Origin of the sequence: Actinosynnema sp. ALI-1.44 (assembly GCF_001984155.1) — a bacterium.
Lineage (GTDB): Bacteria > Actinomycetota > Actinomycetes > Mycobacteriales > Pseudonocardiaceae > Kibdelosporangium.
Genome location: NZ_MTQO01000031.1, coordinates 57,672 through 115,342, shown reverse-complemented (window position 1 = coordinate 115,342; position 57,671 = coordinate 57,672). Strand labels below are relative to the sequence as shown.

Genomic DNA, 57,671 nt, shown 5'->3' with positions numbered 1-57,671 from the left:
TCTCCGGTGATCTGGCCGTCGGCGCCGCCGTTCCCTCCGAATCGCAGTTGTGCGCGCAGTGGGACGCCTCCCGTGGCCCGGTCCGGCAGGCGCTGGGCACGCTGCGCGCGGAAGGGCTCATCGGCGGCGGCCGGGGCAAGCCCCCGGTGGTGCTGCGGCAGACGATGAACCAGCCGTTCGAGACCTTCATGTCGTTCTCCCGCTGGGTCACGGGTCTCGGCCGCACGCCGGGCCAGCGGACGCTGGAGATCGCGCGCAGACCGTCCACCCCGGAAGTCGCGGCCGCGCTGCACCTCGCCGAGGGCACGCCGGTGGTGCAACTGCTGCGCCTGCGCCTGATCGACTCGCGGCCGACCATGATCGAGCGCAGCACGTTCGTCGAGCGGGTCGGCCGGTTGCTGTTCGACTTCGACTGCGACTCGGGGTCGATCTACGCGCACCTGGAAGCCAACGGCGTGGACACCACGCACGGCAGCCACGTGATCGACGCGGTCGCCGCCGACGAGACCGACCACGACCTGCTCGACGTCCCGGCCGGTTCACCGCTGCTGCGCGAACGCCGCACGGCCACCAGCGTCACCGGCGAGCCGTTCGAGCACTCCGACGACCGGTACCGGCCGGATGTCGTCAGCTTCTCCATCGAGAACTCCCAAAGCGCGCTTCCCGCGCTGTCCCGCATAGCCGAGAGGGCATCGTGATCGAACTGGCCGTTTTCGACATCGCCGGAACCACTGTGGACGAGCACGGCGCGGTGTACCGCGCGCTCGCCGACGCCACCGGGGTGTCCGAAAAGGACGTGGTGCCGTGGATGGGCGCGGACAAGACCGAGGCGATCGCCGCGCTGCTGGGCAAGACCGGGCAGGTGGTTCAGGACACCTTCCAGGACTTCCGGCGCAGGCTGGCCGAGGCGTACGAGCTCAAGCCGCCGGTCGCGTTGCCCGGCGTGCCGGAGACCATCGACAAGCTGCGCGCCAGCGGCGTGAAAGTCGCGCTGACGACCGGTTTCGACCGGCACGTCACCACGTCCATCCTGACCACGCTCAAGTGGGAGGACAAAGTGGACGCCGTGGTGTGCACCGACGACGTTCCGGCAGGCCGCCCGGCGCCGTACATGATCTTCCGGGCGATGGAGGCGACCGGGGTCGTCGACGTGTCCCGGGTTCTCGTCGCCGGTGACACCACGCGCGACCTCGAAGCGGGCACGAACGCGGGCGCGAGGATGGTCGTCGGCGTGCTGACCGGCGGGCAGAACGCGGCGACCCTCGGCGCGGTCCGGCACACCCACCTGCTGGCGAGTGTTGCGGACCTGTTGCCCTACTTGGCGTCCGCGTAGCTGTCCACCGTGGCGATCTGGAGCGGGAACCGCACCGGGGTGTCGCCGAACACCAGCCTGCTGGCCTCGCTCGCCGAGGCCAGCAGCTGCTCGGTGACCAGTTCGGCCGTCTCGGCCGGACAGTGCACCATGAACTCGTCGTGCTGGTAGAAGACGATCTCGGCCTTCGGGGCCTGTGCCGCGAGCCTGCGCCGCAGCACCACGAGCAGCACCAGCGCCCAGTCCGCCGCACTGGCCTGGACGACGAAGTTGCGCGTGAACCGGCCCCAGTCCCTGGCCGCCTGGCGTGACTTGCGCATCTCCTCCTCGGTGCCGTCGGTGCGCTCCATCAACGTGCTCCAGCGCTCCGAGGGCGACGGTGAGGTGCGGCCGAGCCGGGAGCGGACCATCCGGCCCTGCTCGCCCGCCTGCGCTGCCTGTTCGACGTGCCCGACCGCCTGGGGAAAGCGTTTGCGCAGGACCGCGAGCAGTGGACCGGCGCCGCCGGACGTGCCGCCGTACATCGCCGACAGCATGGCGATCTTGGCCTTGCCCCGGTCACCGTCGAACGACGCCTCGGCCAGGCCCGCGTAGAGGTCGACCTCCCCGGCGACCTCGGCCAGATCGCGGTCGTCCGACAGCGCCGCGAGCACGCGGGGTTCGAGCTGCGCCGCGTCGGCCACCACCAGCGACCAGCCAGGCAACGCGCGGACGGCCGTGCGCAACGCCTTCGGCAGTTGGAGCGCCGCGCCGCCGCGCGTGGCCCACCTGCCGGACACCACACCGCCGACCACGTACTCGGGGCGGAACCGGCCGTCGCGCACCCAGGACTCCAGCCAGCTCCAGCCGTGCGCGGTCCACATCCTGGCCAGTTCCTTGTACTCCAGCAGCGGTTCGACGGCCGGGTGATCGACCTCCCTGAGCACCCACGCGCGGGTGCTGGGGATTTCGATGCCCGCTCTGGCGAAGGCCTTGACCACGCTCGGCGGGCTGTCGGGATTGAGCGACCGGCCGCCGAACGCCGCCACGATCCGCTCGGCCAGCTCGGCCAGCTTCGCCGGCCGCACGCCTGGTGCGGTCCGCGGCCCGAGCATCGATTCCAGCAGCTCGAGGTGCACCCGCTCGTTCCACGGCAACCCGTGCGCGCTCATCTCGACCGCCGCGAGCGCCCCGGCGGACTCCGACGCGGTCAGCAGGCGCAGCCGGTCGGGGTGCGCGTTGGCCGCGATCCGGCGCTGCTGGTCGGCGTACACCTCGGTGAGCTGGTCGATCGGGTAGAACCGTTCGTCGAGCTCGAACAGCACGGGCTGGGCGTCCCGCGCGGGCGGCGGTTTGTCCTCCGGCTCGGGGCGCCCGTGCAGCCGGGCCCACGCCGCGGCCGGGTTGCGGTGCGTTCCGTGGCGCCCCTCGTGAGCAAGCAGCAGCCCTTCGGACAACGTCAGGTCGTGGCACCGGTCGAGCCGGATCCCCTGGCGAACCATGGCCGGGTACAGCTCGTCGACCGAGGGCAGCACCCAGCGCGGATGCTCACTTTCCTCGAATGCCGCCATCCAGGAAACCAGATCGGATGGCTTGTGGTCAGCCACCGTTTCGGATGTGGTGGTGTTCACAACACGCGCTGTACCGGCACCATCACGGCCAGGCGATACGAACACCAGCATGAGGTGATTGTGCACCGGGGGTCTGACAGTTACCGTCCAAGTTAACTCGCCAGTAGCTTACGACCCTCACAGTGGAGGCGCCGTGCGGAACGTCGTGACACGGATACCCGAGACGGTGCAGGCTGTGATGATCCTGAGCCGGGCGGGCCTGGTCCCGTTCCCGAGACTGGACGAGGGGATCCGGTCGTTGCGCACCGTCAAGCAGATCGGGCCGATCGCGGGCCCGGTCCGGATGTCCGCCCGGCGGGACCCGCGCAAGGTCGGCATCGTCGACGAACTGGGCCCGTTGACGTACTCGCAGCTGGAAAGCCGGTCCAACGCGCTCGCCCGTGCGTGGTCGCAGCGCGGTCTCGGCGAGGGCTCGGTGATCGGCGTGCTGTGCCGCGACCACCGCGGCCTGATCGACTCGATGGTCGCGTCCGGCAAGCTCGGCAGCCGACTGCTGCTGCTGAACACCGGATTCGCCAAACCGCAGTTCGCCGACGTGGTCAAGCGGGAGAACGTGTCGGCGCTGGTGTACGACGAGGAGTTCGCGCCGCTGCTCGAAGCGGTCGACCCGTCGATCCCGCGCTTCCTCGCGTGGACCGACTCGCCCGCTGCGAAATCGGACTCGGGGACCACCCTCGAGGACCTGATCGTCAACACCGACGACCGCCCGCTGCCGAACCCGAGCAAGCCCGGCGGGTTCGTCCTGCTGACCAGCGGCACGACCGGCACGCCGAAGGGAGCGCCGCGCCAGGTCAAATCCGGCCTGTCGGCGGCTCAACTGCTCGACCGCATCCCGATGCGCGTCAACGAATGCACCGTGATCGCCGCCCCGCTGTTCCACGGCACCGCGCTGTCGCAGTTCATCATGTCGTTCGCGCTCGGGTGCACCGTCGTGGTGCGCCGCAAGTTCGACCCCGAGACGACGCTGCGGATGATCCAGGACAACAAGGCGACCGAACTGGTGGTCGTGCCGGTCATGCTGCAGCGGATCCTGGACCTCGGCGAGGACGTGGTCGGCTCGTACGACACGTCGTCGCTGCGGATCGTGTTCTCGGCGGGTTCGGCGTTGTCGCCCGAACTCGGCAACCGGGCCACGAAGGCGTTCGGTGACGTCATCTACAACCTCTACGGTTCGACGGAAGTCGCCGTCGCCACGGTCGCGACACCGGAGGACTGGCGTGCCGCGCCGGGCACGGTCGGCAAGGTCCCGTGTGGATGCCGGGTCAACCTGTACGACGACCACGGCAACCGCATCACCGAACCGGACGTGATCGGCCGGATCTTCGTCGGCAGCGACCTGGCCTTCGCCGGCTACACCGACGGCAGGAACAAGGAGATCATCGACGGGCTGCTGTCCAGTGGGGACGTCGGCCACTTCGACTCGGCAGGCAGGCTGTTCATCGACGGCCGCGACGACGACATGATCGTGTCCGGCGGGGAGAACGTCTACCCGGTCGAGGTGGAGAACCTCCTGGCGGAGCACCCCGGCGTGGTCGAGGCGGCGGTGATCGGCGTGACCGACCCCGAGTTCGGCCAGCGGCTGCAGGCGTTCGTCGTCCGGCGGGACGGGATCGAACTCGACGAGGAAGGTGTCAAGGCGCACGTGAAGGCGAACCTGGCCCGCTACAAGGTGCCGCGCGACGTCCGCTTCCTCGAGTCCCTGCCCCGCAACCCCACGGGCAAGCTGCTGCGCGGGAAGTTGTCCGAAATGGCGTGACCCGTGTGGACTCTCCCGCGCCGGGTGCTATTCCCACTCGATTCCGAAAAGTCCGGGACCGAAATCCATCGCGACCGCGTGCACGCTCTGGCAGGCGTCCATCGCGAGGTTTCGCATCCGCGGGTGTTTCTGACCAGCGGGGCGGGCGAACTGCTGACACCTGCCCGGCGCGCCCGAGGAATTGAAGTGGATCTCGAGCAGGTACTCGCGAATCGGCCTTCGGAACTCTCGCCAGTGTGTCCTGTTGCACTTCGGATATGGCGGTCCGGCATTCCGGAGTTCGTACTCGATCAGGTAAGTGTCGCCGCGCCTGATCGGCTGGTCGAACATCAGCTCGGCGACCATCAGGCCATTCGCTTCGTCCACCTGCTGACGGCCGAGATGGCAGTTGCGCACCGTGGTCAGCGCGGGTGTGCCCGCGCCGGGATCGTCGGACTTGTAGATCAGCAGCCAGCGGTCCTGGCCGTCGGTGCGCGCCTCGAACACCGCGCGGGTGGTGATCAGCTGCTGGCCGCCGTCCTCGCCGAGTTGGCATTTGTCGTGCAGCCCGACCAGGGTCAGTTGCTGTTCCTGGTCGAGCGCGTTCGGGGTGCCGAGCGCGTCGAGCAGTCCGATCAGGATCTCGCGCTCGAACTGGACGGTCTCGGTCACCGGCCGGACGCCCGCCGCCTGCTTGCCGCGCGGTCTCGGCGGCGGCAGCAGCGCGAGCAGCGAACCGGGCGGCAGCTTCAGGATGTTTTCCAGTTCGCCGAGCGCGGTCAGCGAGTCGTTGCGCTCCGGCTGCCGCTTACCGGACTGCCAATAGCTCAGCGCCGCAATGCTGACCGGAGTGCCACGTGCTCGTAACCGAGCCTGTATTCGGTCGAGGCTCAGCCCGCTGGACCGAATGGCCGAGCGCAGCGCTTCGGCGAACTGATTGTCCGCCTGAACATTTTCGATTTGACCCCGAGCAGTGTTCCCCGCCATGTATGACACCGACTAGTGCGACGCTTTCAACCCCTGTGCAGACTCGAAAGAGACTATCAGCACTCCATGCTGCACCGGCAGGTTCACAACGACCATAATGACCATCCGTTCGGTGGAGCGCCATTGGGCCGAATGGATCATAACTGGCAAATGGGAAGGGACAGGTGTCGCTGATGCCACTGGTGTACCTCGTTCGGCACGGCCAGGCGTCCTTCGGCGCCGAGGACTACGACGTCCTGTCGCCCGTCGGACGCCTCCAGGGCAAGCACGCCGGTGCCGAGCTGCGGCGCCGCGGCGTACAGGCTGATCAGGTGTGGAGCGGGACGCTGCGGCGCCAGCGGGACACCGCGACCGCGGCGGGCTACGAGGGCGAGCTGCGCACGGACGAGCGGTGGAACGAGTTCGACCACCTCGGCCTCGTCCGTGCCACCCAAGGCGACCCGGTGGACCCGCGTGGCTTCCAGGAAGCGCTAGACACGGCGTTGCGCGGGTGGGACGGGCTGCGTGACTTCAGCGAAACCGTCACCGGCGCGGTCGAGGATCTGCTAAAGGGGCTCGACGGCGGGAAAACCGCCGTCGTGTTCACGTCGGGTGGCGTGATCGCGGCCGTCTGCGCGCGCATGTGGGGCCTGGACGCGAGCGGGTTCGTGGCGGTCAACCGGGTCGCGGTCAACTGCGGCATCACCAAGCTCGTGCACGGCCGTTCCGGGACGAGCCTGGTCACCTACAACGACCACGCCCATTTCGAGGGCGAGCACCGCGAACTGCTCACCTACCGTTGACCTTCGGCTGCCGCGATGAGCAGGTCCACGATCTTCACGGCCTTGTCCGTGGCGGGCGGCGCGCCGGTGATCATGTCGCTCCACACGAACGACTCGCACACCCGCACGATCACGTACGCCAGGTCGGCCAGGTCGATGTCGTCGCGCAGATCGACCTCGTCGCGCAGGAATGCCGCGGTCCACTCGATCAGCCTCGCCTGCACGACGCTTTGCTTGGACGTGATGATCCGCAGCGCGTACTCCGCGTCCTCGGCCACGAACTGCCGCAGCGCGTCGAAAGCACGGATGCGGGCGAGTGACCGGTCCAGCACGCGGGTGATCAGCGTACGGCCGGTGCCCCGCGCCTTCGCCCGCGTCTCGTGCAGCAGGCGTTCGTTGATCGACCAGATCACCTCGCCGATCAGCAGTTCACGGCTGCCGCACCAGCGGTAGAGCGTCGCCCGGCTGACACCGAGCTCACCGGCCAGTTGCCGCATGTCGACCCGGCGGCCGGCCAGGAACCACTTCCTGGCCAGCCGGAAGGCGTCGATCGGGGCGGTGCGGGGCGTCGGTGACGGTCCGCGTAACGCGCGGGTGAGCGGGGTGCCCGGTGCTGTCGCCGACATGGGCGACACCATACCCGGCGTCTTGCCGCCGAGACATGTTCCGCGGTTGACCGGTTTTGAGTCAGAATGCAAGCATGTCTCATGGACTTCCGTGACAGCGCGGCCGAGGCGGCGTTCCGTGCGAAGCTACGCGACTGGTACGCCCAGAACTTCGACCCGGCCGGGAAGTCCGGGTCCGGGCGGCCGGAGGTCGACCACATGCGCGCGTGGAGCCGCAAGCTGCACGACGCCGGGTACGTCGGGCTGACCTGGCCGAAGGAGTACGGCGGCGCCGGTCTTTCGCCCGGCTACCAGGCCATCTACTTCGAGGAGATGGCCCGCGCCCAGGCACCGGAGCACATCGGCGTCATCGGGCTGAACATGGCCGGGCCGACGATCATGGCGTGGGGCACGACCGAGCAGAAGCAGCGGTACCTGCCGAAGCTGCTGTCGGGCGAGGAGATCTGGTGCCAGGGCTTCTCCGAGCCGGGCAGCGGTTCCGACCTCGCGGCCGCGCGGACCACCGCGGTCCTCGACGGCGACCACTGGGTGGTCAACGGCCAGAAGGTGTGGTCGTCGTGGGCGCACATCGCGGACTGGTGCATCCTCGTCGTGCGCACCGATCAGGCCGCGAAGAAGCACGAGGGCCTGTCCTACCTCCTCGTCGACATGCACGCGCCGGGTGTGGAAGTCCGGCCGTTGCGCCAGATCACCGGTGACCCGGAGTTCAACGAGATCTTCTTCACCGACGTGCGCGTGCCGAAAGAGTCCATCCTCGGCAACCCGGGCGACGGCTGGAAAGTCGCGATGACCACACTGCTGCACGAGCGCGGCACGCTGGCGTTCGCGCTGGTCGGCCAACTGCGCCAGCACTTCACGAGCCTGGTCGAACTGGCCAGGCAGCCCGCGTCCGACGGCAGCGTCCCCGCCGACGACCCGGTGGTGCGCGACGCGATCGCCCGCGAGTGGATCGAGCTGCAGGCGTTGGCGTTCACCAACTACCGCACCCTGACGACCCTGCTGGCCAAGGGGCAGCCCGGCCCGGAGAGCTCGGTGGTGAAGCTCGTCTGGAGCGAGGCCAACCAGCGGCTGACCAAGCTCGCCCGCGGCCTGCAGGGCCTGTCGGGGATGCTGGACGACAAGGGCGGCGTGCGGGACGGGTACTGGCAGTACCGGCAGCTGCGCAGCCGCGGCAACACCATCGAGGCGGGAACTTCCGAGATCCTGCGCAACATCGTCGCCGAACGCGTGCTTGGTCTTCCTAGGAGCCGTTGATGGACTTCGCCTTCTCGTCCGAACAGGACATGCTGCGCACGGCGGCGCGGGAGTACCTCGCCGAGCGGCACCCGCTGACCGGGCTGCCCGCGATCATCGACGGCGAGCCGGGCTGGCAGCCCGAGAGCTGGCAGCCGCTGGCCGACCTCGGCTGGACCGACGACGAGCTGACCCTGCTCGACCAGGTCGTCCTGTTCGAGGAAACCGGCGCGGCCCTGTTGCCCGCGCCGCTGTTCAGCACGGTCGCGCTGGCGCTCCCGGCCGTCCGCGGCGACGAGGAACTGCGCGCGGCGGTCGCGTCCGGTGACCTGAAACTGTCGCTGGCGTGGGCGGAGTCCGGCCGTCCGCAAGGCATCGCGGACACCGGTCTCGCGACGACGGCCGACGCGGACGGGCGCGTGACCGGCCGCAAGATCCTCGTGCCCGACGCGGCATGGACCGACGAGCTCGTGGTCACCGTGGCGGGCCCGCAGCTGCGGCTCGTGCGGACCGCCGACGCGACCGTGACCCCCGTGTCCACATCGGACCGGTCGCGTCGGCTGTACGAAGTGGAGTTCGACTCGGCGCCGTCGCGGGCGTTGGGCGACGGCTCGGTGCTCGCCGAAATGGAGAGCCGGGCGTTCGTGCTCGCCGCCGCCGAGGCGCTCGGTGTCGGGCGCCGCGCGTTGGAGGACGGCATCGCGCACGCGTCCACACGCGAGCAGTTCGGCCGCGTGATCGGCACCTACCAGGGCGTTTCACACCAGCTGGTGGACTCGTACGCGTCGCTGGAGCTGGCCAGGTCGCTGACCTACTGGGCGGCGTGGGCGCTGGCCGAGGGCGACGACCAGGCCGCGGTCGCCGTCGCGGCGGCCAAGACCGCCGCTGCGGAAGCCGCGGTCAACGCCTGCGAGCGCGTCATCCAGGTCCACGGCGGCGTCGGCATGACGTGGGAGCACATCCTGCACCGGCTCTACAAACGCGCCCAGTGGCTCGAGGCGTTCGGCGCGAGCGGCCGTGCGCTGCGCGGCCGGATCGCGGACGCCGTACTGGGCTGACTTACTGGGCTGAGACGTCCGGGAAGGCTTCCCGGTCGCTCTGGGTGGTGGGTACCTACTACTCGGGGTGACCGGGAAGCCACCATGACCGGGTGGACAACTCAGTCGTCACCACCCAGCCCGTCAACCAGCAGGTCGCCGACGAGGCGCTGCTGCTCAGCCACGACGTCGCCGCCGTGTTCAACGACCTCGGCGTGCTGATGGCCGTGCGCGGCCACACCGAGGAAGCGGAACGCCTCTACCGCCGGTCGCTGGAAATCCGCCGCCGACTGCCCGACGAATCCGCCCAGGCCGCACTGACCAGGCGCAACCTGGCCATCCTGCCCACCGGCTGACGGCCGGGGGAGCGAACCGGGTGATTTCCCCGCATCGGCCCTGCCATCATGATGTCCGTTGATGTCAGCGGTAGGAGAAGACACGATGTGCGGCGCGGGCGATGGTCGACCCGATAGCTGAGGCGCGCAGGCGCCTCGGGCTGGCCCGCCGGTTCTACGACGAGGGAAGGGCCGAGGAAGCGGTCGTGGTCGCCGAGACCGCGCTCGCCGTCGTCGAACACGCCGGTGGCCCCAACCACCCGGCGATCGCGGGTGCGTGCATCGAGCTGAGCCTGCTGCACGAGCGGCTTTCCCAGTACACCAAGGCCGAGCGGTACGCACGCCGCGCGATCGTGATCACCGAGGAGTACTCCCGCCGCGACGAGACGCTGGTCCGGCTGCGGGTCAAGGCGCTCGGGTGCCTGGCGATGGTCGAACGGGTCCGCAACCGGTTCGGCAGCTCCGAGGTGCTCTACCGGTCCGCGCTCGACCTCGCCGAGAACGGCACGTGGCCGCACCCGGAGGAACTGGCCGAGCTGATGTGCGGGCTCGGTGCCGTCTACCTGTTCTCCAGCAGGTTCGTCGAGGCCGAGGCGCTCTACCGGCAGGCGCTGGAGCTGGTCGGCAGCGAGAAGGCGACCTCCGCCGTGGTCTGGCACCACCTGGCCGAGCTCGACCTGATGCTCAGCCGGTTCGACACCGGCGAGTCGTATGCGCGGCGTGCCCTGTCGCTGCGGGAGAACGCGCTCGGCCCGAACCACGCCTCGACCGCCAACGAACGCGCCATGCTGGCCGCGGTCCTCGCCAGGCAGGGCAACCTGGACATGGCCGAGAAGCTTTTCCGCAAGGCGATATCCACCTTCGAGCGGGTGCTGCCGCCCAACCACTACGACCTGGCCGTCGCGTGCGCGGACTTCGGCATGCTGATGGCCGCGAAGGGCAACATCGCCGCCGCGGGCAGGCTCACCCAGCGAGCACTGGACATCAAGACCAAGATCCTCGGCCGCAACCACCCCGAGGTGCGCCAGGCCGTCGAGGACCTGGCCCGGCTCACGACACGATGACGTTCGTCTCGGCGATGCCCCGCAGCGCGCCGATCAACCGCGCCTGATCGTCGAGCGCCGCCCGTGCGCCCGGTTCGACCGGCGCGAACCCGGTGATCCGGATCTCCAGCTTCTTGCGCCCGGTCGCCTTCGCCCGCCACAGCCCGGTGACGTCACCGTCGACGAGCACCGCGCCCGGCTGGCCGATCACCGGCCACATCGCCTTGTGGTGCGCCTTGTCCGGCACAAGGAATGTCTTGTTGCGTTCCTGCATGAACGGGTCCGACGTCGGCAGCAGCAGGACGCGGGGCGGCTCCGGTGGGTCCAGCAGCAGGTCCACCTCGGACTCGGGGATCCACGCGGCGCGGCCGTCGACGTCCACTTCGACCAGTCCCGCGGTCGGCCAGATCGCCTTGACCTCGGTCTGGGTGGTGGTCAGCCACGCCGCGACATCCGCCGTGCTCGCCGGTCCGACGAACGTCAGGTACCGCTTGACCAGGTCGTCCGCACCGGACTGCGCCGCCGGGATCCCCGGCCAGTTCTCGATCGGCACGAGCAACGGCGGCGACCGCGTCAGATCGAGCCGGAGCCCGCCGGGCAGCGCGGCCAGCCGGAACAGCGACTCGAACACGTGCTCCGCCTGACAACCCCGGCAGTACGAAACCAGCGCCTTCGGCACCAACTTGGACACCGCTGTGCTCACGACCCCCTTGACCGTAGGAGTGGTGACGCATTCGCGCATCGCTTCGGCGGTGTACCGGATCGCTTCGGTGGCGGTGATACCGCTCTTCCGCATCACCGACCGCTGCCACGCGACCTTGCCCAGGGCGTCACGCTCGCTGTGCGGCCACAACGCGGCGGCCAGCTTCGGCAGGTCCCCGGCGCGGTGCAGGAACGGCGACGCCCGCACCGTCCACGCCCGCACCAGGGTGTGGTCGTCCACCTCGGCCTCGGTGCGGACACCCAACGCCAGACGGGCCGAACCCGGCGGTGTGTCCTGCACGCCGAGCGCGACCACGTCCAGGTCGTCCACCTGCGTGGCGGAGCGGTGCAGCCCTTGCCGTGCGATCCGGTAGGCCAGCACGCGCGCACGATCGACCGTCGGTGTCCTAGTGCTCACGGCGTCATCCTGACACCCATGCCTGACACCTGCTGTCAGGTTCCGGATGGGTGACAGCGGTCGCACCCGTGCTGCACAGGCCGGTACCGTCGATGGAACGGCAGTTCGACGGCGACCCGCCACTACCCAATACGGGTGGTGCCGGACGCGAATGTGGGGAGTCGTTACCCATGTTCGCGGGTGCGCCCGCTGCCAGCCTCTTTACTCGTGAGCCAAGCGATTTCGCACCGCGACAACGGGATCAACTCCGGACCATGGTGGACCGGCGCGCTGACCGCCGCCGAACGCCGGTGGACGGTCCAGGGCCGCCCGCGCTGGGCCGAACTGATCGACGAGGCGGTGGGCAGTGGCCCGGTCAGCGCCGAGGGGGCTGTGCCGTGCGACTGGCCCGACGCGTTCGCCTGGGTGTTCCGGCCCCTGGTGCGGATCGCCCGTGAGCGTGTGGCCACGGCGGCCGCCGAGGGGAAGATCGACGCGCCGGCCGTCGCGGCTGCCTTCGACCGGCAGCTGGGCAGGCGCCTCGCCGGTCTGGCCGCTCGCACCCTGGTGCTGGAGCTCAACGTCGAACGCGTGTCCGGCAGGCTCGCCGGTGACACCGCGCAGGAGCGCTTCGCCGACTTCATCTCCGCCCAGGCCAGCCCGGAGCGGCTGACCACGCTGTTCGCCGAGTACCCGGTACTGGCCAGGCTGCTCGGCCAGGCGTGCCAGTTCATCGCGGACGCGCAGGTCGAGCTGATCGAGCGGTTCATCGCCGACCGCGACCTGATCGTGGCGCGGCTGTTCGGCGGGGCCGACCCCGGCGACCTGGTGGAGATCCGCACCGGCATCGGCGACACCCACCAGCGCGGCCGCAGCGTCGCGATCCTGCACTTCGCGGGCGGCGGCAAGGTCGTCTACAAGCCGCGGTCGCTGGACCTGCACCGGCACTACAGCGGGCTGGTCGGCTGGCTCAACTCCAAGGTTCTCGGCCTCGGCCTGCGCAGCGTCGACGCGGTGACGCGCACCGGCTACGGCTGGCTCGAGTTCGTCGAGCACCGGCCGTGCGCCCAGGTCGCCGAGGTCGACCGGTTCTACCGCAGGCAGGGCGCGCTGTTGGCGCTGCTGTACGCGGTCGACGGCGCCGACATCCACTACGAGAACCTGATCGCCTGCGGCGACCAGCCGGTGCTCGTGGACGTCGAGACCCTGTTCCACCCCATGCTCGAGCAGCCGACCGCGACCGGGCCGGACCCGGCGGCGCGCGTGCTCGCCTCCTCGGTGCACCGGATGGCGCTGCTGCCGCAGATGCTCCTCGGAGAGCACGGCGCGGTCGACGTGTCCGCCCTCGGCGGCGACAAGGGCGTCCAGTCCCCGAGCGACGTGGTCGCGTGGGACGGCGTCGGTACCGACGCGATGCGCCTCGTGCGTCGTCGTGGCGAGTTCCGTGGCGCGACCAACCGGCCGCGGCTCGGCGCGGTCGACGTGGAGCCGTCCGAGTACCGTGCCGCGATGCTCGGCGGGTTCCGCGAGGGCTACGACGCGATCGTGCGGCACCGCTCGGAGCTGATCGGCCTGCTGACCGCGTGCACCAACGACGAGATCCGGGTCGTGGCCAGGCCGAGCCAGATCTACGCGACCCTGCTCGACGAGTCGACCCACCCGGATGTGCTGCGCGACGCCGTGCAGCGGGAGCGTGTGTTCGACGCACTGACCGTCGACTCGGCCTGCGACCTGGCCCGGCAGCGGCTGATCCCGAGCGAGCTGAACGACCTCTGGGCAGGCGACCTGCCGATGTTCACCAGCAAGCCCGGTTCCCGCGACCTGTGGGCAGCGGACGGCGAATGCCTGCCGGACCTGCTGGAAGGCCCGGGGCTGGCGACGGTCGTGCTGAAGATCGCCGCAATGGACGAGGTGGACCGCTACGACCAGGAATGGCTGATCGCGGCAGCGCTGGCGACCAGGGCGCAGCCGGTGGCCCACCGCACAGGCGAGACCCGTCCCCGGGCGGGCACGTCGGCGATCCCCGACCCGCAGCGGCTGCTGTCGGCGGCGTGCGGGATCGCGGACGAGATCGGTGCCAGGGCGATGCACGGGGACGGCCGTGCGAACTGGCTCGGCCTTGAGCCGATCATCGACAAGCACTGGGCGGTTCTCCCGATGGGCGCCGGCCTCGCCCACGGGTATTGCGGAGTGGCCCTGTTCCTCGCGCAGCTCGCCGACCTGACCGGCGTGCAGCGCTACGCGGAACTGGCCAGGGACGCGGTCCGCCCAGTGCCCCGTCTCATCGACCAGCTGATCACCGAGCCGGAGCTCGGCGTGACGATCGGCTGCGGCGGCCCGCACGGCCTGGGAGGCATCAGCTACGCGATCGCGCGGCTGGGCAACCTGCTCGACGACCCGGAGATCCGCAGCTGGCTGCCCGCGGTGGTCGACCTGACCAGGGCGGCGACCGACGACGAGCTGGCCTGCTTCGCGGCGGGCAGCGCCGGTGGCCTGGCGGCCATGCTGGCGGTCCACAGCGAGACAGGGCTGCCCTCGGCAGGCCGTCTGGCGTGGGACTTCGCGGACAGGCTCGTGGAGCAGGCGCACACGGTGCCGTGCACCTGCCTCGACCTGCCCACCGCGGGCTTCGCCCACGGGCACACCGGGATCGGCTGGGCACTGCAGCGCTTCGCGGCGACGGGCGCGGGCGACCACTACTACGAGGTCGGCCGGGCGATCCTGGACGCCGAAGTGCCCGACGGCACGGACCTGAGCTGGTGCGGCGGCCTGGCGGGCTTCACCATGGCCCACCGCGACGCCCCCGAGGACTGGGCCAACACGCTGGCCGAACACCAGCCGCTGCGCGACATGAGCCTGTGCCACGGAGAGCTCGGCGTGACCGAGGCCCTCATGGTGCTGGGCCAGCGCGGCAACTACGAGGCCTCCGCGGCCGCCACCCGCCACGCGGGTCTCCTGCTCGGCGCGATCGACAGGGGAGGCGTCCGCTGTGGCACGCCTCACGGCGTCGTGTCCGCCGGCCTGCTCAACGGCCTCGCCGGTATCGGCTACGGCCTGCTCCGCCTGGGATTCGCCAGCCGGGTCCCCTCGGTGCTCCTGCTCGAACCCACCCCAGGGCAGCAGTACTGATTCTCCCCGTCCAACCCCTCAAGTGATCAACCCCACTCCTTGAGATGCCCCGCTCACAGGAAGAAGCACAGTAATGAGCAGCCTGACCGCCGAATCGCTCGTCGGAGCCAACCACCCCGCCGGCCAGATCATGAGCTCGTCACGGCGGGACATCGCCGCCCGGGTGAACGCGCTCGCTGGCTACCGCATGGATCTGTTCCCCGGGCGGAGTGCTGTCTCCAGGATCGAGGCGCATACCTTCACACTAACGGCGGAGAGCTAGCCCGGCGGTGAGATCTCCGACAGTTCGGGCTTCAACCGAACGGGGGATCCTGGGTACTGTCCGGCCATGGTGTCCCGCTCCCCGCTCGTGATCGGCCGAGACCGTGAGGTGGCCGAGTTGACGAGGGCGATCGACGCCGCCAGATCCTCGCGTGGCGGCGCGGTCTTCCTCATCGGCGAGCCGGGCATCGGCAAATCCAGGCTCGCGGCGGAGGCGGCCGGGATCGCATTCGCTTCAGGTGTCCGTGTATTACGAGGTCGGGGCACGACAATCGGCCCAATCGTGCCGTTCCGGCCGTTGACCGAGGCCCTGCTCGGGTTGTTCCGCAGCGGACACCCTCCGGATGATCCGGCACTCGGTCCGTATCGCCCGATTCTCGGCAGGTTGATCCCCGATCTGCAACAGCCGGGCGAGGCCACCGGCGGCGACTCCCTTGTGGTGCTTGGTGAAGCGGTTCTGCGACTGATCACAGTCGCCGGTCGGTCAGACGGATGTCTTGTGGTGCTGGAAGACTTGCAGCACGCGGACTCCGAGACCCTCGCCATCGTCGAGTACTTGACCGACAACGTGACGGATCTGCCGATTCTGCTGATCGCGACCATAAGGGACGAACCGTGTGCGGCGCTCGACCTGGCCAGGACGGCCAGCCAGCGTCACTCGGCGTCGATACTCACGCTCAACCGGCTGGCGGATGACGACGTCAACCGGCTCGCCGCGTCTTGTCTGGAGACCACACCCGGTGAGCTGCCGATCGAGGTGAGCAGCAGGCTCACCGAGGACAGCGCGGGCATCCCGTTCATCATCGAGGAGATGCTCCACCAACTGGTCGCCGACGGTGTGCTGGTACGCGCTGGCGGTGGGTGGCGGGTAATCGGTGAGATGCGTGCCGACGTCCCTGAGGCGGTGCTGCGAGGTGTCATCGACCGGGCGGAACAACTCGGGCAACAGGGCAGCACGCTGCTGTCCGTCGCAGCAGTTCTCGGCGACCGGTTCCCGCTGTCCGTGGTCGGGCACGTGACAGCACTGGACCAGCGCAGCATGCTGTCGCACTTGAGAGCAGCGGTCGCCGCGCAACTGGTCGCGCCGGACGACGCGGCGCCGGACTGGTACGCCTTCCGGCACCCGCTGACCGCCGAGGCTCTCCGGGCCGCTCTGACGCCGACCGATCGCGCGGAGTACTCACGGCGCGCGGCGGAAGCCGTCCAAGTGCTGCACCCGGGCCTGCCGGGCGAGTGGTGTCAGCTCGTGGCGACACTGCAGGCGGATGCCGGTGACGTCAACAGTGCCGCCCGGTTGTTCGCGGAAGCGGGCCGCAGAGCGCTGACCGACGGCGCGTCCGGTTCATCGGTCAAACTGCTCGACCGAGCCAACGCGCTGCTGCAAGGTGAAGGCACCGCGGAGGGCAAGGCGGAGATCCTGCAGACCCTGCTCTACGCCTTGGCCGAGGCGGGGGAGATCGACCGTGCTCGGGCACTGGTCGACTCGCTCGACCAGGTCCGTGGCGCGGACCTCGGCGCGGCTGCCAGAGCTAGCCTGCACACGCGGCTCGCGCAGGTCTACTTCGTCGCAGGTCTCTCCGCTGAGGGGATGAACCAGGTCACTGAAGCCAGGGCCCTCCTGGGAACGGATGCGGCAGAGGAGGAAGCCGCGCCGATCGACGCGATGGCGGCCAAGCTCACCTGGCAGGGCGGTGGCCGCAACCGCGGCGAACGGGCTGAGGCGCTTGCGCGCAGGGCGATCGCCGCGGCCGAACGCGCGAATCTGCCGACCGTGCTGTGCGACGCGTGGCAAGTCGTGGCGGACGTGGCGCGGGAACGAAGCCTGGAGGAGTCCAGCCGGTGTCTGCAACGCGCGCGTGAACTGGCCGAGGAACAACGGCTGCCGATTCCGCGCGTGTACGCGCTCGCCCGCCTCGCAGGCAACGACTGGCTCGCGAACGGCGACGTCGCCGGGATGGAGAACACGATCGAGGAGGCCCAGCGAGTCGGTGCCGTCGCTGTCGGTTACCAGATTCAGGGCAACCTGGCCACCGACGCGGTGCTGCGGGGTGACTTCGGCAAGACCGCGCAACTGCTCGCGCAGGGCAAGCAGGACGTGCTCAGGCTTCGGCTGCGGCCGCAGATCCGTTACATGTTGATGGTTCAAGCCACCCTCGCGGCTCATCAGGGCAAGCGTACCGAGATGGAGCGGGCGCTCGCCGAGTTCGCGGAATGGGAGGACGTGAACGCCCAGGAGTTGCCGCTGACACTCGGCTTCGCCAGGACGTTCTGCGCGCTGCTCGAGGAGAACCGCGGGTTGGCCCGCGAGGAGCTCCTCCGGATGATCTCTTCGACGACAGACGTGCCTTCGCTGTTCCAGCTCGCCGGCAGACACGGGCTGCATCTGTTCCTCGCCGTGCTCGACGGCGACGCGGGCTGGACGGAGTACCACGAAGCGACCGACACGGTACAGAGCACGATGCGCTGGAACCGCCAGTTCGTGCGGCTCGCCGAGGCCGTGTTGCTCGGGCGGGACGGTCGCGCCGAGGAGGCGAACGCCGCGGCCGACTCGGCGCAGGAGGATTCCGCGATCTACGGGATGGCACGGCACCTCGGCATGCGGCTGGTCGCCGAAGCCGCGATCGCCGACGGCTGGGGTGATCCCATCGCCTGGGTTCGCCGAGCCGAGGAGTACTTCCACCAGTTGTCGGTGCCCGCGGTCGCCAGCGCGTGCCGTTCACTGCTGCGGCACGCGGGCGCGTCGGTGAAGCAGCGCCGAACCGGCATGGATCAGGTCCCGGACGACCTGCGCGCGAGAGGCGTCACAGTCCGCGAGCACGAAGTGCTGCAGTTGCTGCGTGAGCGCCTGACGAACAAAGCCATCGCCAACCGCCTGCACATCTCACCGAGAACGGTCGAGAAGCACGTAGCGAGCCTGATCATGAAGGCCGAGGTCGCCGACCGGATGGAGCTGAGCGACTTCGCCGCCTCCGCGTACGAGGAAAGCCAGTAGCACTGCTGACAGCCCGTTGAAAGGCCAACTGGATATGTTTCCGGCGTGGCCGAGAGGGGGGAGGCGGCGCCGAGGATGAGCCACTCGAGCACCGCCACCCTCGGGCACCGAGCTCAGTCACGCCGGAACGGACCCTCAGCTGTTTCGGCGTGACTGAGCGCCTTTGGCAGGCGTGGACCACTGAAAGCCACATGAAAGCCCAGGTCGCTACGGTTCGACTGCACGCCTCGGACGGGGTGGAGGTGTCGCGGAGGGGCATCCGCCGACGCCGACGGTTCTGGGTGCGTGCCTCAGCCACGCCGGGGCAACCCCCGCTCTGGTCCTGGCGTGGCTGGGCATCTTGTTGTCACGAGGTCGATTTCGATATGTGATCAACGCGAGTAGTGTGTGCCGTTGGTTGCGATGTCGACCTTGTGGGGAGCAAGGTGAGATTTCGGATTCTTGGGCCGCTCGAAGTGCTGTCGGACGACGGTTCTCCGGTACGCATAGGGTCTGGTCGGCTGCGGTGTCTGCTCGCGGCGCTGGTGTTGAAGGCCAACAACGTCGTCGGGTTCGACGAGTTGGTCGAGGCTGTGTGGGGCGATGACCTCCCGGCGAATCCGCGCCCCGCCGTCTACACGCTGGTGGCCCGGCTGCGTGCCATCATCGGCAACGCGGCTGCGATTGAGGCCGGGGCGGACGGGTACCGGCTCGGAAGCAGACGTTCTCGACGAGGCGTTGGCGTTGTGGCGTGACAAGCCGCTGGTCGACGTGTCTTCCGACTATTTGCGGAGAATGGTCGAACCTTTCGCGGAGCATCGTCTGCAGGTGATCGAGCGGCGGTTCGAGTTGGAACTCCAGACTGGACTGCAGGAATCCGCGCTGCCGGATTTCCAGGCGTTGGCGTTGGCCCATCCGTTACGGGAACGCATGTGGTCTCTGCTGGTGTTGGGATTGTTCCGGTGTGGTCGCCAGGCGGAAGCATTGGAAGCGTACTCGACTGTTCGGCAGCGGCTGGACGTCGAGTTGGGCGTCGAGCCGGGTAGGGCATTGCGGCAGGCGCACCAAGTCGTGCTGGCCGGTGATGACGACGGGTGGCGTGTCGAGTGCCAGTTGCCTGTCGACATCGGGGATTTCATCAACCGCGATGAGGAGCTCAACCGCCTCTTGAGTTTGTCGTGCGCCGACAAGAGCGTTCCGGTCGTGACCGTCAGCGGCCCACCAGGCATGGGCAAGTCGGCGTTGGTGATACGGGCCGCACATCGGTTGGTCGATGAATTCCCGGACGGGCAATGGTTTCTTCGACTCAACGGTGCGAGCGCGAAACCTCGGTCTGGTGCTGAGCTGCTCGCCGAGCTACTTCGGACAGCCGGGGTTCCGGCGTCGGAACTCCCCCATGGAATCGAAGAACGCGTGGCGTTGTTGCGTTCCAGGTTGTCCGGCCGCAAAGTGCTGGTGGTGTTGGACGACGCGGGCAGCGTCGACCAGGTGGCGCCACTGCTCCCCGGCAGACCCGGCAGTTCCGTGTTGGTGTCGAGCCGTTCCGAACTGGCCGACTTGTCCGTCCTGTACGGCGGGCAACGGCTCGCGTTGCGACCGTTGCCGTCGCGGCACTCCAGGGATTTGGTTGCCCGGATCGCCGGACAGAGCCGGTTCACCGCGGATGAACATGCTTTCAGTGAGCTCACCGATCTCTGCGCGGGACTTCCGCTCGCCCTTCGGATAGCAGCCGCGAACCTGGTCAGTCGACCCACGCTCCGGGTCAGCCGGTACACCGAGGAGCTGCGCACAGGTGACCGATTGGCCAAACTGAAGACACCAGGCGACACCGGGTTGGCGGTGCGCGCGGCCTTCGACGCGTCATTCGCCACGCTGAGCAAGGAGGAGCAGCGCGCCTTTGGTTTGCTGGGAGTGATACCCGGTATGGACTTCAGCGCTCACGGCATCGTCGTGACCAGCGGTACGCGGCCGAGTGCCATGTCGTGATCGGCTTGATCCACCTGTCGGCCGGTCGGCGTGGCCTGGCACTGGATCACTATCGACGAGGTCACGGCCTCGCGCACGACTTGCGGATAACGGAAGTCGAGGTTGAGGCCCTCGCCGGGATCGCACTGCTCACCCGGAACGTGGACCTCGCGCTGCGGGCGATCGAACTGGCGAGAGAACGGGGGATGCGGTTGCATGAGGCGAACACGTTGAACACGTTGGCAGAGATACGGCTGGAAGTCGGGGATGGTGAGCGAGCTCGTGCGACGGCCGAAAAGGCGCTGACCATGAACCAGGGACTCGGGGCCAAGCCTGGCCGTGACAAGGCGTTGGAGCTGCTGGAACGTGCCGCGGCCGCTGAGGCGTCCACCGGTTGAGCACGGTGGGGAGCAGGGTGAGGTTTCGAATGCTCGGGTCGCTCGAAGTGATGGCCGACGGTCCGGTCATACCGATCGGGTCGCCGCGGCTGAGGTCCCTACTGGCGGTACGGACTCCGCGCGGGACAGCTTCGCGGAGGCGCTGCAGATCAGCCGGACCACTGCCGCCCGAACGGTGCCGATCGAGTCGCTGATCAGCCTGGGATCGGCCAGCGGCAGGACAGCCGCGTGATCGAGGCCAACGAGGTCGCTCGTTAGCTGGGAATGCGGTTGTTCGAGGCCAAAGGCGCTGGCCGCACCGGCGGAAATCACTTATCGTCAATGCGCGGCAGACGACGCTTGGACAGCCGCTGAACAGGCATTGTCCCTGTTCAGGGGGCTCGGGCACGCGCCTGGTGAGCGGCGGGTCGCCGAATCGGTCAGGCGGCTGAAAGGGACGTGAAAGCCGTCGTGGTTACCGTTTCCCCTGTGGTGATGACAGGGGGGTCGGTGCCGCCGTGGGGGTCGGCATCGGCACCTGCGCGCCATGCAGTGGGGTACGTGCGTCAGGACGCGGACACACATGCCTGTCAGCGCATCAGCCAGGCGCGGCACGCCAGTTGGAGCGCCAGACGCTGCTCGGGGTCGGCGAGATCGACCCCGAGCTGGCGGGTGATCTTGTTGAGCCGGTAGTGGACGGTCTGCCTGTGCACGCGCAGCACTTCGGCCGCTCTGGCTGGGGAGTTCAGGTGGTCGAGGTAGGCCTGCAGTGTTCTGATCGCTTCTTCGGCCGCCGCGGGCCCGAGGTCGACCAGCGGCGCCAGCAGGTCGTCGACTGAGGCCCTTGTGTTGTCCGACGCGTACCACTCCACCAGCATCCGGTTCAGTCCCAGTGCGTCGATCGCCACGACGTCGCGCTGGGGTTTCGCCTGCCGGGTCACGGCCAGTGCCGCTTTCGCGTCCGTCGCCGAGGTCCGCAGTCCTTCCGCCTGCCTGTGCACCGCTCCGATTCCGCAGCGGACCACTATGCCGGGGAAGCGTTTGCGGGCCGCGTGCAGCGCCGTCGTCGCCGCTGCCAGTGCTGTTCGGGCCGCTGCCGGTCCTGGGTCGGCGTCGACGCTGTGCACCAGCAGCGGCTGGCCGCCGATCCGGGTGCTGTGCCATTTCGCGTCTATTTCCGCTCGCACCGCGTGCAGCATCGCCGCGCTGATCGCGTCGACCTGGTCCGCGCTGATCGCCGAGCCCGCGTCCAGCGACGACGACAGCTCGAACCGCAGCACCTGGTGCCAGCCGTCCACCGGCAGGCCGACTGTCCTGGCGTGGGAGACAAGCTGCACACGCTCGGAGTCCGGGGCCAGCAGCAGTTCCCCGAGCAGCCTGCCGCGGTCGGCCAGCGGTGCCAGTTCGGTACGGCGCTCGTCGGCGATCACGCGGGCGTACGCGTCCGCTGTCAGCGTGGTCACCGCGCGGGCCGCCACCACCCAGGAACCGCGGGTCTCCGCTGCCACCTCGGCGGCGACGAACGTGTCCACCGAGCCGTCGACCAGGACCGGCGCCGCCGGTTCGCCGTGCGCCGGTTGGCGTGCCGCGACGGGCATGCCCAACGCGTCCGACGCTGCCAGCAGGATCGCTGCTTTGCGGTCGTGCGTGCGCATCTCGGCCGACGCGATCAGCCTGCGGGCGGCGTCGATGCGGGCGAGCGCGGCTGTCGCGTCCCCCGCGAGCGCTTCCGACACGGCGACGACCAGCCGTGTCGGATCGAGGCTCGTCGGCGCGAGGAGCAACGACACCGCGTTGCGGTTGGCAATCCTGACCGCTGTGGATTCCACCGCGGTGGCCTCGATCCCGTTCAGCACGATCGCACCGGCCCCGCTGGCCGTCGCGTCCCGCATCGCGATGTCGAACAAGTGCCCCCGTGCCTGCGCCGACGCCGACGCGAGCACCACGACGAAGCTGTCGCGGGGCACCGACCGCAGATCAGTGAGCTTGTCGATGACACGCACCGAGCTCACCGCGCGTTGCGGCGACGCGGTCAGCACCGTGAGCGCGTTCAGGTCTGGCCCGGCGAGCAGGTCGCGGAGCGGAACGTGACTCACGACTCCTCCGGTGCTGGTGCTGTGCTGACTGTGCGGTGGGGATAGCGGGGGCGTGGATTCTATTGTGCAAGGACAAATACTCAGAGTGGTTGTCTTACTACCATTCACTCGTGCGACTTAACGGGGGTTGCCTGGCCGACTTCGCCCGGGGCTGTGACGTGCTCGCGGCCGGTGGGGGCGGCTACGCAGCGGCGACCGTACCGATGACGCAGGTGGCGGTGGGCACGCAGGGTCCCGTCGAAGTCGTCGATCTGGCCGATCTTCCCCCGGACGGCTTGGTCATGCCCTGCGCGTACCTCGGTTCCCCCGCCGTCTGGGTTGAGCGGATCGGCACAGGCCGGGAGAGCATCGCGATCCGCCGTCAGGTGGAACAGCACTTCGGTGCCGAAGTCGTAGCGATGATGTGCACCGAGATCGGCGGGAGCAACGGCCCCGCGTCCGTGGCACTCGCGGCGAACGCGCGCCTGCCGTTGGCCGACGCGGACGGCATGGGCCGCGCCTTCCCCGGCGTCGAGCAGGTCGCGATGCAGGTCGCGGGCGTGCACCCCGGCCCGTCGGTGCTGGCCGACGACCACGACCACGTCGTGCTGGTCCAGGCGGACACGGGCGAATGGCTGGACCGGCTGGCCCGCAGCGCGGTCACGGCCTTCGGCGACACCGGGGTCAGCGCCGAATACGTGATGACGGTCGACCAGGCGCGCGGCAGCGTGGTCACCGGCTCGATCAGCCGGGCGCTCAAGATCGGCCGGGTCCTCGCCGAGTGCGCGGGATCGCCTGTGGTGACGGCGGTGCGGCGGCTGGCGGCCGAGTTCGGCGGGGTCTGCCTGATGGAGGGCAAGGTCGGCACGGTCACGCCGCAGCGGGCCAGTGCGGCATCGAAGTTCGCGGCGAACCTGCGGTCGACGGCCCTGCTCGACGGGATCAACAGCGACGACGGCCGGTGCCTGCGGGTCGAGGCCGGTCACGAGTACCTGGCGATCCTGGAGGACGGCGAGGTCCGCGCGACCACCCCCGACATCATCACCCTGTTCGACGTCTACAGCGGCGACGTGGTCAGCACGGATTCGCTGGGCTACGGCCAACGCGTGGTCGTGCTGGCGTTGCCGTGTCCCGAGGTGTGGCTGCAGCCCGCCGGTCTGCGACTCGTCGGTCCTCGCGCGTTCGGGCTCGACCTCGACTACCACCCGTTGGCGGCGCCATGAGTTACCGCTTGGGAGTGGCTCTGCCGGGCGCCAGGTCGGCGGCGGCCGTGCTCGACCACGATGGCCGCGTGGTCGTCGCCGTCGAACGCGAAACCGAGACGGTCGGCGGCATCCTTGACGCCGTGCTCGAGGCGGCGCGGCCGCACGGGATCCCGGCGAGCAAGATCGACCACGTGATGTTCGCGGTCACGGACCTGCGCGCGTTGGCCGCGGCGACGGGCTACTGGCGTGGCTGGCCGGGGCGGCTGGCGAAGGTGGCGGCGGTCCGGCTCGGCGCGGCGACCACGTCCGTGCCGCCGCTGGCGTTGTGGCCACCGGAGATGCGCGAGCGCGTCGTGGTCGCCTCGACGTGCCTGTCCGGCGGCGCGATGCTGGACGGCAGCGACTACGAACCCCTTGACATCGAGGGAATGCTGGCGTTCGCGCGGCGGATCTCCGGCACCGTCGGCGCGGTCGCGATCACCGGCGTGTTCTCCTCGGTCACGCCACGGCACGAACTCGCGGCGGCCGAGGTGATCCGGGAGGAGATGGGCGCGAGCGGGGCGATCCTGCTGTCGCACGAGTACGGCGGGCTCGGCCTCGTCGAACGGGAGAACGCGACGATACTGCAGGCCGCGCTGACCGCGCCGGTCGCCGAGGAGGCCGCGAAGCTGCTTGCCGTGGTCAACGAGCGCGGTCTGAGCCGGGCCGAGGTGTTCCTCGCCCGCAGCGACGGGACGATCGCCACGCTCGACAACGCCGTGACACACCCGTTGTCGTTGCTGGGCGCGACGGACGCCACTTCCGTCGTCGGCGCCGCGGTGCTGTCGGGCGAGCGGGACGCGCTCGTCGGACTGACCAAAGCGGACGGGAACGTCCGCGCGGTGTGCGCGTTGACCGACTCCCGCCCGCGGATGACCGTGGGGCACACCGAGGTCGCCGGGGTGCCGACCGGGTTGAGCGTTCCCGCGCTGGTGCCGATCCACGCCTCGGTCGAGGAGGCGATCGACCGGGCCAAGGACGCGCCGGGTGATCTGCCGCTGCTGCTCGTCGGCCCGGGTACGCGGGCGTTCGTGAACTCCCTGTCGCCGAGGATCGTCGGCACGGCACTGGCCGGGACCGTTCGTGTCGAGTCCCCCGCGGACGCTGAGGCGGCCGCGGCCGTCGGCGCGGCGGCGGCGCCCGTTGTCGGTGAGGCGCGCCGGATCGTGCCGTTGAACAGCCCCCGGCTCGAGGAGATCCGAACCGCTGTACGCGAGGCCGCGCGGGCTTCGGCGATGCGCGCGGGCGCCGACCCGGCGAAGGTCGGGCTGGTGTGGACCGAGGAGAAACCACTGGCCTACCTGTCCGAACCGACCGTGGTGATGCGCGTGCGCGCCGGTGGCCCGCCCCGGGTCGGCTGGATGGCCGGGAAAGCCAAGGTGGCCGTTTCCGCCAGGCAGGACGCCCGGTGAGGCCGCTGGCCGAGGTGGCGATCGAGCGCAACGGTCCGGTGTCCGTTGTGGACATCGAGAACGTGCCGCACGACGCGGTCGTCGTGCCGATCTCGATGATGGGCGCGCCGACCGTCGGCACCGAGAAGCTCCCGTCCGGGCGCGAGGCGACGGCCGCGTTGCGCGCGCTGGAACGGGTGCTGGGCAAGCGGGCCACGCACCTCGCGCCGATCGAGATCGGCGGCCTGAACTCGGTCATCCCGATCGCGGCCGCCGCCGAGACCGGCCTGCCGCTGGTCGACGGCGACGCGATGGGACGCGCGTTCCCGGAGGCACACATGGTGTTGCCGTCGCTGATGGGTGTCAGTTGCACGCCGATGGTGATCGTGGACGACAAGGGGAACACGATGGTCCTCGACACCGTCGACAACCGGTGGGCCGAGCGGCTCGCCCGTTCGGTGTGCGTCGAAGCCGGGTGCTCGGTCTTCACCGCCGACACTGTGCTGTCGGGAAAGCAACTGCGCGAAGGTCTCGTCGCCGGGACGTTGACGTTGGCGCACCGGCTCGGCAGGGCCGTGCGGCTCTCGCCGGAGCCGGTCGCGACGGCGAGGTCGTGACCAGCACACCGGACCTGATCTGCGTGCTGGACAACGAGACCGGGGAACCGGTCACCACCGAGGGGATGCGTTACGGGAACCGGGTCGCCGTCCTCGGCGTCCCGTGTGACAGCCGATGGGCGACCGAGGAAGGGCTGCGGCTGACCGGGCCGCGGGCGTTCGGTTACGACCACGACTACCGGCCTGTGACGGCGAACTCTTCTTGGCCGAATTCTGTGCGGTCGAAGTCCTGGGGGGACAACAAATGACCACTGCGTCGAGTGCTTGGGAGTCCGCTCCGTTCATCGCGTTGCCCAACCGGGCGGACGAAGTCGCCGTACACGAACGATGCGGCACGTGTGGCCAGCCGATCGGGTTCTGGGCGGTGGACCGGCTCACCGGTCTGCTGGACCGCTGGGGCTGGGACACGTACGCGCCGGAAACCCTGCGGCACGCGCACGAGCAGCGCCAGCCGTTGGCGTTGTTGCTGCTGGACCTCGACCACTTCAAGGCGATCAACGACCGCTACGGCCACGTGGCGGGGGACATGGTCCTGCACGCGGTGGCGGAGGTGCTGCGCCGCTCGTGCCGGGAGACCGACGTCGTGGGCCGCTACGGCGGGCACGGCGGTGACGAGTTCCTCGTCTTGCTACCGACGACCAACCGGGACCGGGCGTCGTCGGTCGCGGCCCGCGTGCTGGACGGGGTGCGAGCGCTCCAGATCAGCGTCCCGGACGTCGACCGGGGCGCACGCACGACCCTGACCGGGCTGAGCGTCTCGATCGGTGTCGCGCTTTACGTCCCGGCCCGCGGAATGGAGCCGGTATTGGCGGATCTGGTTCTGGAAGCGGACGCCGCGCTGCTTGTCGCCAAGCGGGAAGGGCGCGACACCGTGCGGATCGGAAGGCGTCGATAATTCCCCGGCAATCCGCGTGTTGGTGGTAGGACTTTTCCCTACCTCCGGCCGTCCTATCATCCTTTCCCAGTTTCTACTGGCTGACAGGTGATGCCTTACTCCGTTCAGCGGGTTTTGAGCTGTGACAACCGCGATACGGTGGGTCACCGCTCGCGAGTCGCGTGTGACGCATTTGGAGGTATCTGATGCTTCATATGTTGGCCGCTGCCGGCGTCGCTTTATCGATCGTCGGACAACCAGTTCAAGCGGCCGGGTGGCCTTCCACACCGCCGCCCGACAGGATTATTATCGATGTTGCGACCGTGAATGGCTCCGGATGCCGTCCGGGAACGGCGGCCGTGGCCGTGTCCGCGGACAACGAGGCCTTCACGGTGACGTACAGCGAGTTCATGGCGCAGGTGGGCGTCGGTGCCCTGCCGACCGACTTCCGCAAGAACTGCCAGATCAGCCTGAAGGTGCACGTCCCGCAGGGCTTCACCTACGCGGTGGCCCAGGCGGACTACCGTGGTTTCGCCCACCTTGAGCGCGGGGCCAACGGCCTCGAGCGGGCAAACTACTATTTCCAGGGAATGTCGCCGACGTCGTTCGTGAACCACCCGCTCAACGGTGCGATGAGTGACGACTGGCAGTTCACTGACAAGACGGATATCGCTGCACTCGTGTATCACCCCTGCGGTGAGCAACGCAACTTCAACATCAACACCGAGTTGCGTGTGAATGCGGGGACTTCGGACCCGAAGAAGACGACGAGTTTCATCGCGATGGACTCGACGGACGGAAGCATTAATACCACCTACCATTTCCACTGGAAGACCTGCCCTCGTTAGTATGAACTAACACCGATCTCGCGGCGGCGTGGTGAGCCGAACGTGGTTTTTCCAGAGCCCTCGTCTGTGGAAAACCACGTTCGGTCCAGTGACGCACGGCTCATCGGGGTCGGGAACAAAGCGGCGACCCGCCGGTGTTCCCGTGGACATGCGGGAAACCGACGTGGTGGTCATCGGAGCCGGACAGGCGGGCCTGTCGACCGGCTACCACCTGAGCCACTACGGCATCGACGACTTCGTCATGCTCGACTCCGGCGACGGGGCCGGAGGGGCGTGGCGACATCGCTGGCCCTCACTGCGGCTGGGCAAGGTGAACGGCATCTACCCGCTGCCGGGTTTCCCGCCGGTCGACGCGGACGCGGACCTGCCCGCGTCCCAGGTGGTCAGCGAGTACTACGCCGCCTACGAACAACGCTACGGCCTGCACGTGCTCCGGCCGGTCGAAGTCACGTCGGTGGATTACGGCCAGGACGACCGGCTCGTGGTCTCGGCAGGCGACGACACATGGGCGGCACGAGCGGTCGTGAACGCCACTGGCACGTGGACAAGGCCGTTCTGGCCGTACTACCCGGGGATGGCGTCGTTCCGGGGCCGTCAGCTGCACACCGCGGACTTCCGGGACGTCGAGGAGTTCCGCGGCAGGAAGGTGATCGTGGTCGGCGCGGGTTCGTCGGCCGTGGGACTGCTGCTTGAGCTGTCCGAGATCGCGGACGTCACGTGGATCACGCGCCGCAGGCCGGAGTTCAGGGACGACGAGTTCACCGAGGACGTCGGCCGCGCTGCCGTGGCCAAAGTGGACGAACGCGTCCGGGCAGGCCTGCCGCCGCTGAGCGTGGTGAGCGTGACCGGCCTGTGGGCGCCGCCGGACGAGCGCGCCCGGTTGGAAAGCCTGCCGTGGCAGCCGATTTTCCACGAGGTCACGCCGGATGGTGTGCGGTGGCGTGACGGGCGCACCTTGTCGGCCGACGTGATCCTCTGGGCGACCGGCTTCCGCGCGGCGCTGGATCACCTGGCGCCGCTGGGACTGCGGTCACCGGGCGGCGGGATCGTGATGGACGGCACCAGGGTGGTCGCCGAGCCACGGCTGCACCTGGTGGGATATGGACCTTCGGCCAGCACGGTCGGCGCGAACCGTGCTGGCCGAACGGCCGCGCGTGGGATACACGCGCTGCTCAACTCTTCGGAACTGGCTGCTGTCTAACGGTTGGCCGTGTCGTACACGTCCGACCTGCCGACCGTGGTGGCGGCACGGCCTGCGAACAGCTGGTTCACCCGAGCTGCCTCTTGTGCGTTCGGATACGGGTTGGTGCACGATGTTCCGGCGCTACCACCGGACATCAGGTACGAACACACACCGTTGTAGTTGTCGGGCAACCCAAGTCCATGCCCGATCTCGTGGGTCACGATGCGCAGCGCGTTGTGACCCGCGCGGATGTCGTTGGAGTCGATGTAGATCGTCGCGCAGCCGAGCCCACACGGGTATGCGCGCGACCCGCCACCGGTGGTGCCGGAGATCCGGATGGTCGCGTTTCCGCCACGGACCATCCGGACGTTCGGCGACCGCGAGTTCCAGATCTGCGCGGCCTGGTCGGCCTGGCTGGAGTACGCGGAAGCGCTGTAGTACACCGTCCTGGCAAGGACATTGGCTTCGGCCGACGCGGACGTGGCGGTGGCCGTCAACGCTCCGGTGACGGACACCGCCACGGCCATCGTGACGGCTAACTTTCGCAGGGACACTCGAGATCTCCTTGCGGGTGCAGGGTGCAGGGATCTTCCGAGCATAAGGACCTATGCGTGAACGACCATATCCACGACGGTCATAAGGAACGTTTATCCCCGTTCCGGCTTTGCGCGACTACCGCGGCGACGAGCAGCAGGAGGACGATCAACCCGCCGATCACCACGATCCACAGCATGCTGAAGCTGGCGTCCATATCGGACGAGTTGTCCCCCGTGCCTTGCTTCGGCTGTTCTTCTTGTGCGGCAACGGGTTGCCCGAATGACGCGGTGATGTCGAACGGGATGTCACCGGTCACCAGGTGCCCGTCCTGACCCGTGACGCGGTAGCTGACCGTGTACCTGCCCTGGGGACCGTACGGCGCGTCGGCCGGGATGGTGACAACCTTGCCGTCCAAGGTCGGCTTGCCCATCGACCACTGCGTGCCGTTCGGGTCGGTCACGGTGATCGTCGGCGGGGCCTTGGGCAGTTCGTCGAACGTCAGCCGGATGCTCGCCGGGGGTTCGTCCAGCGCCTGGCCGGGTTCGGGAGAACTGGCCAGCAGCCGCACGTGCGCCGACGCGGGCACGGCCGTGGCCAGTAACAGCGTTGCGACGAGCAGCAGAGTCCGCAGGGGCATAGCTGGTCATCATCACTCAGGGAGATATCGATTCCGTCACGTGCCGTGCGCGAAAGCGGACGGTCCCGGCTTCGGATGGTCGAGCGTGCCGAGCGCGGGCAGCACCTGTTTCAGGTCGCGGGACGGGTGTGCCAGCGCCATGACTCCACGCCAAGGGAATGATCAGGCCAGCGCAGCCCGTGCGTCCATCAGCGCGAAGCCGAGCAGGTTCTGCCCGCGCCACTGGCTCGGGTCCTGGGCTTTCGGGTTGTCCTTGCCCAGTCCGATGCCCCAGATCACGTCCCTCGGCGCCGCCTCGACGAGCACCTTGTCACCGGTGTTCACCAGGAACTCGGTGTGCGCGGGGTCCTGGCCGAACTTGGCGGTGCTGCCCCGCACGACGATGTCGTACCGGTGGGCGACCCACGTGTCCTGGTCGAATCCACGCACCGCGCGGCCCAGCTTCTTCGCGTCCGCCGGGGTCTCGGCGGCCAGGATGCGCGCGAGCATCTCGTCGTCGCCGAACAGGCGTGCCTTCCCGGCCATCATGAAGTGCTCGGCGCTGCGGTAGACGACTCCGTCGACCGTGAAGTCCTCCGGCCACCACTGGCTCAGCAGCCACCTGCCGACCCGGTGGCCAGGCGCGGGCGTGTGCCCCCAGAAGAAGAGGAACTCCGGCTGGTAGCCGTCGGTCATCCGTTGGGTCAACTCCGCTCTGTCCACGCCGGGAGGTTAGCCATTACCTCCGACAGAATCGCGCGAGATCCCCCCGGCCACGTAGCGTCGTGACCGTGACGTTGACCGAGATTCAATCGGTGCAAGCCCCGGCCTTCAGGCCCGGGGATAGCCGATCCGATCATGTCTGGCCCGCGTAGCGGGCCGGGGTGTACGGTGAGCTGCGGGAACAGGGGTACCCACGCGATGTTGTCAAACGGGTGTTCGATAGAGTGTGGTGGTGCAGGCCAGGTACCGCTACCGCATCGAACCCACGGATGCGCAACGGTCGATGCTGGCTCGCACGTTCGGCTGTGCGCGGGTGGTGTTCAACGACGCGATCCGGTGCCGGGACGACGCCTGGCGGGCCGGGGAGAAACTGTCGCCGACCGAGGTTCAGCGACGGGTGATCACCGAAGCCAAGACCCGCGAGGTACGCGCCTGGCTGGGCGAGGTTGCCAGTGTGGCGCTGGTGCAGTCGGTGCGGGACGCGCACCGGGCGTTCGCGAACTTCGTCGACTCGGTGAAAGGTCGTCGCCGGGGCCGGAAGGTCGGGCGGCCGAGGTTCAAGTCCCGCAAGGACAACCGGCAGTCGTTCCGGCTCACCCGCAACGGGTTCACGCTACGCCCGGACGGGGCGCTGTACCTGGCCAAGGTCGGGGATGTGCGGGTGCGCTGGTCTCGCGACCTGCCGTCCGAACCGTCGTCGGTTACGGTGATCCGGGAGCCGGACGGGCATTACTACGTGTCGTTCGTGGTCGGGGTCGAACCGTCACCGTTGCCATCAGTCGAGCGGGAAGCCGGGGTGGACCTCGGGATCACCCGGCTGGCGACGGTGGTCGACACCTCGGGGCGCCGTACGGATGTGGCCAACCCGAGACACCTCGCCCGCAAGCAACGCAAACTAGCCCGGCTGGAACGGGAAAAGGCACGCCGCACCAAGGGCGGCGCGAACCGGGCCAAGACACGGCGCAAGGTCGCGGTGCAGCACGGCAAGGTGGCCCGTGCCCGGCGGGACTATCACCACAAGCAGGCCCTCACGCTGGTCCGCGAGAACCAAACGGTCCATGTCGAGGACTTGAACATCGCCGGGATGGTGCACAACCGCCGGTTGGCGCGGGCCATCTCGGACGCGGGATGGGGCCGGTTCGTCCGGCTGCTGGAGGAGAAGGCCGAACGCCACAGCCGCACCGTGATGAAGGTGTCGCGGTGGCTGCCGTCCAGCAAGACGTGTTCGCACTGTGGACACGTCATGCACGACATGCCACTGAAGATCCGCACGTGGGTGTGCCCCGGATGCGGTGGCACACACGATCGGGACGCGAACGCCGCACGCAACATTCTCGCCGCCGGGCAGGCGGAGAGGCTAAACGCCCGTGGAGCCCATGTAAGACCTCCCTCCGGGGAGGCAATGGGTGAGGAAGCAGGAACCACTCCAGACGCGGCATAGCCGCGTGGGAATCCCCGGCCTTCAGGCCGGGGAGGATGTCAAGCAACGACCCGTCGGTGAGCTGCTCAGACAGTGGCGCGAGCAGCGCAGGCTCAGCCAGCTCGCGCTGTCCATCCAGGCGGACATCTCCACCCGGCACCTGAGCTTCATGGAGACCGGGCGGTCCTCGCCGAGCCGGGACATGGTGCTGCGGCTGGCCGAGGAACTGGACGTGCCGCTGCGTGACCGCAACCAGATGCTGCTGGCCGCCGGGTACGCGCCCGTGTACGGCGAGACGTCGCTGGACGCGCCGGAGATGGTGGCGGTCAGGTCCGCCGTCCGCCGCATCCTGACCGGGCACGAGCCGTACCCGGCCTGTGTGGTGGACCGGCGGTGGAACCTGGTCGACAGCAACGCCGCGACCCAGCTGTTCACCGCGGGCGTGGCGCCGGAGCTGATGCGGCCGCCGGTCAACACGCTGCGGCTGAGCCTGCACCCGAAGGGGATGGCGGCACGGATCCGCAACCTGGGGGAGTGGCGTGCGCACCTGCTCGCCCGGCTGCGCCGTGAGATCGCGGTGACCGCGGACGAGGTGTTGCGGGAGCTGTACAAGGAAGCCATGACCTACCCGTGCGACGAGCCGGAGGTGCACCAGGACAACGATGTGGTGGTGCCCCTGCGCATCGAGTACAAGGGCACCGAACTGGCTTTCCTGAGCACGATCTCGACCTTCGGCACGGCCGCCGACGTCACCGTCGCCGAACTGGCGATCGAGTCGTTCTTCCCCGCCGACGACGAGACCGCCGAGGCGCTCACCGCGTTCAGGGACCAGCGGCGGCGTTGAGCACGATCGAGTGAAGCGTTCCCGTGCTGTCGGGGGAGTACGCCAAGAGGTGGCAGTCTCGCCGGGAAGGGCTCGACATCCGGGGTGGTGACGAGGTCTACTCGGTGCTTGCACGCGCAACGAGGCGGGAGGTCAGCTGTGGCAGCAGAGGTCCGTGGGGTCGTCGCACGAGCCAAGGGCGAACCGGTCGAGGTGACGACGATCATCGTGCCCGACCCGGGTCCCGGTGAGGCCGTGGTGAAGGTGCAGACCTGCGGTGTGTGCCATACGGACCTGCACTACCGCGAAGGCGGCATCAACGACGAGTTCCCGTTCCTGCTCGGGCACGAGGCCGCCGGCGTGGTCGAGTCCGTCGGCGACGGCGTGACCGATCTCGAGCCGGGCGACTTCGTGGTGCTCAACTGGCGCGCGGTCTGCGGGGACTGCCGGGCGTGCCGGCGCGGCAGGCCGTGGTACTGCTTCAACACCCACAACGCCAAGCAGAAGATGACGCTGGCCGACGGTACCGAACTGTCGCCGGCGCTGGGCATCGGCGCGTTCGCCGAGAAGACCCTCGTGCACTCGGGGCAGTGCACCAAAGTGGATCCCTCGGCCCGCGCGGCCGCCGTCGGCCTGCTCGGCTGTGGCGTGATGGCGGGAATCGGCGCGGCGATCAACACGGGCAACGTCGGGCGGGGCGACTCCGTCGCGGTCATCGGCTGCGGTGGCGTCGGCAGCGGTGCCGTGGCAGGCGCCCGGCTCGCGGGTGCGGCGAAGATCATCGCGGTGGACGTCGACCCCCGCAAACTCCAGTGGGCGCAAGGCTTCGGCGCGACCCACTCGGTCAACGCCCGCGAGGTCGACGACGTGGTCACCGCGATCCAGGACCTCACCGACGGCTTCGGCGCCGACGTGGTGATCGACGCGGTCGGCCGCCCGGAGACGTGGAAGCAGGCCTTCTACGCCCGCGACCTGGCCGGAACCGTCGTCCTGGTCGGTGTGCCGACGCCGGACATGGCGCTGGAGATGCCGCTGATCGACTTCTTCTCCCGCGGCGGCTCGCTGAAGTCGAGCTGGTACGGCGACTGCCTGCCCAGCCGTGACTTCCCGATGCTGGTCGACCTCTACCAGCAGGGCAGGCTCGACCTGGACGCGTTCGTCACCGAGGAGATCCCGCTCGACGGCGTCGAAGGCGCGTTCCACAAGATGCACGGCGGCGACGTGCTGCGGTCCGTGGTGGTCTTCTGATGGAAGAAACCCCAGCGCTACGCGTAAAGTGAGGCGAATGGGGTTATTCGGCCGCAAGAGGTCCGGGCTACCGCAGCGCGAAGTCATCCAAGGGCACACCTACGAGGACGCGGTACTGGACGCCGCGGTGCGATCGGCTCAGGACGGCGAAGTCGGCCCGGCGCTCTCGGCACTCGCCGAGAGCCGCGGCAGACCGGAGGTCCGCGCCCTGCGGGTGCGGGTCCTCGCCGAGGCGTTCGTCGGCCGCGCGGAATCCTTGCAGGCGAAAGCGTTCTCCAGCGACGACCCGGACGCGTGGCTGCTGGCCGGGTCCACCTTCGTCGAGGAGGCGTGGGCGATCCGCGGCCACGGCTGGGCCAGTTCGGTCGGCCAGGACCGGTTCCGGATGTTCTTCGCCACGCTGCGCAAGGCGATCGGTCCGCTCAACCAGGCGGCTGACGGCCTGGCGAAGGACGCCGTGCCGTGGGCGGAGATGCAACGCGCCGCGCTCGGCCTGCAGGCCGACCGGGACGAGATGGACGCGATCTGGCGCGAGATCGCCGCTCGCAGCCAGACCCTGTACCCGGCGTACTACACCAGGTTGCAGATCCTGGCGAAGAAATGGGGCGGGTCACACGAGGAGATGCTCGCGTTCGCGCGGTTGAGCACCGACGCCGCGGCACAGGGCGACCCGCTCGCCGCGATGATCCCGATCGCGCACTTCGAGGTCCTGCTCGCCGACCAGAACGAACTGGTCAACACCAAGCACACGATCAAGGCGGCGATGCTGCCCACCACGTACTTCGCGAAGGTCCGTGCCGAGATCGACGCGGCCTCGGAGAAGTGGATGGTCGCCATCCCGCGGTCGCACCCCCGTGCGCTGGAGGCGCACAACGCCTTCGCTGCCGCGTACGTCCTCGCGGTGGAACCGGTACGGGCCCGCGCGCACCTGGTGGCGATGCGTGACCACCTGCACGACCTGCCGTGGAACTACTTCATCGACCACGACAAGCTGCGTGACGAATACCTCAAGGCGTACACCAAGTTCGTCGTCAAGTCGCCGAAACCCGCCGCACTGTACTGAGCTGGGCCGACTGGGCTGACCAAGCTCATACACGATCACCGTGGCCGAGGAAAACCGCTGTTCAGACTCTTGTGAGCAAAACGTGCTCACAGGGGGTTGCCAAGTGGTGTTGGATGACCCGGTGGCTGTAAGACTTGACGCCGACACGGTGTCCTCTTTAGTGGGGCCGGATCTCGCCCGGGTCGGGCGGGAACACCTCGATCAGGGCCGGGTCTTCGAACTCGGCGCCGACGACGGCGGCGTGGTGGCGACCGTACTGGACTCCGGCCGCAAGGAGTACGACGTCTGGGTCGGTGTCGTCAACGGCGAGCTGACCGGCGAATGCGACTGCACGGAGGCGGAAGCCACGCTGTGCGGGCACGCTGTCGCGGTGACGCTCGCCGCCTTGGAGGACGGCATCCCGTTCACTTCGGTGACCGAGCAGGACGACGAGGACGACGAGGAGCGGTTCGCCGAACTGGCCGCGAGCCTGACCTTCGACCAGTTGGTCGACCTGGTCGCGCGGCAGGCGGTCGCCGACCCGGACTTCGCCGACGAACTCATCGCGCTGGCCGAGGACGACGGGGAAGAATAGCGGCACGCCGGACTGCCGGTCGGGAACTCGCTCGCGCCGGGCGCGATCTCGGCGAACGTCACCAACGGCCGGTTCACCGCGCGCCACATCCACATCGACCACGTCATGCGGACCAGTTCCGCCGCGTCGATCGTCGCGCCCGATCCCGCGTCCTGGTGACGGCGCGCTCTATCGAGTGAACATCGCGCCGTGGCCCGCGATTCTGCGGAACGCGACGGTCACGGCGCGATAGGAAACCCCCATGCCGAGGTTCCCCCGCTGGTGGTTTCGCGCTGCCGTCCTGGTGCCCGCAGCGATCACGGTGGCAGGCCTCGCCATCCAGAGCGGCGGGATAGAGCAGGCGGTGCGGGCCGAGGCGCGCAAGGCGGCTCCGGCTGCGGACCTCGTCATCGACGGCCGTGACGTCGTGGTCAGCGGCGTGCCGGTCGAGCAGGCCGCCGCGGTCAAGCACGACGTCGAGGCGGCCGGTGGCGTCCGCGCTGTATCCGTTGTGGACCCGCAGTTGCCGCCGATGCGGATCACCGCCACCCCGACCGGCGTCACTGTCACCGGCTCCACCCACCAACAGGCGTGGCGCGAGTGGTTCGTCCACGCGCTGACTGAGAAGACGCACGGGCGAAAGCTCGTCGACCAGACCAAAACCGTCTCGGGGACGGACTTCCCGCTGACCACGCCCGCGGCCGCGGCCGTGGTGTCACTGCTGTCCCAACTGCCCGACACAGTGACCGTCGAGGTGGCGCGCAGCAAGGTGGCAGTCATCGGCGCGATACCGGACGACAACCGCCGGAAGGCGGTCGTCGGGCTGTTCAAGCGCTTGTTCGGTGAGGCGGCCATTGCCGACAAGACAACCAAGGATTGACTTCCCTCCCCTCCCTAAAGGGAGTGGATTCCACCCCTCGCGGGGTGGGGTTCCTGTTTCGTCGCCGACTGCGAAAGGACAAGTCCTTGTCGTCTGACACCGGCTCCACAGGCCTCACCCGAAGTGTGACTTCGGGCTACGGCTCGACCAGCCGCAAGGATGTTCTTGGCCGCGTTGATGTCCCGGTCGTGGTGGGTGCGGCAGGCCGGGCACGTCCAGTGCCGGACCGAGAGGGTGAGTTCAGCGAGCCGGTGCCCGCACTCGGAGCAGGTCTTGCTGGAGGGGTACCAACGGTCGACCACGACGAGTGTGCGCCCCGCACGTTCGGCTTCGTATTCGAGCTGGCGGCGGAACTCACCCCAACTCGCGTCGGAGATCACTCGCGCCAATCGGCGGTTGCGGACCATGTTCTTGACCATGAGGTCTTCGATCGCGATCAGGTCGTAATCGCGGACGAGACGGGTGCTGGTGCGGTGCAGGAAGTCCTGGCGGGCGGTGCGAACCTTGCGGTGTGCGCGAGCGACTTTGGTTTTGGCCTTGCGTCGGTTGTTCGATTCACGCGCGGTGGCGTTCGGCGAGGGTTCTGTTCCGTACCAGGCGCACACATCCGAATGTGCGGTTCAACACCGCCACCTGCTCGGCATTCGGGCAAGCCCGGCACCGATGCGCCACCCTCACAACACCAACGTTACACGAACGCGAACCGGGATCTCCGTAAGGCCGCGATGGGTCGGTTTGTCTGCGCACGCTCGGACTGACCGAGCTGCGCCGGGCCGCTCCTGACAGAGTCCGAATTCCTCCCTGGCCTCAGGCCGGGCCTTCCTTCGAAAGTTCAGGTGAACAAACCTTGATGTGGCTTGCCGGGCAGGTCTACCTGCTGTGCCTGGTCTCGTTCCTGGCCGGTGCCGGAATCACGTTCCTGGCGCTGCGCGGCCGACTGGCCGCACCGGCCCCCACGGCCGGGGCCGAAGCGGTCGGCGAACCCGACGACGACGCCGACGACGACATCGACGGCGACGCACCGGAACCGGTGGTGGTCAGGGCGTCGAAGAAGTCGATGCGCTACCACACACCGGATTCGCCGCACTACGGCAGCGTTCGCGGCGGGCTGGAGTTCATCTCCGTCGCGGACGCCGAACTCGCGGGCTTCCGGGCGTGGGACGCCGAAGAGGCCCCGCGGACGGACTCACCGAAGGTCACAGGGCCAGTCGCCTGACCTTCTCCTCGTCCACCTCGATCCCCAGCCCCGGCCCCGTCGGCACGGACGCCATGCCGTCGACGACCTTCACGGTGTCACCGACGTACACCGAGTCGACGAACTGGCGGCCGTTGAGGTCCACCGGTGAGGTGATGCCGAACGCGGCGAACAGGTGCAGCGACGCGGCCAGGCCGATGTCCGAGTCGGTCAGACCCGACCCCATCAGCCGCAGCCCGCTGTCCTCGGCCAGTTGCAGCAGCCTGCGCGACAGCAACAACCCGCCGCTGCGCTGGACCTTGGCGATCGCGATGTCCACCGCGCCGAGCCGGACGAACGTGGCCATGTCGGTCGGGTGCCGCAGGCTCTCGTCCAGCGCCACGGGCACCGCCGACAGGTCGCGCAGCCGCTGGAGCCCGGCGATGTCGTTGGCGGGCAACGGTTGCTCGAACGCCGTCACCCCGAACGACGCCAGCTCACGGGAGATCCGGACAGCTTCCGCGACGGAGTACGCCTGGTTCGCGTCGACCCACAACGGCGCGTCGGGCGCGGCCGCGCGGACGGCCTCGACGATCCGCATGTCCGACGGACCCAGTCCGATCTTCACCTTGAACGCCTGGTAACCCAGGTCCTGCCCCTCGGCCACGGCGGCGGCCACCTCGGCGGGCCCCTGGCCGGACACGACCCAGCCGAGCTGGATCGCCTCGGCGCGGCGTTGTCCCCACAGCTGCCCGATCGACACCCCGAGCGCGCGGCCGACCAGGTCGTGCAGCGCCACGTCGACGGCGGACTTCGCCAAGGGCGACCCGATGCTGAACCCGCGGTTGATCGCCCAGTCGAACACCGCGGCCACCCCGTCCAGATCCCACGCCGGACGTCCGGTGATCGCGGGCGCCAGGTAACCGTCGATCGTGCTCACGATCGACTCGCACGTCTCGTACGTCCACGCCGGGATCGGTGTCGCCTCGCCCCACCCGGCGAACTCACCGGCGCTGACCTTGACCAGGATCCGCACGCTCGGTTTGCCCATCACGGCGATGGACCCGCCGGACACGCCGAACGGCCGCAGGGTCGGCAACGGCACCGCGAACGTCTCGACGCGGTCGATGGTCAGTCCCGCCACAGTCATGGCCGCACCCTTCCCGTGCTCTCCCGGATCACCACTTCGCCCGCCAGCCGCACGATGCGGCTGCGCCGTCCCGCGTTCTCCCGCAGTGCCAGCTCCATCGCCCGTTCCCCCAACTGCTCCAAAGGCAACGCCACCGTGGTCAACGGTGGCGTCAGGTCCCGGACGATGGGAATGTCGTCGAACCCCGCGACGGAGACATCACCTGGCACCGACAAGCCGTTGTCACGCAACGCGGTCAACGCGCCGATCGCCATCACGTCGGTCACCGCGAACACGCAGGTCGCGCGTAGCCCTCCGGCGATCAGCCTGATCATGCCCTCGTACCCGCCGTCACGGGTGAAGCCGCACTCGACAATGTCCTTTTCAGACATGTGAACACCGGCACCGGTCAGCGCGTCGCGGAAGCCCGCGATCCGGTCGGCCACAGTGGTCAGCGCGCGCGGACCGGCCAGAACGGCGAACCGCCGATGCCCCATTCCCAGTAACGCCTTCGCCAAAGCGGCCGCCCCCGAACGGTTCTCCGGCAGCACACTGTCCACACGCAGGCTGCGGTGCCGGGACACCACCGCCACCCGCCCGCCGCCCCGCAGGTACGGGTCCAGTTCCGCGGCCAGCGCGCGTTCCCACGCCTTGTCCTCGAAACCGGAACCGATCAGCAGAATCGCCGGGGCGCGCTGGGCCCGTAGCATCGAGACGTACGCGACCTCCCGATCGGCGTCACGGAAAGTGCTCGCCAACATGACAAGCAGCCCGTTGTCCCCGGCCACCCGCATGATTCCCCTTGCGATCACGGCGAAGTACGGGTCGCTGACGTCGTGGCAGATCACGCCGACGGTCCGCCGCGACGCCCCGGCGAGTGCCTGGGCGTGCGCGTTCGGCGCGTACGCGAGCCTTCCGGCCGCGTCCTGCACACGAACGCGGAGATCGGCACGGACGTTCGCGCTGCCGTTGAGCACCCGGGACGCGGTCGCGGGGGACACTGCGGCGGCACGGGCGACGTCCTGCAGTGTCACGTGCGTCCGTTCGGGCATCGAGTCTCCACTTCTTGACCCACCGAGCCGGGCGTGTCTACTCTAGCGCAGAAAGCGCTTTCTGAAAGCGCTTTCTGCAACTGCCGGACATGCGGTTTTAGCTGTGGGTAAGCGCTTTCAATCTTGCGGGTTCCGCGACGGGAGGCGGCGAGGCATGGCGGTACAGAGCGCGCGGGAGGCGCCGGTCGGGGTGGCCGAGCGCGCCCGGCCGGGCGTGGCCGAGCAGGCGCTTCGCGTCCTGGGGCGCGCGTGGCGCCCGGCCGCGTTGCTGGCGTTGCTGTTCGCCGGCTGGTGGGTGATCACCGCGACCGGGCTGGTCCAGCCGTACCTGGTCGCCTCGCCGGGCGACACGTTCGCGGTCATCGGGGACAAGTTCGACTACTTCTGGCAGAACACACTCGTCACGTTGTGGGAGACGCTCGCCGGGTTCGTGCTCGCGATCGTCGTCGGCGTGCTGGCCGCGGTGATGATGGTGTACTCGCCGACGATCGAGCGCACGCTGTATCCGCTGCTGCTGTTCGCGCAGGTGATCCCGAAGATCGCGGTGGCGCCGCTGTTCGTGGTGTGGCTCGGTTTCGGCATCGAGCCCAAGATCCTCGTCGCGCTGCTGATGGCGTTCTTCCCCGTGGTGATCTCGATGGTCACCGGGCTGAAGTCGATCGACCCCGAGATGCTGCAGCTGTCGGCGACCATGGGCGCGGGTCCGCTGAAGACGTTCTACAAGATCAGGATGCCCGCGTCGCTGCCGCACCTGTTCTCCGGCTTGAAGATCGGCGTGACGCTCGCGGTCACCGGTGCGGTCGTCGGCGAGTTCGTCGGCGCGAACGAGGGCCTCGGTTACGTGATCCAGCAGGCGAACGGGAACTTCGACACGCCGGTGCTGTTCGCCGGGCTCGTGGTCATCTCGCTGCTCGGCATCGTGCTGTTCGCGCTCGTCGAACTGCTCGAGTACTTCGTGCTCCCGTGGCACGCCAGCAGGCGCGTCGACGCCGCCACCACCAGCATGTGACAAGGGGAGTTTCGATGAGGTTGCGTACCCTGCTCACCGCCGCCTTAGTGCCCGTGCTCGCTCTGGCAGCCGCCTGTGGCGGTTCGGAGCAGCAGAAGTCCACCAACGCCGAGGGCAAGCAGCTCGACAAAGCCACCCTCATGCTGAACTGGTACCCGTACGGCGAGCACGCGCCGTTCTACTACGGCAAGGCGCAGAAGATCTTCGAGAAGCACGGGATCGACCTGACCATCCAGGCGGGCCAGGGCTCGCAGAAGACCATCCAGGCCACCGCGGCCGGCCAGACCGACTTCGGCTGGGCCGACACGCCCGCCCTGCTGGCCGGTGTCGGACAGGGCATGCAGGTCAAGAGTGTCGGCGTGTTCCTGCAGACCACACCGTCGGCGGTGCAGTTCTTCAGCGACAAGAACATCACGTCGCCGACGGGCCTGAAGGGCAAGACCATCGCGAGCACCGCCGGTGACGCGCTGAGCAAGACCTTCCCGGCGTTCCTCAAGGTCAACGGGCTGGCCGACTCGGACGTGAAGCTGCAGAACCTGGACGCCGCGGGCAAGATGGCCGCCGTGCTGTCCGGCCAGACGGACGCGTTGCTCGGCTTCGCCACCGACCAGGGCCCGACCATCCAGGAAAAGGGCCGCAAGAAGGTCTCGTACCTGAAGTTCGCCGACCACGGGCTGAACTTCTTCGCCAACGGCCTGCTCACCTCGCAGAAGAACCTGTCCGAGAAGAAGGACCTGGTCACGCGGATGGTCGCGGCGACGAGCGAGTCGTGGACCGCCGCGCAGGCCAACGCGAGCGCCGCCGTGCAGTCGATGAAGGGCGCTTCACAGCAGTTGCCGTCCGAGACGGTACTCGCGGAGCAGTTCGGCGAGACCACCAAGTTGCTCCACACGGAAACGACCACGGGCAAGGCGCCAGGGGTGAACGACGAGGCCGACTGGCGCAGGACGATCAAGGTCTTCGCCGAGGCGGGCGTGATCACCAAGGCCCAGGAGCCCTCGGCGTACTGGGACGTCAGCTTCGCCCCGAAGGGATGAGGATGCCCGCCAGCAGCCCGGCAACCGAGGCACCGGCCCACATGGACACCAGCGTCGAGATCGAGGACGTGGCGGTCCGCTTCCGCACCAGGCGCAAGGACGTCACCGCACTGCACGACGTCTCGCTGAGCGTGGCCGCGGGCGAGTTCGTCGCCATCGTCGGCCCGTCCGGCTGTGGCAAGTCCACTCTGCTCAAGCTGGTGTCCGGCCTGATGAAGCCGTCGAAGGGTCAGGTCACGCTGCTCGGCGAGAAGGTCGACGGGCCACGGCGGGACATCGGCTACGTCTTCCAGCGCGCCGCGTTGCTCGAATGGCGTTCCGCGCGCAAGAACATCCTGCTGCAGGCCGAGATGCGGGGGATGCCATCGGCCGTGGCGCGGGAACGTGCCGACGAGCTGATCGCGATGACCGGCCTGACCGGCTTCGAGGACGCGTATCCCCATGAACTTTCCGGTGGTATGCAACAGCGTGTGGCACTGTGCCGGGCGTTGCTGCACCGGCCGCCGGTGTTGTTGATGGACGAGCCGTTCGGTGCGTTGGACGCGCTCACCCGCGAGCACATGAACATCGAACTGCGCCGGATCTGGCGTGAGACAGGCACGACCATCCTCCTTGTCACCCACTCGATTCCCGAGGCCGTCTACCTCGCGGACCGGGTGGTGGTCATGTCGGCGCGTCCGGGCACCATCGACGAGCTGATCGCCGTCGACCTGCCGCTCGAGCGCGACTACGGCAAGACCATGTCCGAGCCCGGGTTCGCGCGAGCGACCGGCCGGATTCGCGATCTGCTGGGCGCCGCCACCAGTGCTGATTGATCGAGTCGACTGAGCTTTTACGCACCTGGAGGACCAATGAAGGTTCGTTCCGTGTGGGCTGTCGCGGCCATCGTGGCTTCGGCTTCGTTCGCCGTCGCGCTGCCTGCTAGCGCGGGTTTGACGACTTACTGCGAAGGGGAGGCCGGGGCGGTGAGCGTTCCGGGTGATCTGAGAGTGGGCGCGACCAAGTCCTGCGTGTTAACCGATGTCACTGTGACCGGGACCGTGACCGTAGAGGCGGGCGCGAGCCTGGTCGTCACCGGGGGCACGTTCAACGGCAACGTCACCGTCCTGGATGACGGTTTCCTGGACGCACAGGGAACCACGCTCAAGGGATCGCTGACGTCCACCGACGGCTTCGGGTTCTACCTCGCCGGGGGCACCAAGGTCGGCGCCGTGAAGGTGTCGTCCGACAAGTTCCCCGACCGCGGCACCTACGCGTATCTCAACGGCGCCACTGTGGACGGTGACTTCACCGCAGGCGTGGGGGAGGTCTACGCGGAGGCCGTGAGCTTCAACGGCAACGTCACCGGGACCAACGTGGCCTACGTGGACCTGGTGAACTCGGTCGTCGCCAAGGACATCACGGTCACCGGCGCCAAGCTCGGCGCGGTCGCCTGTGCCAGCGAGTTCTACGGCAACGCCTCCTACACCGGCAACTCGAAGGCGTTGCAGATCGGCGCGAACGGCCCGGTCGTCGGCTGTGAGCAGGCCAGTTACTGGGCGGGCGACCTGACAGTGTCCGGCAACAAGGCTGATGTGCACGTCAGCAACAACATCGTCCGGGGCAACTTGTCCGGCGCGGACAACGACCCGGCGCCGACGGGTTCCAACAACCGCGTCCGTGGCACGGTGTCCGGCCAGTTCGAGGACCTCGCACCGGAGACAGCCAGCCGTGGCGCGGCAGCGACGCACGAGCGGTCAGCCGACGTCGATGGCCGTCGTGGTGCGGCCAAGGCCGCCGCGCACGCCACAGGGCCTGCGGACCTGTAAGGACAGCCATGAAACCCGCCGCACGCCTACGGGCGTTGATCTGTGCTGTCCTGCTGCTGGCAGGCGCCTTCGGGCTGCCCGCGGCCGCGGCTGAGCCGCGGTTCTCGGTCCTGGTCTTCTCCAAGACGACCAACGTCCGGCACGACTCGATCGCCGCGGGCGTCGCGGCGATCAGGAAACTCGGTGCGGAGAACAACTTCGCGGTGGAGGCGACCGAGGACTCGGCCGCCTTCACCGACACCAACCTCGCCAAGTACGCCACCGTCATCTTCAACAACACCAACTCGACGCCGCAGTCCGGCGACCTGCTCAACGCCGACCAGCGCGCCGCTTTCCAGCGCTACATCCGCGCGGGCGGCGGCTTCACCGGTGTCCACGCCGCCACCGCGAGCGAACGCGACTGGACGTGGTTCGAAGGACTGGCCGGGGCGATCTTCGACTTCCACCCGCCGGTCCAGCCGGGCCGGGTCAAGGTGCTCGACCACACCCACCCGTCCACGAAGCACCTGCCCGACCTGTGGGAGCTGGAAGGGGAGGAGTGGTACAACTGGAAGGTCAACCCGACCGGCAAGGTGCACACCCTCGCGCAGGTCAAGCTGCGTGACGGGATCACCGGGCTGAACCAGGGCGTGGACCACCCGATCTCCTGGTGCCAGAACTACGACGGCGGTCGCTCCTGGTACACCACGATCGGCCACGGCATCCCCCGGTTCGCCGACCCGGTGTACCTCAAGCACCTGCTCGGCGGGATCGAATGGGCCGCCGGTGCCGAACCGGGGGACTGTTCGGCCACCAAGGACACCATGTTCCAGAAGGTCCCCCTGGTGACGGAAGGCCTCGCGGACCCGTTCGAACTGGCCGTGGCGCCGGACCGGCGCGTGTTCTTCATCCAGCGCACGGGCGCGCTCAAGATCCTCGACCAGCGCACGTTGAAGATCGCCACCGCGCTGGACTTCGCCTACACCCCGCAGATGACCAGCCAGTCCGACGGGTTGCTGGGCATCGCGCTGGACAACGACTTCGCCCGGAACAACTGGGTCTACCTGCTGTACTCCGACAAGGTCGAGAAACGCCAGAACGTGTCCCGGTTCACCGTGGTCGGCGACAAGGTCGACATGGCGAGTGAGAAGCGGCTGCTGGAGATCCCGACCTTCCGCGACGAGTTCCGGGCGAACTCGCACATGGGCGGCTCGATCCAGCTCGACAAGCACGGCAACCTGTACGTGGCGACCGGCGACAACACCGACCCGTTCAACTCCGACGGCTACACGCCGATCGACGAGCGGCCGGGCCGTCGCGCGTTGGACGCGCAGGCAACGGCTGGCAACACCAACGACTTCCGTGGCAAGATCCTGCGGATCACCCCACAGCCCAACGGGACGTACACCATCCCGCCCGGCAACCTGTTCGCGCCGGGGACCGCCAAGACCAGGCCCGAGATCTACGTGATGGGCATGCGCAACCCGTTCCGGATCACGCTCGACCCGATCACCGACACGCTGATGGTCGCCGACTACGGCCCGGACGCCCGGTCGGCCAACCCCCACCGCGGTCCGGAAGGGACAGTCGAGTTCAGCCGGATCACGAAGGCGTCCAACCAGGGCTGGCCGTACTGCGTCGGCAACAACATCCCGTTCAACGACTACAACTTCGCGACCGGCACGTCCGGCCCGAAGTTCGACTGCGGCAAGCTGGTCAACGACTCGCCGAACAACAGCGGCCTGCGTGACCTGCCTGCCGCCGACCCGGCCACGATCTGGTACGCCTACTCCGCGTCCGCCGAATTCCCCGAGCTCGGCACCGGCGGCGGTGGCCCGATGTCCGGCCCGGTCTACCAGTACAACGCGAGCAACGCGCTGGTGACGAAGTTCCCGGAGTACTTCGACGGCAAGTGGTTCGGCTACGAGCTGACCCGCGGCTACTTCAAGGCGATCTCGTTCCAGCGCACCGACCAGGCGTTCGCCAACCCGCGTTTCCCCGCGGTGCAGGCGGGGGACCTGCAGTCGATCAACAAGGCGCTGCCGACCATGAGCTGGATCCAGCCGTTCTCCGCGCACTTCGGCCCGGACGGCTCGATGTACGTGATCGACTTCGGCTCCGGCAGCGGCACCGGCCGGGGCGGGACCAACGACGGCTCGGGCATCCACCGGATCGACTACGTGGCCAACGGCCGCAGGCCGACCGCGAAGCTCAAGACCGATGTGGACTCCGGCAGGTACCCGCTGACCGTGAAGTTCTCCAGTGCGGGATCGGCCGGTGGCGACGGTGAACCGATCGACTACTTCTGGGACTTCGACGGCAACGGCACGATCGACTCCACCGAGCCGAACCCGACACACACGTACGCCAACCCCGGACAGTACGATGCGCGGCTGTCGGTCAAGAGCCGCCGCAACGGCCTGGACGGCATCGCGGCGACGGTGATCACCGCGGGCAACACCAGGCCTGAGGTGACGGTCGTCTCGCCGGTCAACGGCGGTGCCTTCGACTGGGGTGACACGATTCCGTTCGAGGTCCGGGTGACCGACCGGGAGGACGGCCGGATCGACTGCACGAAGGTCGTCGTCCAGTCCCAGCTCGGGCACGACTCGCACCTGCACCCGATGGACAACGTGACCGGGTGCCGCGGCGAGATCAAGACCGACCAGGGATCCAGCCACGGTCCGGGCCAGAACCTCTACGTGGCGGTGGCGGCGCAGTACACCGACGGCGGCGGGCCACGCGGTGTGCCTCCGCTGACGGGCTCGGCACACCTCGTGCTCGAACCCAAGCGCAAGGAAGCCGAGCACCACGAAGGCTTCGGCGGCGCACAGGGTGGCCCGGCCGTCATCAACAACGCCAACGCCTCGGCGGGCAAGCGGCTCGGCGAGATCGAGCACGGCGACTGGGTCGCGTACGACCCGGTGAACCTGACCAGGATCGATTCGGTCACGGTCGGCGCCGCGTCCGGCGGTCTCGGCGGCACGATCGAGTTCCGCGCCGACTCGCCGACCGGTCAACTGCTCGGCTCGGTGACCATCCCGAACACGGGTGACTACAACAACCTGATCTCACCGACAGTGCCGCTGAAGAACCCAGGGCGCACGGTCAAGCTGTACGCCGTGTTCACGAACCCCGCGTGGACGCCCACATCGCCCGACCTGCTGTCGCTGGACTGGTTGCAGTTCAACGGCGAAGGCATGGCGAAGCCGGGTACAGCGACCGGGATCGTGATCACGCCATCTGTCCGGAGTGGACCGGCGCCGTTGAACGTCTCGCTCACGTCGGCGGTGAACCCGCCTGCCGGACGGACTGTCACCGGTTACTCGTGGGACTTCGGTGACAACACGGCCGTCGGTAGTGGTCCGTCGGTCACGCACCAGTACGCCCGCAAGGGCGTCTACACAGCGCGACTGACCACGACGGACAACACCGGCGCGCACAGTTCGAACACCGTGCTCATCACTGTCAACTAATGGGCAACTAGGGGTCGGCGATGACTACCTCACGACGTGGCTTCCTCAAGGTCGCCTTGGGAACCGGCGTGGTCGCGAGTGGTCTGAACGGTACGAGTGCGGCGGCGGACCCGCCGCCGCACTCCTCAGACCAAACCCGGGTTCCGCTCGACCACATCGGGATCCAGCTGTACACAGTCCGCAAACTCATGGCCACCGATCCACAGGGGACGCTCAACGCCTTGGGAACCATGGGCTACGCGACTGTCGGCGTGAGCGGCCTGTACGGGCACGCGCCGGAGAAGTTCCGGGACATGATGGACACCGCCGGTGTGCGCGCGGTCCTCACGCACACCAGCTGGGACGCGATGAACGCCGATGTCCAGCGGGAACTGGAGATCGCCGGGATTCTGGGCGTCCGGTACGTGGTGGTGCCGTCGCTGCCCGGCTCGTTGCGCACAGTGGCCGGATACACCCATGTCGCGGCGAAGTTCCAGGAATGGGGTACGCGCTGCCGCAGCGCGGGGCGGAAGTTCCTGTTCCACAACCACGACGTGGACTTCGCGACAGTGGACGGGAAGGTCCTGTTCGACATCCTGCTCGAGCGGACCGACGCCCGGTTCGTCAACTTCGAACTGGACCTGTACTGGATCGTCAAGGCCGGATACGACCCGGTGGCGTACTTCGAACGCCACCCTGGCCGGTTCCCGGTGTACCACGTCAAGGACATGGCCGCCGACGGGTCCTTCGAGGACCTCGGCCACGGCACCATCGACTTCCCGCGGATCTTCGCCCGGTACGCCCAGTCGGGGATCCGTGAGTACGTCGTCGAGCACGACACCCCGCGTGATCCGCTGCTGACAGCCCGGCGTGGCCAGGAGTACCTTGCCAAGGTCAGGTTCTAGAGGAGGCAGCGCGTGAAGATCACAACCCTGGACGGCACAGCCACCACGTGGGACGAGCTGACCGGTGGGAAGGCCGCACTGGTGGTGAACGTGGCGTCCCAGTGCGGACTGACGCCGCAGTACACCGCGCTGGAGCAACTCCAGAAGGAGTACGGCCCGCGTGGGTTCACCGTGATCGGCGTGCCGTGCAACCAGTTCGGTGGCCAGGAACCGGGCAGCGTGGAGGAGATCCGGACGTTCTGCTCGACGACCTACGGCGTGACCTTCCCGATGACCGAGAAACTGGAGGTCAACGGGCCGGGCAAGCACCCGCTGTACGCGGAGTTGACCGCGCACGCCGACGAGGAGGGCCAGGCCGGGGACGTCCAGTGGAACTTCGAGAAGTTCCTGCTGTCGCCCCGGGGTGCCGTGGTGGCGCGGTTCCGGCCGACCGTCGAGCCGGGTGACCCGAAGATCCGCTCGGCGATCGAGGCGCAGCTGCCCCGGTGACTTCCTTCTCCCAGACCCGGGTCTACTCGATCCCGATGCGCACCCGGTTTCGCGGTATCACGGTGCGCGAGGGGGTGTTGGTCGAAGGTCCGGCCGGCTGGGGCGAGTTCTGCCCGTTCACCGAGTACGACGACGCCGAGGCCGCGTCGTGGCTGGCCACGGCGGTGGAACAGTGCACGGTGGGCTGGCCCGCGCCGGTGCGCCACCGGATCCCGGTCAACTGCACCGTTCCCGCCGTCGACCCGGCGAAGGCGCACGCGATCGCGGCGGGTTCCGGTTGCCGGACGGCGAAAATCAAGGTCGCCGACCACCCCGGCTCGCTCGCCGAGGACGTCGCACGAGTCGAGGCGGTCCGGGATGCGTTGGGCCCGAACGGAAAGATCCGCGTGGACGCCAACGCGGTGTGGGACGTGGACACCGCGGTGGCGAACATCCGCGCGTTGGACAAAGCCGCGGGCGGCTTGGAGTACGTCGAACAACCGTGCCCGGGCATCGACGAGCTCGCCGCGGTGCGACGCCGGGTGGACGTCCCGATCGCGGCGGACGAATCGATCCGCCGCGCCGAGGATCCCCTGAAAGTCGCGGTGGCGGGCGCCGCGGACATCGCGGTGATCAAGTGCACCCCCTTGGGCGGCGTCCGGCGCGCGCTGCGCGTCGCGGAGGCGGCCGGGCTGCCCTGCGTGGTCTCGTCGGCACTGGAGACCAGCGTCGGTCTGGCCGCGCAGGTCGCGCTGGCCGCGGCGCTGCCGTCGCTGGACCACGCGTGCGGTCTGGGCACGTTGTCGTTGCTGGCAGGCGATGTCGTGGACGACTCGCTCATCCCGGTCGACGGGTTCATCGATGTCAGGGCCCCCGGGCCGCCCGTGGCGGGCCGGTTCGAGGAGACCGATCCGCAACGGGTGGCGTGGTGGCTGGCCAGGCTCGACCGGGCGGCCCGGTTCATGATCGCCTGATCGGGGCGGGCGTAGTCGGCCGATTGGCGGTACCGTCCTTGCGACCGTAAGGAGGAAGCCGTGACCAAGGTGAGCGTTTCCGCCTCGATGCCAGTCCAACCGGCCAAGGCGTGGGTGACCGCGTCGGACCTGTCCCGGTTCGGTGAATGGCTCGCGTTGCACGAGGGCTGGCGAGGCGATGTGCCCGAAGAGATCAAGACGGGCACAGTGCTGACATCGGTGGTGTCGGTGAAAGGCCTGCGCAACCGCATCACCTGGTCTGTCACTTCCTACGACCCGCCCAACGGCATCACGCTCTCCGGTGAGGGCAAGGCCGGTGTCAAGGCGTCGCTGCAGTTGAAGCTGCGGCCGGACGGCGACGGCGCGACGGGCGAGTTGGATGTGGAGTTCACCGGGCCGGGGATGTTCGGCCCGATCTCGGCGGCGGTGGGCAGAACGCTCAAGGGCGACCTGCACAAGTCGTTGGAGAAGCTGGCCCGGTTGGTCGACTAGGCCCCTGCGCCGTTCGTGCAACCAATGTGGCTTTCGTAGCGTTTTTCGCACCGAAGGCCACATTGGTTGCACAGCGGCGGCGGGGCGGTGGGGGGTGATCGGCGGATCACCAGGAGCAGACCGGTCGCGCCGATCAACGCGCACGCGCCGGAGACGATCAGCGCGGTCGGGTTGCCGAACCCGGTGAGGGTGTCGCCGATGAGCACGGCCGCGGTCGTGCCCGGCAGGCTGCCGAGCACGGTGCCTGCCAGGAACGGCAGCAGCCGCACGGAGGAGACCCCGCAGCAGTAGTTCATCGGGGTGAACGGCACGACCGGGATCATCCGCAGCGACGCCACCGCGAGCCACCCGCCGCCGGTGAGTTTCTCGTCGACTGCCCGGACCGCGGCCTTGTCCCAGTGCCGGGCCACCAACCCGCGACCGACCCACCGCGCGAGCCCGAAACCGAGGACCGAGCTGAGCGCGGTCGCGGACATCGCCACGAGCACGCCGAGGAGCGGGCCGAGCAACAGGCCCGAGGCCAACGAGAACACCGTGCGCGGGATCGGCACGATCGTGGCGACGACGTACGTCACGAACATCAACAGGGGAGCGGCGGCGCCCGCGCCGAGCGCCCACGACCGCACGTCGCCCGGCCCCGGGACGGGGAGCACGAACGCGGCGGCTATCAACACCGCGAGCAGACCGACGGCCAGCGCGGTACGAACTCGCGGCATGCCACCAGTCTAGATGTGTCGCCCCGACCGTCCCGGATGCCCGAGGGGTCGATCGAGTAAACCACGTTCGTTCACCTTTCCACGAAATGGGATTAAGCGCCTGTTCGGACGATTGTCACGCACTGTGGCGGTATAGGCGAAAGTTATCGGTAACGAACCGTAGATCAGTGCGATGCGGTGACTCCCGGTGTCGATCATGACGCCCATTCCCGCTGTCCGTCGGTCCTAAACGCACCCAGTCGTGGCATGGTTGGCCGCGTGGCAACTCCGTAGCGTTGACCGCCATAGATGTTTTCGTTTTCAATCACTAGTTTCAAAAACGATGACACCACTAATGGCGGTATAGCCGATGTTGTTGACAGAGGCACAGTGGGTATGCGTTGGGAGTCGTCGAACGGGTTTGCCTGGAATGGCGCGTTCCGGCAACGGGGAAACCGTTCGGTCCGTGGGAGTGAACGAGAGGGAAATCGGTGTTATCCGCATCGGAGGATGGCGGGGGTTTAGTGGGAGTGACCGGCCGCATTGATTCGGCCGGGCTTTCCGGCATGGTGGGTGCGCTGACCGAAGCGCACGGGGTACCGGGGGCGCAGTTCACGGTGCTGCACGAGGGAGAGCTGGTCGCCGTGGCCGTCGGCGAGGCCGAGCACGGCAGCGGCCGTCCCGTCACACCGGACGTGGCCTTCCCGGTCGGGTCCATCGGCAAGACGTTCACCGCGGCGGTGGTCATGGTCCTGGCCGCGGACGGCGACCTCGGTCTGGACGACCCGGTCGGCGAGTACGTGCCGGAGACCGCGGGCAGGCCGATCGCGGCGGTCACACCGCGGCAGCTGCTCAGCCACACCGGTGGCCTGGAGTCCGGCCCGGAGGGCGGGCCGTCGATGCGCGGGCTGGTCGAGCGCACCGGCCTGATCCAGCCGCCCGGCGGGGACTTCTCGTACTCGAACGCCGGGTTCGTGCTGCTCGGCAGGCTGGCCGAGACCGTGACGGGGATGTCGTGGTTCGAGTGCGTGGAATCGATCCTGCTGCGCCCGCTGGGGATCGCACCGGCGTTCGTGGTCGGTCCGCGCACCGCGAGACCCGTCGCGACCGGGCACGCCGGACGTGCGAGACCCGTCACGCAGAACATCACGCTCGCCGAGGCACCCGCCGGTGCCATCGCGGCGAGCGCTTCCGACTTGGTCGCGCTCGGCCGCATGCTGGTCGACGGCGGTGGCATCCTGTCGCACGAGGACGCCCGCCGGATGCGCCAGCCGGTCGCCGACGCCTTCGGCCTGGCCGACGCGTGGGGTCTCGGCCTCGCGCTGTTCGGCACGTGGGCGGGCCACGACGGCACCGGCGACGGCACGTGGTGCCAGCTCAGGATCGACCCGGATCGCGGCACTGTGGCCGCTCTGACCTGCAATTCCAGTGCGGGTGCGGGGTTGTGGGACGACGTCGTGGCCGAGTTGGGCCGCCGGGGGTTGCCCATCCCGAGCGGCTCGTTGACGGCCGTGCCCGACGTCGTCCTGCCACCGCCGGACGGCTGGTCGGGCAGTTTCCACAACGGCGACACCGAGTATTCGATCTCCGCGGACATGGTCTTCGCGGTCGACGGCGAGCCACAGGCCATGATCACTTTTCACGAAGGTTTGACATTCTCGCTACGGGATAACCAATCAGGTCAGCAGCTGTACGCGGGCCGCTGCCTGGTATCTCCGGAGACCGGGAAAATCGACCGCATTCACGTCAACGGCAGGCTCGCGCTGGCCCGCCGGTAATAGATCGCAGGCACCGTCGCCGTTCATTGCCCGAACGGGTGACTGTGATCATTTAACACACCTGAAAGGTGCCCTGGTCATGCTGTCGAACAATGCTGTCCTTGGTGCGGGGAAAAACGTCCGAGTGGCCCCGCTTACATTTTCTGGAATGTTCGAACGGCAGGTCGAGCGCACGCCGGGCTTACCGGCGATCCGGTACGACGACACCGTCATCAGATACGCGGAGCTGGACGAGCGGGCCAACCGGCTCGCCCACTTGCTCGTCGACCGCGGCGCGGGCCCGGAGCGCGTCGTCGCGCTGCTGCTGCCCCGATCGGCCGACATCGTCGTCGCTCAACTGGCCGTGCTGAAGGCTGGCGCCGCGTTCCTGCCGGTCGACCCGGACTACCCGGCCGAACGCGTCGAGATGATGCTGGCCGACGCCGCTCCCGTGCTCACGCTCACCCGCGCCGACCTGCGCGATCCGGCGATCGACGAGATGCCGCCGTGGTCGCCGCGGGTCGACGTCGGGGTGGATCACCCCGCCTACGTCATCTACACGTCCGGTTCGACGGGCCGTCCGAAAGGCGTCGTCGTCACCCACCGCGGCCTGGCCAGCTTCTCCGCGGCGGAGATCGACCGGTTCGGCGTCCGGCCGGGTGACCGCGTGCTGCAGTTCTCCTCGCCGAGCTTCGACGCCTCCGTGCTGGAGCTGTGCATGTCGCTGCCCGCGGGCGCGGCACTGGTCGTGCCGCCGCCCGGCCCGCTCCTGGGCGAGCGACTTGCCGAAGTACTCGGCCGTTCGCGCGTCACCCACGCCCTCATCCCGCCGGTCGCCCTGGCGACCGTGCCGCCGTCGGCGGCCACCGCGCTGCCGGACTTCCGCTGCGTGATCGTCGGCGGCGACGCCTGTGACGCCGAACTCGTCCGCCACTGGGCGCCGGGACGGCGGATGATCAACGCGTACGGCCCGACCGAGTGCACCGTGGTCGCCACCTGGAGCGAGCCGCTGGTGCCGGGGGAGACGGCCCCGCCCATCGGCGGCCCGATCTGGAACACCACCGCGTACGTGCTGGACGAAACGCTGCACCCGGTGTCGTCGGGCGAGCTCTATGTATCCGGTGTCGGCCTGGCTCGTGGCTACCTCAACCGGCCGGGCCTGACGGCTTCCCGGTTCGTCGCGGACCCGTTCGGACCGCCCGGCAGCCGGATGTACCGCACCGGGGACGTGGTCCGCTGGACCGCGACGGGTGAGCTGGAGTTCGTCGGCCGGGCCGACCACCAGGTCAAGATCCGCGGCCACCGGATCGAACCCGGGGAGATCGAGACGGTGCTGCGCGGCCACCCCGAGGTGGACGGCGCCGTGGTGATCGCCCGCGTCGACCAGGGCCTCAAACGGCTGGTGGCGTACGTGACCTCGTCCGGCGAGCCGGACCTGCGCGACTGGGTCGCGGACGTGCTGCCCGAGTACATGGTTCCGGCGGCGTTCGTCGTGTTGCGCGAATTCCCGCTGAGCCCCAACGGCAAGCTGGACCGTGCCGCGTTGCCCGCGCCGGTCGTGGAGGCCGGTCCGTCGTACGTCGAACCGCGCACCGACGCCGAGCGGGCACTGGCCCGGATCTGGGCGGACGTGCTCGGCATGGACCGGGTCGGGATCGAGGACGACTTCGGCTTCCTCGGCGGCGACTCGATCCTGGGCAACCGGGTGATCGCCCGGATCCGCACCGACCTCGGCGTGGACCTGCCCGCGCACGCCGTGTTCGACGCCAGGACGATCGCCGGTCTCGCCGAGCTCGTCCCCGCCGCGGCCGCCGCCACGCCGATCAGCCGGGTCGAGCGCGGCCACGTCTATCCGCTTTCCCCGGCCCAGCACCGGCTCTGGCTGCAGGACGAGCTGATCGGCGCGGGCAACAACACGGCTTTCGGGGTCCGGATCACCGGCCGCGTCGACGTGGAGAAGCTGCGCTCCGCGCTCGCGGCGCTGGTCGACCGGCACGAGATCCTCCGCACCACGTTCGACACCGTGCACGGCGAACCAGTCCAGGTGATCGGCGCGGACAGCGAGATCCCGTTGTACGTCAGCGATTCGTCCGCCTGCGTCGAGACCGAGCTCGCGCGGCCGTTCGACCTGCGCCGCGGGCCGCTGTCCCGTGCCGTGCTGGTCCGCCTCGGCGTGGACGACCACGTGTTCGTCCTGTGCCAGCACCACATCGTCACCGACGGCTGGTCGGTGGATGTGCTGCTCGACGAGTTGTGGTCGGTGTACGCGGGCGCGGGCGACCTGCCGTCGCTGCCGATCCAGTACGCGGACTTCGCCGTCTGGCAGCGTGAGCGGGACATCAGCGGCCAACTGTCGTACTGGCAGGGGAAACTGGCCGGGATGCGGCCGCTGCGGCTGCCCGTCGACCACCCCAGGGCCGCACGGCCAGGACCGTCCGGTGCGGTGCACCGCAGTCGGCTGGACGCGGAACTCGTGCGGCGCCTGACCCGGATGGGCCAGGCGCACGGCGCCACCCTGTTCACCACCTTGGCCGCTGCCGTCAACGTGCTGCTGTCCGGCTGGACCGGTGAACGCGACGTCGCCATCGGCAGCGTGAGCTCCGGCCGCAACCGGTCCGAACTGGACGGTGTGGCGGGCTTCTTCGTCAACACGCTGGTGCTGCGGTCCGACGTGGATCCGGGACTGCGGTTCGCCGACTTCGTCGGGCAGGTCCGCGCGACCGTGCTCGGCGCGTTCGCCAACGAGGACGTCCCGTTCGACCAGCTCGACACCGACCGGCTGCACGCGGTCGTGGTGCTGCACAACGAGATCGCCCGCCCCCGTGACGTCGCGGGCCTGCGCGTCGAACCCTGTGACCTGCCGAGGCCGCACGCGCGGTTCGACCTGGTCATCGAGTTCTGGCCGCGTGGCGACGAACTGCTGGTCGTCCTCGAATACGACAAGGACCTGTTCGAGGCGAGCACGGTCGAACGTCTGTCAGGCAGGCTGCACGAGCTGCTGGACGCCGTCGTCACGGACCCCGACCGGCTCGTCGGCGAGCTCGGCCCGCACCCGGCAGCCGTTCCGCGGCAGGTGGTGCAGTCGCCGAGCGGGTACGTCGCCCCACGCACACCGACCGAGGAGAAGCTCGCCGGGATCTTCGCCGATGTGCTCGGTGTGCCCAAGGTCGGCGTCCGGGACAACTTCTTCGAGCTCGGCGGTGACTCGATCCTGGCGATCCGGGTGGTGGCCAAGGCCAAACAGGCCGGGATGACGGTGACCGCCAGGGACATCTTCGCCAAACAGACCGTCGCCGCACTGGCTCCGGTGATCACCGAACACGTGACCGTCGTCGACCAGGGCCCGGTCGTCGGTGAGGCCCCGCTGACGCCGATCCAGCGCTGGTTCTTCGACAACCACCCGGTCGACCCGGAACACTTCAACCAGTCCATCGTGGTGGAGCTGGTCGACGACTACGACCCGGAAGCGTTGGACAAGGCCGCCAGGGCACTGATCGAACACCACGACGCGTTGCGGATGCGGTTCGAGACCACCGACGGGCACCGCGTCCAGCGCGTCGCCCCGGTCCAGGAACGCATCCTCGTCGGTGAGGGCATCGACCTGGTGTCCGGCCCGATGATCAAGGCGGTCCTGGTCGACCGGACGACCGTACTGATCAGCGTGCACCACCTCGTGGTCGACGGCGTGTCCTGGCGGATCCTCCTCGAGGACCTCGACACGGCCTACCAGCAGGTGGTCCGGGGCGAGCCGGTCGACTTCGGTACCAAGACCACGTCCTTCCTGGACTGGTCGAGGCTGTTGGCGGCGCACGACTTCAGCGCGGACGCCGCCTACTGGGACGCGGTCGCCGATCCCGGCCCCATCCCGGTCGACGGCGACGGGCCCAACACGGTCGCGAGCACCCGGACGGTCACGACCAGGCTCACCGAACGGGAAACCGACGCACTGCTACGCGACCTCCCGAAGCGGTACCACACGCGCGCCAACGACGTCCTGCTCAGCGCTGTGGGCCGGGTGCTCGGTCAGTGGACCGGTCACGACGACGTGCTGGTCGACCTGGAAGGGCACGGCCGCGAGGAGTTCGGCGGTGCCGACCTGTCCAGGACGGTCGGCTGGTTCACGACCATGTTCCCCGTCGCACTGCACGTCCCGGACACGGCGTGGGGCGACACCCTGAAGTCGGTCAAGGAGCAGCTGCGGGCCGTGCCGCGCAACGGTCTGTCCTACGGCGTGCTCGGTCCCAGGCTGCGGCCCCAGGTGAGCTTCAACTACCTCGGCAGGATGGACTGGCCTCGGGGCGAGCTGTACCGCGGGATCGGTGGTCTTGACCTGGACGCCAGCCCGGCGCACCACCGGTTCCACCTGATCGACCTCGTCGGCAAGGTCGAACGCGGGTGCCTGGAGCTGACGTGGTTCTACTCGTCGAACGTGCACAGGCCCGCGACGATCGAGAAGCTCTCGCAGGAGCTGTCGGCGGCGCTGCGGCAGATCATCCGGGTCCCGGGCGGCGGCCGGACCCCGTCGGACTTCCCGCTGGCCGCGCTCACCCAGGACCAGATCGACAGGATCGGGCCGTCCGCGTCGGACATCTACCCGCTGACCCCGATGCAGGCCGGGATGGTCTTCCACGACCTGTCCGAGCCGGACGAGGGAACGTACTTCCAGCAGACCACGTTCGTGCTCGGCGGCGTGGACAACGTGATGCGCCTGGCCAAGGCGTGGCAGCACATCGTCAGCCGCACGCCGGTGCTCCGCAGCGCGATCGTGTGGCAGGGCGTCGAGGAACCGGTGCAGGTCGTCCGGGACGACGTGACGCTGCCGGTCAGCGTGCTCGACTGGTCCCGGTACTCCGCGCCGCGCGCCGAACGGGCGTTGCGGAGCCTGCTGGCCAAGGACCGCGCGGAGGGCGTCGACCTGAGCAAGGCGCCGTTGATGCGGATCAGTCTGGCGCGGCTGCCGGGCGACGAGGTCCGTGTGCTGTGGACCTTCCACCACGTCCTGCTCGACGGGTGGAGCATCTTCCAGGTCCTCAACGACGTCTTCGCCCGGTACAGCGGCGCGGAAGTACCCGACCGGCCGCCGTTCCGCGACTACGTCGAGTGGCTCCGCGGCCGCGACGACCGTCCGGCGGAGGAGTACTGGCGTCGCGTGCTCGGTGAC

Annotated in this window: 51 protein-coding genes and 1 pseudogene (2 of these 52 cut by a window edge); 39 read left to right on the top strand and 13 right to left on the bottom strand. The window is 68.8% G+C overall.

Going from position 1 to position 57,671, the window contains the following annotated elements:
- Together ALI144C_RS05755 and ALI144C_RS05750 are read left to right on the top strand one after the other, a co-directional pair.
- Nucleotides 1-698 carry the 3' portion of a GntR family transcriptional regulator gene (locus ALI144C_RS05755; RefSeq protein ID WP_076985951.1) on the top strand. The gene continues 52 nt to the left of window position 1, outside the view, so only the last 698 of its 750 coding nucleotides appear in the window; its start codon lies beyond the left edge, outside the window; its stop codon occupies nucleotides 696-698.
- Nucleotides 695-1,333, top strand: coding sequence for a phosphonatase-like hydrolase (locus tag ALI144C_RS05750; RefSeq protein ID WP_076985950.1), 639 nt, complete (start codon nucleotides 695-697; stop codon nucleotides 1,331-1,333). The genes ALI144C_RS05755 and ALI144C_RS05750 overlap by 4 nt, the downstream gene beginning before the upstream one ends.
- Here ALI144C_RS05750 and ALI144C_RS05745 read toward each other — a convergent pair.
- Nucleotides 1,315-2,973 (bottom strand): bifunctional 3'-5' exonuclease/DNA polymerase, encoded by a 1,659-nt coding sequence (locus ALI144C_RS05745; protein WP_076985949.1) that lies wholly within the window; start codon nucleotides 2,971-2,973, stop codon nucleotides 1,315-1,317. The genes ALI144C_RS05750 and ALI144C_RS05745 overlap by 19 nt on opposite strands.
- Before the next feature lie 127 nt (nucleotides 2,974-3,100).
- Here ALI144C_RS05745 and ALI144C_RS05740 point away from each other — a divergent pair, with 127 nt between their 5' ends.
- On the top strand, nucleotides 3,101-4,678 hold the full coding sequence (locus tag ALI144C_RS05740) for an acyl-CoA synthetase (protein ID WP_237774010.1): 1,578 nt from the start codon (nucleotides 3,101-3,103) through the stop codon (nucleotides 4,676-4,678).
- Nucleotides 4,679-4,705: 27 nt separating this feature from the next.
- On the opposite strand, the gene ALI144C_RS05735 is transcribed toward ALI144C_RS05740, so the two are convergent.
- On the bottom strand, nucleotides 4,706-5,644 hold the full coding sequence (locus tag ALI144C_RS05735; protein ID WP_076985947.1) for a hypothetical protein: 939 nt from the start codon (nucleotides 5,642-5,644) through the stop codon (nucleotides 4,706-4,708).
- Between the two features lie 173 nt (nucleotides 5,645-5,817).
- On the opposite strand from ALI144C_RS05735, the gene ALI144C_RS05730 reads away from it, so the two are divergent.
- Nucleotides 5,818-6,426 carry a histidine phosphatase family protein gene (locus ALI144C_RS05730; protein ID WP_076985998.1) on the top strand — a complete coding sequence of 203 codons (609 nt, stop codon included), beginning with the start codon at nucleotides 5,818-5,820 and terminating at the stop codon, nucleotides 6,424-6,426.
- Here ALI144C_RS05730 and ALI144C_RS05725 read toward each other — a convergent pair.
- Nucleotides 6,417-7,031: a QsdR family transcriptional regulator gene (locus tag ALI144C_RS05725; RefSeq protein WP_076985997.1), complete on the bottom strand. Its 615-nt coding sequence runs from the start codon at nucleotides 7,029-7,031 to the stop codon at nucleotides 6,417-6,419. The genes ALI144C_RS05730 and ALI144C_RS05725 overlap by 10 nt on opposite strands.
- Before the next feature lie 81 nt (nucleotides 7,032-7,112).
- Here ALI144C_RS05725 and ALI144C_RS05720 point away from each other — a divergent pair, with 81 nt between their 5' ends.
- The 4 genes from ALI144C_RS05720 to ALI144C_RS05705 all read left to right on the top strand — a co-directional run bounded on the left by ALI144C_RS05720 (nucleotide 7,113) and on the right by ALI144C_RS05705 (nucleotide 10,700).
- The gene (locus tag ALI144C_RS05720) at nucleotides 7,113-8,285 is read left to right on the top strand and encodes an acyl-CoA dehydrogenase family protein (RefSeq protein WP_076985946.1); all 1,173 of its coding nucleotides are present in this window, start codon (nucleotides 7,113-7,115) and stop codon (nucleotides 8,283-8,285) included.
- Nucleotides 8,285-9,322 (top strand): acyl-CoA dehydrogenase family protein, encoded by a 1,038-nt coding sequence (locus ALI144C_RS05715; RefSeq protein WP_076985945.1) that lies wholly within the window; start codon nucleotides 8,285-8,287, stop codon nucleotides 9,320-9,322. Before ALI144C_RS05720 ends, ALI144C_RS05715 begins: the two co-directional genes overlap by 1 nt.
- A 92-nt stretch (nucleotides 9,323-9,414) precedes the next feature.
- Nucleotides 9,415-9,657, top strand: coding sequence for a tetratricopeptide repeat protein (locus ALI144C_RS05710; protein ID WP_076985944.1), 243 nt, complete (start codon nucleotides 9,415-9,417; stop codon nucleotides 9,655-9,657).
- 101 nt (nucleotides 9,658-9,758) lie between these two features.
- Complete coding sequence (locus ALI144C_RS05705) at nucleotides 9,759-10,700, top strand: tetratricopeptide repeat protein (protein ID WP_076985943.1); 942 nt, start codon at nucleotides 9,759-9,761, stop codon at nucleotides 10,698-10,700.
- On the opposite strand, the gene ALI144C_RS05700 is transcribed toward ALI144C_RS05705, so the two are convergent.
- Entirely contained in the window at nucleotides 10,687-11,799 is a 1,113-nt protein-coding gene (locus tag ALI144C_RS05700) for a winged helix DNA-binding domain-containing protein (RefSeq protein ID WP_076985942.1), read from the bottom strand. The genes ALI144C_RS05705 and ALI144C_RS05700 overlap by 14 nt on opposite strands.
- Nucleotides 11,800-12,006: 207 nt before the next feature.
- Here ALI144C_RS05700 and ALI144C_RS05695 point away from each other — a divergent pair, with 207 nt between their 5' ends.
- The 6 genes from ALI144C_RS05695 (at nucleotide 12,007) to ALI144C_RS05670 (ending at nucleotide 20,502) form a co-directional block, all read left to right on the top strand.
- Complete coding sequence (locus tag ALI144C_RS05695) at nucleotides 12,007-14,907, top strand: type 2 lanthipeptide synthetase LanM family protein (RefSeq protein WP_076985941.1); 2,901 nt, start codon at nucleotides 12,007-12,009, stop codon at nucleotides 14,905-14,907.
- A 73-nt stretch (nucleotides 14,908-14,980) separates the two neighbouring features.
- Nucleotides 14,981-15,169, top strand: coding sequence for a hypothetical protein (locus ALI144C_RS05690; RefSeq protein WP_076985940.1), 189 nt, complete (start codon nucleotides 14,981-14,983; stop codon nucleotides 15,167-15,169).
- A 66-nt stretch (nucleotides 15,170-15,235) separates the two neighbouring features.
- Nucleotides 15,236-18,160, top strand: a complete 2,925-nt coding sequence (locus ALI144C_RS05685; RefSeq protein ID WP_076985939.1) for an ATP-binding protein — start codon at nucleotides 15,236-15,238, stop codon at nucleotides 18,158-18,160.
- Between the two features lie 425 nt (nucleotides 18,161-18,585).
- Entirely contained in the window at nucleotides 18,586-18,894 is a 309-nt protein-coding gene (locus ALI144C_RS05680) for an AfsR/SARP family transcriptional regulator (protein ID WP_168211175.1), read from the top strand.
- Complete coding sequence (locus ALI144C_RS05675; protein ID WP_237774003.1) at nucleotides 18,797-20,125, top strand: BTAD domain-containing putative transcriptional regulator; 1,329 nt, start codon at nucleotides 18,797-18,799, stop codon at nucleotides 20,123-20,125. Before ALI144C_RS05680 ends, ALI144C_RS05675 begins: the two co-directional genes overlap by 98 nt.
- A complete protein-coding gene (locus ALI144C_RS05670) occupies nucleotides 20,122-20,502 on the top strand; it encodes a hypothetical protein (protein WP_076985936.1) in 381 nt (126 codons plus the stop codon). Before ALI144C_RS05675 ends, ALI144C_RS05670 begins: the two co-directional genes overlap by 4 nt.
- A gap of 569 nt (nucleotides 20,503-21,071) precedes the next feature.
- Here ALI144C_RS05670 and ALI144C_RS05660 read toward each other — a convergent pair.
- A complete protein-coding gene (locus ALI144C_RS05660) occupies nucleotides 21,072-22,577 on the bottom strand; it encodes a PucR family transcriptional regulator (protein WP_076985934.1) in 1,506 nt (501 codons plus the stop codon).
- Nucleotides 22,578-22,687: 110 nt separating this feature from the next.
- On the opposite strand from ALI144C_RS05660, the gene ALI144C_RS05655 reads away from it, so the two are divergent.
- From ALI144C_RS05655 to ALI144C_RS05625, 7 genes are all read left to right on the top strand, one after another.
- Complete coding sequence (locus ALI144C_RS05655; protein ID WP_168211173.1) at nucleotides 22,688-23,779, top strand: DUF917 domain-containing protein; 1,092 nt, start codon at nucleotides 22,688-22,690, stop codon at nucleotides 23,777-23,779.
- Nucleotides 23,776-25,212, top strand: a complete 1,437-nt coding sequence (locus tag ALI144C_RS05650; RefSeq protein ID WP_076985933.1) for a hydantoinase/oxoprolinase N-terminal domain-containing protein — start codon at nucleotides 23,776-23,778, stop codon at nucleotides 25,210-25,212. The genes ALI144C_RS05655 and ALI144C_RS05650 overlap by 4 nt, the downstream gene beginning before the upstream one ends.
- Nucleotides 25,209-25,808: a DUF917 domain-containing protein gene (locus ALI144C_RS56600; protein WP_076985932.1), complete on the top strand. Its 600-nt coding sequence runs from the start codon at nucleotides 25,209-25,211 to the stop codon at nucleotides 25,806-25,808. The genes ALI144C_RS05650 and ALI144C_RS56600 overlap by 4 nt, the downstream gene beginning before the upstream one ends.
- A complete protein-coding gene (locus ALI144C_RS56595; protein WP_076985931.1) occupies nucleotides 25,805-26,056 on the top strand; it encodes an S-methyl thiohydantoin desulfurase domain-containing protein in 252 nt (83 codons plus the stop codon). Before ALI144C_RS56600 ends, ALI144C_RS56595 begins: the two co-directional genes overlap by 4 nt.
- Nucleotides 26,053-26,703, top strand: coding sequence for a GGDEF domain-containing protein (locus ALI144C_RS05635; RefSeq protein ID WP_076985930.1), 651 nt, complete (start codon nucleotides 26,053-26,055; stop codon nucleotides 26,701-26,703). The genes ALI144C_RS56595 and ALI144C_RS05635 overlap by 4 nt, the downstream gene beginning before the upstream one ends.
- Before the next feature lie 185 nt (nucleotides 26,704-26,888).
- The gene (locus ALI144C_RS05630; RefSeq protein ID WP_076985929.1) at nucleotides 26,889-27,530 is read left to right on the top strand and encodes a DUF4360 domain-containing protein; all 642 of its coding nucleotides are present in this window, start codon (nucleotides 26,889-26,891) and stop codon (nucleotides 27,528-27,530) included.
- A 148-nt stretch (nucleotides 27,531-27,678) separates the two neighbouring features.
- Nucleotides 27,679-28,731 (top strand): NAD(P)-binding domain-containing protein, encoded by a 1,053-nt coding sequence (locus tag ALI144C_RS05625; protein ID WP_076985995.1) that lies wholly within the window; start codon nucleotides 27,679-27,681, stop codon nucleotides 28,729-28,731.
- Here ALI144C_RS05625 and ALI144C_RS05620 read toward each other — a convergent pair.
- From ALI144C_RS05620 to ALI144C_RS05610, 3 genes are all read right to left on the bottom strand, one after another.
- Nucleotides 28,728-29,267 (bottom strand): snapalysin family zinc-dependent metalloprotease, encoded by a 540-nt coding sequence (locus ALI144C_RS05620; RefSeq protein WP_237774002.1) that lies wholly within the window; start codon nucleotides 29,265-29,267, stop codon nucleotides 28,728-28,730. The two genes, ALI144C_RS05625 and ALI144C_RS05620, sit on opposite strands and share 4 nt — an antisense overlap.
- Nucleotides 29,268-29,347: 80 nt before the next feature.
- Nucleotides 29,348-29,887 carry a copper resistance CopC family protein gene (locus tag ALI144C_RS05615; protein WP_076985927.1) on the bottom strand — a complete coding sequence of 180 codons (540 nt, stop codon included), beginning with the start codon at nucleotides 29,885-29,887 and terminating at the stop codon, nucleotides 29,348-29,350.
- A 162-nt stretch (nucleotides 29,888-30,049) separates the two neighbouring features.
- On the bottom strand, nucleotides 30,050-30,589 hold the full coding sequence (locus ALI144C_RS05610; protein WP_237774001.1) for an NADAR family protein: 540 nt from the start codon (nucleotides 30,587-30,589) through the stop codon (nucleotides 30,050-30,052).
- A gap of 232 nt (nucleotides 30,590-30,821) precedes the next feature.
- Here ALI144C_RS05610 and ALI144C_RS05605 point away from each other — a divergent pair, with 232 nt between their 5' ends.
- The 6 genes from ALI144C_RS05605 to ALI144C_RS05580 all read left to right on the top strand — a co-directional run bounded on the left by ALI144C_RS05605 (nucleotide 30,822) and on the right by ALI144C_RS05580 (nucleotide 36,576).
- Complete coding sequence (locus ALI144C_RS05605; protein ID WP_076985994.1) at nucleotides 30,822-32,030, top strand: RNA-guided endonuclease InsQ/TnpB family protein; 1,209 nt, start codon at nucleotides 30,822-30,824, stop codon at nucleotides 32,028-32,030.
- Nucleotides 32,031-32,034: 4 nt separating this feature from the next.
- Nucleotides 32,035-32,853, top strand: coding sequence for a helix-turn-helix domain-containing protein (locus ALI144C_RS05600; RefSeq protein WP_237774000.1), 819 nt, complete (start codon nucleotides 32,035-32,037; stop codon nucleotides 32,851-32,853).
- Nucleotides 32,854-32,991: 138 nt separating this feature from the next.
- Nucleotides 32,992-34,080: an S-(hydroxymethyl)mycothiol dehydrogenase gene (locus ALI144C_RS05595; protein ID WP_076985925.1), complete on the top strand. Its 1,089-nt coding sequence runs from the start codon at nucleotides 32,992-32,994 to the stop codon at nucleotides 34,078-34,080.
- A gap of 37 nt (nucleotides 34,081-34,117) precedes the next feature.
- A complete protein-coding gene (locus ALI144C_RS05590) occupies nucleotides 34,118-35,143 on the top strand; it encodes a hypothetical protein (protein WP_076985924.1) in 1,026 nt (341 codons plus the stop codon).
- 121 nt (nucleotides 35,144-35,264) lie between these two features.
- Nucleotides 35,265-35,717: an SWIM zinc finger family protein gene (locus ALI144C_RS05585; protein ID WP_143230429.1), complete on the top strand. Its 453-nt coding sequence runs from the start codon at nucleotides 35,265-35,267 to the stop codon at nucleotides 35,715-35,717.
- A 241-nt stretch (nucleotides 35,718-35,958) separates the two neighbouring features.
- Nucleotides 35,959-36,576: a hypothetical protein gene (locus ALI144C_RS05580; RefSeq protein WP_143230428.1), complete on the top strand. Its 618-nt coding sequence runs from the start codon at nucleotides 35,959-35,961 to the stop codon at nucleotides 36,574-36,576.
- A gap of 14 nt (nucleotides 36,577-36,590) precedes the next feature.
- Here the strand turns inward: ALI144C_RS05580 and ALI144C_RS05575 are convergent, their stop codons facing one another.
- The gene (locus tag ALI144C_RS05575; protein ID WP_237773999.1) at nucleotides 36,591-37,181 is read right to left on the bottom strand and encodes a transposase; all 591 of its coding nucleotides are present in this window, start codon (nucleotides 37,179-37,181) and stop codon (nucleotides 36,591-36,593) included.
- The gene (locus ALI144C_RS58910; protein WP_076985992.1) at nucleotides 37,132-37,248 is read right to left on the bottom strand and encodes a helix-turn-helix domain-containing protein; all 117 of its coding nucleotides are present in this window, start codon (nucleotides 37,246-37,248) and stop codon (nucleotides 37,132-37,134) included. Before ALI144C_RS58910 ends, ALI144C_RS05575 begins: the two co-directional genes overlap by 50 nt.
- Nucleotides 37,249-37,426: 178 nt before the next feature.
- Between ALI144C_RS58910 and ALI144C_RS05565 the strand changes: the two genes are divergently transcribed.
- On the top strand, nucleotides 37,427-37,792 hold the full coding sequence (locus tag ALI144C_RS05565) for a sunset domain-containing protein (protein ID WP_076985921.1): 366 nt from the start codon (nucleotides 37,427-37,429) through the stop codon (nucleotides 37,790-37,792).
- Here the strand turns inward: ALI144C_RS05565 and ALI144C_RS05560 are convergent.
- Nucleotides 37,773-38,900, bottom strand: coding sequence for a mandelate racemase/muconate lactonizing enzyme family protein (locus ALI144C_RS05560; protein WP_076985920.1), 1,128 nt, complete (start codon nucleotides 38,898-38,900; stop codon nucleotides 37,773-37,775). The two genes, ALI144C_RS05565 and ALI144C_RS05560, sit on opposite strands and share 20 nt — an antisense overlap.
- On the bottom strand, nucleotides 38,897-39,931 hold the full coding sequence (locus tag ALI144C_RS05555) for a LacI family DNA-binding transcriptional regulator (RefSeq protein WP_076985919.1): 1,035 nt from the start codon (nucleotides 39,929-39,931) through the stop codon (nucleotides 38,897-38,899). Before ALI144C_RS05555 ends, ALI144C_RS05560 begins: the two co-directional genes overlap by 4 nt.
- Nucleotides 39,932-40,085: 154 nt before the next feature.
- Between ALI144C_RS05555 and ALI144C_RS05550 the strand changes: the two genes are divergently transcribed.
- From ALI144C_RS05550 to ALI144C_RS05510, 9 genes are all read left to right on the top strand, one after another.
- Entirely contained in the window at nucleotides 40,086-40,940 is an 855-nt protein-coding gene (locus tag ALI144C_RS05550; protein ID WP_076985918.1) for an ABC transporter permease, read from the top strand.
- Between the two features lie 14 nt (nucleotides 40,941-40,954).
- Nucleotides 40,955-41,977 (top strand): ABC transporter substrate-binding protein, encoded by a 1,023-nt coding sequence (locus tag ALI144C_RS05545; protein WP_076985917.1) that lies wholly within the window; start codon nucleotides 40,955-40,957, stop codon nucleotides 41,975-41,977.
- Between the two features lie 2 nt (nucleotides 41,978-41,979).
- Nucleotides 41,980-42,792, top strand: coding sequence for an ABC transporter ATP-binding protein (locus tag ALI144C_RS05540; protein ID WP_237773998.1), 813 nt, complete (start codon nucleotides 41,980-41,982; stop codon nucleotides 42,790-42,792).
- A gap of 225 nt (nucleotides 42,793-43,017) precedes the next feature.
- The gene (locus ALI144C_RS05535) at nucleotides 43,018-43,785 is read left to right on the top strand and encodes a hypothetical protein (protein ID WP_143230426.1); all 768 of its coding nucleotides are present in this window, start codon (nucleotides 43,018-43,020) and stop codon (nucleotides 43,783-43,785) included.
- A gap of 8 nt (nucleotides 43,786-43,793) precedes the next feature.
- Nucleotides 43,794-47,240 (top strand): ThuA domain-containing protein, encoded by a 3,447-nt coding sequence (locus ALI144C_RS05530; protein WP_076985914.1) that lies wholly within the window; start codon nucleotides 43,794-43,796, stop codon nucleotides 47,238-47,240.
- A gap of 20 nt (nucleotides 47,241-47,260) precedes the next feature.
- A complete protein-coding gene (locus ALI144C_RS05525; RefSeq protein WP_076985913.1) occupies nucleotides 47,261-48,124 on the top strand; it encodes a sugar phosphate isomerase/epimerase family protein in 864 nt (287 codons plus the stop codon).
- Nucleotides 48,125-48,136: 12 nt separating this feature from the next.
- Nucleotides 48,137-48,613 (top strand): glutathione peroxidase, encoded by a 477-nt coding sequence (locus tag ALI144C_RS05520; protein ID WP_076985912.1) that lies wholly within the window; start codon nucleotides 48,137-48,139, stop codon nucleotides 48,611-48,613.
- Nucleotides 48,614-48,648: 35 nt separating this feature from the next.
- Entirely contained in the window at nucleotides 48,649-49,566 is a 918-nt protein-coding gene (locus tag ALI144C_RS05515) for an o-succinylbenzoate synthase (RefSeq protein ID WP_202818857.1), read from the top strand.
- 60 nt (nucleotides 49,567-49,626) lie between these two features.
- On the top strand, nucleotides 49,627-50,058 hold the full coding sequence (locus ALI144C_RS05510) for a type II toxin-antitoxin system Rv0910 family toxin (protein ID WP_076985910.1): 432 nt from the start codon (nucleotides 49,627-49,629) through the stop codon (nucleotides 50,056-50,058).
- Here the strand turns inward: ALI144C_RS05510 and ALI144C_RS05505 are convergent.
- Nucleotides 50,055-50,774, bottom strand: coding sequence for a TVP38/TMEM64 family protein (locus tag ALI144C_RS05505; protein WP_076985909.1), 720 nt, complete (start codon nucleotides 50,772-50,774; stop codon nucleotides 50,055-50,057). The genes ALI144C_RS05510 and ALI144C_RS05505 overlap by 4 nt on opposite strands.
- A gap of 509 nt (nucleotides 50,775-51,283) precedes the next feature.
- Here ALI144C_RS05505 and ALI144C_RS05500 point away from each other — a divergent pair.
- The gene (locus ALI144C_RS05500; RefSeq protein WP_083752742.1) at nucleotides 51,284-52,531 is read left to right on the top strand and encodes a serine hydrolase domain-containing protein; all 1,248 of its coding nucleotides are present in this window, start codon (nucleotides 51,284-51,286) and stop codon (nucleotides 52,529-52,531) included.
- Nucleotides 52,532-52,667: 136 nt separating this feature from the next.
- Nucleotides 52,668-57,671: pseudogene (locus ALI144C_RS05495) on the top strand (amino acid adenylation domain-containing protein); its annotated part runs 2,445 nt beyond the window's last position; the annotation flags it as partial.

Excerpts from the sequence above, each read along its gene's own strand:
- ALI144C_RS05745 (WP_076985949.1), bottom strand. The coding sequence starts at position 2,973 with ATGCTGGTGTTCGTATCGCCTGGCCGTGATGGTGCCGGTACAGCGCGT.
- ALI144C_RS05740 (WP_237774010.1), top strand. The coding sequence starts at position 3,101 with ATGATCCTGAGCCGGGCGGGCCTGGTCCCGTTCCCGAGACTGGACGAG.
- ALI144C_RS05735 (WP_076985947.1), bottom strand. The coding sequence starts at position 5,644 with ATGGCGGGGAACACTGCTCGGGGTCAAATCGAAAATGTTCAGGCGGAC.
- ALI144C_RS05730 (WP_076985998.1), top strand. The coding sequence starts at position 5,818 with ATGCCACTGGTGTACCTCGTTCGGCACGGCCAGGCGTCCTTCGGCGCC.
- ALI144C_RS05725 (WP_076985997.1), bottom strand. The coding sequence starts at position 7,031 with ATGTCGGCGACAGCACCGGGCACCCCGCTCACCCGCGCGTTACGCGGA.
- ALI144C_RS05720 (WP_076985946.1), top strand. The coding sequence starts at position 7,113 with ATGGACTTCCGTGACAGCGCGGCCGAGGCGGCGTTCCGTGCGAAGCTA.
- ALI144C_RS05715 (WP_076985945.1), top strand. The coding sequence starts at position 8,285 with ATGGACTTCGCCTTCTCGTCCGAACAGGACATGCTGCGCACGGCGGCG.
- ALI144C_RS05705 (WP_076985943.1), top strand. The coding sequence starts at position 9,759 with ATGGTCGACCCGATAGCTGAGGCGCGCAGGCGCCTCGGGCTGGCCCGC.
- ALI144C_RS05690 (WP_076985940.1), top strand. The coding sequence starts at position 14,981 with ATGAGCAGCCTGACCGCCGAATCGCTCGTCGGAGCCAACCACCCCGCC.
- ALI144C_RS05685 (WP_076985939.1), top strand. The coding sequence starts at position 15,236 with ATGGTGTCCCGCTCCCCGCTCGTGATCGGCCGAGACCGTGAGGTGGCC.
- ALI144C_RS05650 (WP_076985933.1), top strand. The coding sequence starts at position 23,776 with ATGAGTTACCGCTTGGGAGTGGCTCTGCCGGGCGCCAGGTCGGCGGCG.
- ALI144C_RS05635 (WP_076985930.1), top strand. The coding sequence starts at position 26,053 with ATGACCACTGCGTCGAGTGCTTGGGAGTCCGCTCCGTTCATCGCGTTG.
- ALI144C_RS05630 (WP_076985929.1), top strand. The coding sequence starts at position 26,889 with ATGCTTCATATGTTGGCCGCTGCCGGCGTCGCTTTATCGATCGTCGGA.
- ALI144C_RS05625 (WP_076985995.1), top strand. The coding sequence starts at position 27,679 with ATGCGGGAAACCGACGTGGTGGTCATCGGAGCCGGACAGGCGGGCCTG.
- ALI144C_RS05615 (WP_076985927.1), bottom strand. The coding sequence starts at position 29,887 with ATGCCCCTGCGGACTCTGCTGCTCGTCGCAACGCTGTTACTGGCCACG.
- ALI144C_RS05590 (WP_076985924.1), top strand. The coding sequence starts at position 34,118 with ATGGGGTTATTCGGCCGCAAGAGGTCCGGGCTACCGCAGCGCGAAGTC.
- ALI144C_RS05580 (WP_143230428.1), top strand. The coding sequence starts at position 35,959 with ATGCCGAGGTTCCCCCGCTGGTGGTTTCGCGCTGCCGTCCTGGTGCCC.
- ALI144C_RS05565 (WP_076985921.1), top strand. The coding sequence starts at position 37,427 with ATGTGGCTTGCCGGGCAGGTCTACCTGCTGTGCCTGGTCTCGTTCCTG.
- ALI144C_RS05560 (WP_076985920.1), bottom strand. The coding sequence starts at position 38,900 with ATGACTGTGGCGGGACTGACCATCGACCGCGTCGAGACGTTCGCGGTG.
- ALI144C_RS05555 (WP_076985919.1), bottom strand. The coding sequence starts at position 39,931 with ATGCCCGAACGGACGCACGTGACACTGCAGGACGTCGCCCGTGCCGCC.
- ALI144C_RS05550 (WP_076985918.1), top strand. The coding sequence starts at position 40,086 with ATGGCGGTACAGAGCGCGCGGGAGGCGCCGGTCGGGGTGGCCGAGCGC.
- ALI144C_RS05545 (WP_076985917.1), top strand. The coding sequence starts at position 40,955 with ATGAGGTTGCGTACCCTGCTCACCGCCGCCTTAGTGCCCGTGCTCGCT.
- ALI144C_RS05540 (WP_237773998.1), top strand. The coding sequence starts at position 41,980 with ATGCCCGCCAGCAGCCCGGCAACCGAGGCACCGGCCCACATGGACACC.
- ALI144C_RS05530 (WP_076985914.1), top strand. The coding sequence starts at position 43,794 with ATGAAACCCGCCGCACGCCTACGGGCGTTGATCTGTGCTGTCCTGCTG.
- ALI144C_RS05525 (WP_076985913.1), top strand. The coding sequence starts at position 47,261 with ATGACTACCTCACGACGTGGCTTCCTCAAGGTCGCCTTGGGAACCGGC.
- ALI144C_RS05515 (WP_202818857.1), top strand. The coding sequence starts at position 48,649 with ATGCGCACCCGGTTTCGCGGTATCACGGTGCGCGAGGGGGTGTTGGTC.
- ALI144C_RS05505 (WP_076985909.1), bottom strand. The coding sequence starts at position 50,774 with ATGCCGCGAGTTCGTACCGCGCTGGCCGTCGGTCTGCTCGCGGTGTTG.